This window comes from Algoriphagus aquimarinus (assembly GCF_900112005.1).
GTDB classification, from domain to species: domain Bacteria; phylum Bacteroidota; class Bacteroidia; order Cytophagales; family Cyclobacteriaceae; genus Algoriphagus; species Algoriphagus aquimarinus.
In genome coordinates this window covers 115,343-173,013 of the sequence record NZ_FOKK01000004.1, presented here as the reverse complement: position 1 = coordinate 173,013, position 57,671 = coordinate 115,343, and the positions used below count along the sequence as shown (strand labels likewise).

General features: G+C 40.8%; 46 protein-coding genes and 1 tRNA gene (2 of these 47 running past the window's edge). 28 read left to right on the top strand and 19 right to left on the bottom strand.

What is annotated here, in order from left to right:
• On the bottom strand, window positions 1-1,375 hold the 5' portion of the coding sequence (locus BM291_RS06680) for a heavy metal translocating P-type ATPase (RefSeq protein WP_092895585.1). It extends 854 nt beyond the left edge of the window; only the first 1,375 of its 2,229 coding nucleotides appear in the window; it begins with the start codon at window positions 1,373-1,375; its stop codon lies off the left edge, out of view.
• A 300-nt stretch (window positions 1,376-1,675) separates the two neighbouring features.
• Here BM291_RS06680 and BM291_RS06675 point away from each other — a divergent pair, with 300 nt between their 5' ends.
• On the top strand, window positions 1,676-2,134 hold the full coding sequence (locus BM291_RS06675) for a (2Fe-2S)-binding protein (RefSeq protein ID WP_092895583.1): 459 nt from the start codon (window positions 1,676-1,678) through the stop codon (window positions 2,132-2,134).
• A gap of 2 nt (window positions 2,135-2,136) precedes the next feature.
• Window positions 2,137-4,302 (top strand): xanthine dehydrogenase family protein molybdopterin-binding subunit, encoded by a 2,166-nt coding sequence (locus BM291_RS06670; RefSeq protein WP_092895581.1) that lies wholly within the window; start codon window positions 2,137-2,139, stop codon window positions 4,300-4,302.
• Between the two features lie 87 nt (window positions 4,303-4,389).
• Here BM291_RS06670 and BM291_RS06665 read toward each other — a convergent pair whose 3' ends face one another.
• On the bottom strand, window positions 4,390-4,734 hold the full coding sequence (locus BM291_RS06665; protein ID WP_092895579.1) for a hypothetical protein: 345 nt from the start codon (window positions 4,732-4,734) through the stop codon (window positions 4,390-4,392).
• Window positions 4,735-4,923: 189 nt separating this feature from the next.
• On the opposite strand from BM291_RS06665, the gene BM291_RS06660 reads away from it, so the two are divergent.
• On the top strand, window positions 4,924-6,066 hold the full coding sequence (locus tag BM291_RS06660) for a cysteine desulfurase family protein (protein ID WP_092895577.1): 1,143 nt from the start codon (window positions 4,924-4,926) through the stop codon (window positions 6,064-6,066).
• A 124-nt stretch (window positions 6,067-6,190) separates the two neighbouring features.
• Here BM291_RS06660 and BM291_RS06655 read toward each other — a convergent pair whose 3' ends face one another.
• From BM291_RS06655 to BM291_RS06645, 3 genes are all read right to left on the bottom strand, one after another.
• On the bottom strand, window positions 6,191-6,727 hold the full coding sequence (locus tag BM291_RS06655) for a hypothetical protein (protein ID WP_092895575.1): 537 nt from the start codon (window positions 6,725-6,727) through the stop codon (window positions 6,191-6,193).
• A gap of 113 nt (window positions 6,728-6,840) precedes the next feature.
• Window positions 6,841-7,422 carry a nucleotidyltransferase family protein gene (locus tag BM291_RS06650; protein WP_175499659.1) on the bottom strand — a complete coding sequence of 194 codons (582 nt, stop codon included), beginning with the start codon at window positions 7,420-7,422 and terminating at the stop codon, window positions 6,841-6,843.
• Window positions 7,423-7,516: 94 nt separating this feature from the next.
• Window positions 7,517-8,623, bottom strand: coding sequence for an XdhC family protein (locus BM291_RS06645; protein ID WP_092895571.1), 1,107 nt, complete (start codon window positions 8,621-8,623; stop codon window positions 7,517-7,519).
• Window positions 8,624-8,730: 107 nt separating this feature from the next.
• Between BM291_RS06645 and BM291_RS06640 the strand changes: the two genes are divergently transcribed.
• The 4 genes from BM291_RS06640 (at window position 8,731) to BM291_RS06625 (ending at window position 13,521) form a co-directional block, all read left to right on the top strand.
• Complete coding sequence (locus tag BM291_RS06640; RefSeq protein WP_092895569.1) at window positions 8,731-9,207, top strand: hypothetical protein; 477 nt, start codon at window positions 8,731-8,733, stop codon at window positions 9,205-9,207.
• A gap of 172 nt (window positions 9,208-9,379) precedes the next feature.
• Window positions 9,380-10,912, top strand: a complete 1,533-nt coding sequence (locus BM291_RS06635) for an alpha/beta hydrolase family protein (RefSeq protein WP_092895567.1) — start codon at window positions 9,380-9,382, stop codon at window positions 10,910-10,912.
• Between the two features lie 207 nt (window positions 10,913-11,119).
• Entirely contained in the window at window positions 11,120-12,274 is a 1,155-nt protein-coding gene (locus tag BM291_RS06630) for a hypothetical protein (RefSeq protein WP_092895565.1), read from the top strand.
• Window positions 12,274-13,521 carry a ChbG/HpnK family deacetylase gene (locus BM291_RS06625; protein ID WP_092895563.1) on the top strand — a complete coding sequence of 416 codons (1,248 nt, stop codon included), beginning with the start codon at window positions 12,274-12,276 and terminating at the stop codon, window positions 13,519-13,521. Before BM291_RS06630 ends, BM291_RS06625 begins: the two co-directional genes overlap by 1 nt.
• Before the next feature lie 365 nt (window positions 13,522-13,886).
• On the opposite strand, the gene BM291_RS06620 is transcribed toward BM291_RS06625, so the two are convergent.
• Window positions 13,887-14,798, bottom strand: coding sequence for an oxidoreductase (locus tag BM291_RS06620; protein ID WP_175499658.1), 912 nt, complete (start codon window positions 14,796-14,798; stop codon window positions 13,887-13,889).
• Between the two features lie 161 nt (window positions 14,799-14,959).
• Here BM291_RS06620 and BM291_RS06615 point away from each other — a divergent pair, with 161 nt between their 5' ends.
• The 3 genes from BM291_RS06615 to BM291_RS06605 all read left to right on the top strand — a co-directional run bounded on the left by BM291_RS06615 (window position 14,960) and on the right by BM291_RS06605 (window position 20,318).
• Window positions 14,960-16,984 (top strand): M13 family metallopeptidase, encoded by a 2,025-nt coding sequence (locus tag BM291_RS06615; protein ID WP_092895561.1) that lies wholly within the window; start codon window positions 14,960-14,962, stop codon window positions 16,982-16,984.
• Between the two features lie 121 nt (window positions 16,985-17,105).
• Window positions 17,106-17,366, top strand: a complete 261-nt coding sequence (locus BM291_RS06610; RefSeq protein ID WP_092895559.1) for a hypothetical protein — start codon at window positions 17,106-17,108, stop codon at window positions 17,364-17,366.
• 108 nt (window positions 17,367-17,474) lie between these two features.
• Entirely contained in the window at window positions 17,475-20,318 is a 2,844-nt protein-coding gene (locus BM291_RS06605; RefSeq protein WP_092895557.1) for a M16 family metallopeptidase, read from the top strand.
• A gap of 977 nt (window positions 20,319-21,295) precedes the next feature.
• Here BM291_RS06605 and BM291_RS06600 read toward each other — a convergent pair.
• Window positions 21,296-23,341, bottom strand: a complete 2,046-nt coding sequence (locus tag BM291_RS06600) for a glutamine--tRNA ligase/YqeY domain fusion protein (RefSeq protein WP_092895555.1) — start codon at window positions 23,339-23,341, stop codon at window positions 21,296-21,298.
• Between the two features lie 288 nt (window positions 23,342-23,629).
• Between BM291_RS06600 and BM291_RS06595 the strand changes: the two genes are divergently transcribed.
• From BM291_RS06595 to BM291_RS06565, 7 genes are all read left to right on the top strand, one after another.
• Complete coding sequence (locus BM291_RS06595; protein ID WP_092895948.1) at window positions 23,630-24,370, top strand: glucosamine-6-phosphate deaminase; 741 nt, start codon at window positions 23,630-23,632, stop codon at window positions 24,368-24,370.
• A gap of 100 nt (window positions 24,371-24,470) precedes the next feature.
• Entirely contained in the window at window positions 24,471-25,799 is a 1,329-nt protein-coding gene (locus BM291_RS06590) for a sugar MFS transporter (protein ID WP_092895553.1), read from the top strand.
• A gap of 100 nt (window positions 25,800-25,899) precedes the next feature.
• Complete coding sequence (locus BM291_RS06585; RefSeq protein WP_092895551.1) at window positions 25,900-27,045, top strand: N-acetylglucosamine-6-phosphate deacetylase; 1,146 nt, start codon at window positions 25,900-25,902, stop codon at window positions 27,043-27,045.
• A gap of 36 nt (window positions 27,046-27,081) precedes the next feature.
• Complete coding sequence (locus BM291_RS06580; protein ID WP_092895549.1) at window positions 27,082-28,419, top strand: Gfo/Idh/MocA family protein; 1,338 nt, start codon at window positions 27,082-27,084, stop codon at window positions 28,417-28,419.
• Between the two features lie 5 nt (window positions 28,420-28,424).
• Window positions 28,425-29,543 carry an acyltransferase family protein gene (locus tag BM291_RS06575; RefSeq protein ID WP_092895547.1) on the top strand — a complete coding sequence of 373 codons (1,119 nt, stop codon included), beginning with the start codon at window positions 28,425-28,427 and terminating at the stop codon, window positions 29,541-29,543.
• 75 nt (window positions 29,544-29,618) lie between these two features.
• Complete coding sequence (locus tag BM291_RS06570; RefSeq protein WP_092895545.1) at window positions 29,619-30,620, top strand: Gfo/Idh/MocA family protein; 1,002 nt, start codon at window positions 29,619-29,621, stop codon at window positions 30,618-30,620.
• A 218-nt stretch (window positions 30,621-30,838) separates the two neighbouring features.
• Window positions 30,839-32,359, top strand: coding sequence for a GH3 family acyl-acid amido synthetase (locus tag BM291_RS06565; RefSeq protein ID WP_092895543.1), 1,521 nt, complete (start codon window positions 30,839-30,841; stop codon window positions 32,357-32,359).
• Here the strand turns inward: BM291_RS06565 and BM291_RS06560 are convergent.
• Window positions 32,343-33,008: a hypothetical protein gene (locus BM291_RS06560; protein ID WP_245786790.1), complete on the bottom strand. Its 666-nt coding sequence runs from the start codon at window positions 33,006-33,008 to the stop codon at window positions 32,343-32,345. The genes BM291_RS06565 and BM291_RS06560 overlap by 17 nt on opposite strands.
• Window positions 33,009-33,346: 338 nt before the next feature.
• Here BM291_RS06560 and BM291_RS06555 point away from each other — a divergent pair, with 338 nt between their 5' ends.
• Window positions 33,347-34,192: a prohibitin family protein gene (locus BM291_RS06555; RefSeq protein WP_092895541.1), complete on the top strand. Its 846-nt coding sequence runs from the start codon at window positions 33,347-33,349 to the stop codon at window positions 34,190-34,192.
• 100 nt (window positions 34,193-34,292) lie between these two features.
• Here BM291_RS06555 and BM291_RS06550 read toward each other — a convergent pair whose 3' ends face one another.
• A complete protein-coding gene (locus tag BM291_RS06550) occupies window positions 34,293-35,048 on the bottom strand; it encodes a sulfite exporter TauE/SafE family protein (RefSeq protein WP_092895539.1) in 756 nt (251 codons plus the stop codon).
• A 291-nt stretch (window positions 35,049-35,339) separates the two neighbouring features.
• Between BM291_RS06550 and BM291_RS06545 the strand changes: the two genes are divergently transcribed.
• The 4 genes from BM291_RS06545 to BM291_RS06535 all read left to right on the top strand — a co-directional run bounded on the left by BM291_RS06545 (window position 35,340) and on the right by BM291_RS06535 (window position 39,507).
• Entirely contained in the window at window positions 35,340-36,806 is a 1,467-nt protein-coding gene (locus tag BM291_RS06545; RefSeq protein WP_092895537.1) for an SLC13 family permease, read from the top strand.
• A gap of 418 nt (window positions 36,807-37,224) precedes the next feature.
• Window positions 37,225-37,395 (top strand): hypothetical protein, encoded by a 171-nt coding sequence (locus BM291_RS22025; RefSeq protein WP_175499657.1) that lies wholly within the window; start codon window positions 37,225-37,227, stop codon window positions 37,393-37,395.
• 26 nt (window positions 37,396-37,421) lie between these two features.
• Window positions 37,422-38,825: a sensor histidine kinase gene (locus tag BM291_RS06540; RefSeq protein WP_092895535.1), complete on the top strand. Its 1,404-nt coding sequence runs from the start codon at window positions 37,422-37,424 to the stop codon at window positions 38,823-38,825.
• 1 nt (window position 38,826) lies between these two features.
• The gene (locus BM291_RS06535) at window positions 38,827-39,507 is read left to right on the top strand and encodes a LytR/AlgR family response regulator transcription factor (RefSeq protein ID WP_092895533.1); all 681 of its coding nucleotides are present in this window, start codon (window positions 38,827-38,829) and stop codon (window positions 39,505-39,507) included.
• Between the two features lie 136 nt (window positions 39,508-39,643).
• On the opposite strand, the gene BM291_RS06530 is transcribed toward BM291_RS06535, so the two are convergent.
• A complete protein-coding gene (locus tag BM291_RS06530) occupies window positions 39,644-40,516 on the bottom strand; it encodes an AraC family transcriptional regulator (RefSeq protein WP_092895531.1) in 873 nt (290 codons plus the stop codon).
• Between the two features lie 142 nt (window positions 40,517-40,658).
• Between BM291_RS06530 and BM291_RS06525 the strand changes: the two genes are divergently transcribed.
• The 3 genes from BM291_RS06525 to BM291_RS06515 all read left to right on the top strand — a co-directional run bounded on the left by BM291_RS06525 (window position 40,659) and on the right by BM291_RS06515 (window position 46,324).
• Window positions 40,659-44,183: a PVC-type heme-binding CxxCH protein gene (locus BM291_RS06525; RefSeq protein WP_245786789.1), complete on the top strand. Its 3,525-nt coding sequence runs from the start codon at window positions 40,659-40,661 to the stop codon at window positions 44,181-44,183.
• 2 nt (window positions 44,184-44,185) lie between these two features.
• The gene (locus BM291_RS06520; RefSeq protein WP_092895529.1) at window positions 44,186-45,046 is read left to right on the top strand and encodes a sugar phosphate isomerase/epimerase family protein; all 861 of its coding nucleotides are present in this window, start codon (window positions 44,186-44,188) and stop codon (window positions 45,044-45,046) included.
• Between the two features lie 165 nt (window positions 45,047-45,211).
• Complete coding sequence (locus BM291_RS06515; RefSeq protein WP_092895527.1) at window positions 45,212-46,324, top strand: Gfo/Idh/MocA family protein; 1,113 nt, start codon at window positions 45,212-45,214, stop codon at window positions 46,322-46,324.
• A 192-nt stretch (window positions 46,325-46,516) separates the two neighbouring features.
• On the opposite strand, the gene BM291_RS06510 is transcribed toward BM291_RS06515, so the two are convergent.
• Window positions 46,517-46,891 carry a hypothetical protein gene (locus tag BM291_RS06510; protein WP_092895525.1) on the bottom strand — a complete coding sequence of 125 codons (375 nt, stop codon included), beginning with the start codon at window positions 46,889-46,891 and terminating at the stop codon, window positions 46,517-46,519.
• A gap of 242 nt (window positions 46,892-47,133) precedes the next feature.
• On the opposite strand from BM291_RS06510, the gene BM291_RS06505 reads away from it, so the two are divergent.
• On the top strand, window positions 47,134-47,850 hold the full coding sequence (locus tag BM291_RS06505) for an SGNH/GDSL hydrolase family protein (RefSeq protein ID WP_092895523.1): 717 nt from the start codon (window positions 47,134-47,136) through the stop codon (window positions 47,848-47,850).
• 260 nt (window positions 47,851-48,110) lie between these two features.
• Window positions 48,111-48,368: a hypothetical protein gene (locus tag BM291_RS21880; protein WP_139229054.1), complete on the top strand. Its 258-nt coding sequence runs from the start codon at window positions 48,111-48,113 to the stop codon at window positions 48,366-48,368.
• A gap of 59 nt (window positions 48,369-48,427) precedes the next feature.
• Here BM291_RS21880 and BM291_RS06500 read toward each other — a convergent pair.
• The 3 genes from BM291_RS06500 to BM291_RS06490 all read right to left on the bottom strand — a co-directional run bounded on the left by BM291_RS06500 (window position 48,428) and on the right by BM291_RS06490 (window position 51,369).
• Window positions 48,428-48,500: transfer RNA gene (locus BM291_RS06500), tRNA-Thr, on the bottom strand.
• 100 nt (window positions 48,501-48,600) lie between these two features.
• On the bottom strand, window positions 48,601-50,751 hold the full coding sequence (locus BM291_RS06495; protein WP_092895521.1) for a DUF349 domain-containing protein: 2,151 nt from the start codon (window positions 50,749-50,751) through the stop codon (window positions 48,601-48,603).
• Between the two features lie 48 nt (window positions 50,752-50,799).
• On the bottom strand, window positions 50,800-51,369 hold the full coding sequence (locus BM291_RS06490) for a YqgE/AlgH family protein (RefSeq protein ID WP_092895519.1): 570 nt from the start codon (window positions 51,367-51,369) through the stop codon (window positions 50,800-50,802).
• Window positions 51,370-51,471: 102 nt separating this feature from the next.
• On the opposite strand from BM291_RS06490, the gene pdxH reads away from it, so the two are divergent.
• The gene (pdxH, locus tag BM291_RS06485; RefSeq protein WP_092895517.1) at window positions 51,472-52,104 is read left to right on the top strand and encodes a pyridoxamine 5'-phosphate oxidase; all 633 of its coding nucleotides are present in this window, start codon (window positions 51,472-51,474) and stop codon (window positions 52,102-52,104) included.
• Here pdxH and bshB1 read toward each other — a convergent pair whose 3' ends face one another.
• From bshB1 to pnp, 5 genes are all read right to left on the bottom strand, one after another.
• On the bottom strand, window positions 52,105-52,824 hold the full coding sequence (gene bshB1, locus BM291_RS06480; RefSeq protein WP_092895515.1) for a bacillithiol biosynthesis deacetylase BshB1: 720 nt from the start codon (window positions 52,822-52,824) through the stop codon (window positions 52,105-52,107).
• A 12-nt stretch (window positions 52,825-52,836) separates the two neighbouring features.
• Complete coding sequence (locus BM291_RS06475) at window positions 52,837-53,880, bottom strand: peptidoglycan DD-metalloendopeptidase family protein (RefSeq protein WP_092895513.1); 1,044 nt, start codon at window positions 53,878-53,880, stop codon at window positions 52,837-52,839.
• Between the two features lie 9 nt (window positions 53,881-53,889).
• Window positions 53,890-54,834 carry a thioredoxin-disulfide reductase gene (gene trxB / locus BM291_RS06470; protein ID WP_092895511.1) on the bottom strand — a complete coding sequence of 315 codons (945 nt, stop codon included), beginning with the start codon at window positions 54,832-54,834 and terminating at the stop codon, window positions 53,890-53,892.
• Between the two features lie 183 nt (window positions 54,835-55,017).
• Window positions 55,018-55,881, bottom strand: coding sequence for a sigma-70 family RNA polymerase sigma factor (locus BM291_RS06465; protein ID WP_057936313.1), 864 nt, complete (start codon window positions 55,879-55,881; stop codon window positions 55,018-55,020).
• Between the two features lie 88 nt (window positions 55,882-55,969).
• Window positions 55,970-57,671, bottom strand: the 3' portion of a protein-coding gene (gene pnp, locus BM291_RS06460; protein ID WP_092895509.1) for a polyribonucleotide nucleotidyltransferase. It continues 419 nt past the right edge of the window; the window shows 1,702 of its 2,121 coding nt (coding positions 420-2,121); its start codon lies beyond the right edge, outside the window — the gene reads right to left on this strand; its stop codon occupies window positions 55,970-55,972.

The window sequence follows — 57,671 nt, the reverse complement described above, 5'->3', positions numbered from 1 at the left end:
GTATAGAAGCAAACTCAACTTTCAGCTCTTCGCTTTCCCAGTTGATGTTTGATACGGTAGGTTTACCAGCGGTGATAGTTCCTGTTTTATCCAATATAATCGCGTTTACTTTATGTGCGATTTCCAAGCTTTCTGCGTCTTTAATCAAAATATGGTTTTCAGCTCCTTTACCAATTCCGACCATGATTGCGGTAGGAGTAGCCAGTCCCAAAGCACAAGGACAGGCGATTACCAGCACTGCAACAGCGTTTAATATCGCATGTGACAATGCGTCTTCTCCGCCTATAAGCATCCAAATTGCGAAAGTCAGAATCGAAATTCCGATAACCGTAGGGACAAAGATTGAAGCGATCTTATCCACCAGTTTCTGAACCGGAGCTTTACTTCCCTGAGCCTCTTGCACTCGTTTGATAATCTGCGAAAGAACTGTTTCACTACCGACCTTTTCGGCTGTAAAGTGAAAACTTCCTTTTTGATTTATGGTACCGGCGAAAACATCATCACTTTCAGTTTTCTCCACAGCGATAGGTTCACCACTGATCATACTTTCATCCACAAAAGAATTTCCCGAGATCACTTTCCCATCCACAGGGATTTTCTCCCCTGGGCGAACGATGATTTCATATCCTTTTTGAACTTCAGAAATAGGTATTTCTTGCTCCACCCCATCAACAATTGCTTTCAATGTTTTGGGCTGAAGTCCCATAAGATTCTTAAGAGCAGAGGAAGTTTTAGCTTTCGCACTTTCCTCCAGCATTTTTCCGAAAAGAATGAAAGTAATAATCACCGTAGCCGCTTCATAGTAAACATGTGGTTCAAATCCACGGCTAATCCAAAACTCAGGGAATAGGGTATTGAATAGACTGAAAATGAATGCGATACCAGTACTCAAAGCTACCAGCGTATCCATATTGACCGTTTTATTTTTTGCTTGCTTCCATGCGCTTACAAAGAACCTCTTTCCAAAAACAGTCAGAACTGGGATTGCTAAGATTAGGGAAACCCATGCACCTGGATGCCAATGCATAAAAAACATCCCAATGATAAATATTGGAAGAGTAAGAATCCCTGCTCCAATAGTATCCTTTTTCAGCTCTTGATAATGCTCTTTTTGCTTACTGGAGACCTTTTCTTCTACATCTTCAGTATCAGTGATAAGTCCATAACCAATAGCAGTAAGTGCCGCATTTAAGCCTTCTGGATTGATTTCATCTGTATATTCTACTAAAACTGTACTACTTGCGAAGTTCACTTGAGCGGATTTGACCCCGTCAGTATATGAAAGAATAGTTTCCACACTAGAGGCACATGCCGCGCAGGTCATGCCTGTTATAGGGAAAGTTTCCTTATGTATTATTTGAGTTGAATTTGCCATGAGCTGATTAGTCGTTGGTTGACATTACAAACTTAGAAAGACTCCACAAGGGAAGTGTTATGGAATTTTGAGTAAAAGTTATAAGATTTTGTAAGAGGGAGAGAGTCAAAAGATATCAGCTCAAAGTGGAAGAAATACATATGCAATAAAGAATTGGAGCTGAATTCCTTCGCCTAGTATAGTTTCCATTAGGATAGTTCTAAGAATCAAACTAAGCAGAATCACTCAGAATTTTTATAATCGGTTTCTATACTTATCTGATTTTCTTTACATTAAACGGATAAAATTAATCAATAAACCATGGCACTAATAAACCTTAAAATCAACGGAAAGGCTACTTCGGTTGATGTAGAAGAAGATACTCCACTACTGTGGGTGCTTCGAGATCATCTCGGATTAGTTGGCACAAAATACTCCTGTGGCATTGCCCAATGCGGAGCTTGCACAGTACACAGAAATGGCGAGGCTATATTTTCATGCATCACTCCAGCCGCTAGTCTTACAGAAGATGAGATCACTACTATAGAAGGACTTTCCAAAGACGGTGATCATCCGGTGCAAAAAGCATGGGAAGAAGTAGACGTGGCCCAGTGCGGCTATTGCCAAGCTGGTCAGATTATGAATGCTTCAGCGTTCCTCAAAAAGAATCCTGCGCCATCAATGGAAGAGATAGATGAAGCGATGAATAGAAATATCTGTAGATGTGGCACTTATCATAAGATCAGAGAGGCCGTTGCAATGGCTGCTAATTCCAAATAATCATGGCTACACTGACAAAAACTAACCGAAGAGACTTCCTGAAAATAGCAGGAACTACAGCAGGAGGCTTATTCATTGGCTTCAATTGGATGAGTTGCGACTCACCAAAAATGCAAGTGATCAGCACAGAAGAGGTGCTGGCAAATGCCAAGAATTTCAATGCCTTTTTGAGCATCGCACCTTCTGGGGATATTGTGATTTATTCACCTAATCCTGAATTGGGACAAAATATCAAAACGTCCTTTCCAATGGTCGTAGCCGAAGAACTGGATGCGGATTGGAGTAAAGTGCGCGTGCTTCAAGCAAACTTGGACTCAGATAAATTTGAGCGTCAATTAACCGGTGGCTCAGGTGCCATGCCTCACTCTTGGGAAAGGCTTCGCAAAGCTGGAGCTACTGCAAAGTATCTTTTGGTTGCAGCTGCCGCAAAGAAGTGGGAAGTGTCTGCCGATGAGTTAAGCACTTCGGAAAGTATTATTTACCACAAAGCCAGTGGGAAGAAAATAGGTTACGGAGAAGTAGCCAATGATGCAGCACTTCTGACCGCTCCTGAGGAAATTACTTTAAAGGATAAAAAGGATTTTAAGATCATCGGTACGCCTGTTAAGAATGTAGAAAACGGATCAATTTTTACCGGAAAGCCACTATTTGGGTTGGACTTTTACCGGGAAGGAATGCTTCATGCGATGATACAGCGAGCGCCTTTTGGAATGAAAATCAAGTCTATAGACGACACCGCTGCTAGAAATGTAGCTGGGGTTAAAGATGTGGTAACTTTTGAAAATAGCGTGGCAGTGGTTGGAACATCTACCTGGCCATTGATGAAAGCCAAGAAGCTTCTGAAAGTAGAATACGAAGCTGACGGAAAAGTAGAGAGCTCTGCTGATCACGATCAGCTTTTTAAGGATTTACTCGCAAACGGAAAAGCAGAAGTAAAAAGGGAAGATGGCAATGTAAATACAGCTTTTAAAAACGCTGCACAGGTTGTAACTGCCGAATACCAATGCCCATTCCTGTCGCATTCTCCTATGGAGCCAATGAATTTCTTTGCTCATGTCAAGGCAGATTCAGTTGAATTAGTTGGCCCGACTCAGACTCCGGAAAGCGCGAGAAGAGCAGCTGCTGAGGTATCAGGAATTGCTCCTGAGAATATCACTGTAGAAATCACCCGCTTGGGAGGAGGTTTTGGTAGAAGACTTCGAGCAGATTATGTGTCTGAAGCAGTTCATGTTTCCAAAATGATGAATGCTCCTGTGAAATTAACCTGGAGTAGAGAAGATGATCTGACAGGTGGAGCTTACAGACCAGCTGTGCGGTATAGATTTGAAGCGGCTTTGGATGCGGAAGGTAATATGACTGGCTACAAACTTCGAGGTGTAGGCATGAATGCCGGAAACAGCACTAGAGAAAACAATTTTCCTGCTGGAGCTGTGGACAATGTATTGATCGAAAATGTTAATTACGATTCTTCGATTACTACCAATGCCTGGCGTGCACCAATTACCAATTTCTTGGCTTATGCCGAACAGTCCTTTCTAGATGAAGTTGCTTTTGCTGCCAAAAAAGATCCTGTTGATTTTAGATTAGAGCTATTTGAAAAAGCGAAAGCAAATCCGATCGGAGGGGAACTTGGCTATGATGCTGATCGTATGATTGGAGTAACTAAAATGGCTGCTGAGAAATCCAATTGGGGTAAAAATCCAAATGTGAAGCAGGGATTTTCTGTGTATTTCTCTCATAGAACATACGTAGCACAAGTAGCTGATATTGAGATGGAAAATGGAACTCCATCTCTAAAGAAGATTCATGTCATTACTGACTGTGGAATGGTTGTAAATCCAACAGGCGCAGATCACCAAGTTCGCGGCGGAGTGGTCGATGGGATGGGACATGCTATGTATGGAAACCTGACTTTCGAAGGTGGACTTCCTACTCAAACTAACTTCGATAAGTATCGCTTGATACGTATGAAAGAGGTGCCAGCTGTAGATACCTACTATGTAGATAGCGGTTTTGATCCGACAGGTTTGGGTGAACCTTGCCTTCCACCAACTGGCGGAGCTATTGCCAATGCAATTTTCAGCGCAACAGAAAGAAGATTAAGAAGCCAGCCTTTTATTGATCAGAAAGAGTTTCAGGATCTGAATTTGGGGATAAAAAGAGCGTAAATAAAATGCTGTAGGGGCGAATCAATATTCGCCCAAAACCAATGATTCAGCAAGGATAGGGGCGAAAGATTTTTCGCCCCTACTTTATTATATCTCATCCATCTCTCTCTCCGGCCAGTAGGGGCCTTTGAGATTCAGTTTGTCATTTTCTATCTCAAAGGTGATTTTCATCTGATCCCGCTTTTGGTCATGAATAGCCAGACAAGCATTGTAGTGAACCAAATCAAATTCTAATTCAAAATCCCCTGAGCTTTCATCTTTGAAATTAATCTCAGAACCCAGATTCACTTTCTCGGCGAGCGCACCTTCCTTCTTGAAGTAGTAGGAGAGGAATATCCCTAAGTCCTTTTCATTTTCGGTCAAAACTTGTTTGAGTTCTTGGGAAGTTGGCTTTTCAGTTGACGGGAGTGTTAATGTCCAGGTTTCTTGCATGGTTGAAGTTGATAATTTTAAGTACTTTTTCAACTGTAAACTTTTCAATTTTTGAATTTAAATTATCTACAGCCATATATCTTCTTACTAACTTAGTAAAAATCCACCTTGCCTCCTTTGTAAAGGGGGAATTGTCAAATTTTCTAATGGCGTTCAATTATAAAATAGGATCGTCTTACAATTTCAATAATGAATTACCCTATTTATCTTGATTACAATGCTACCACGCCCTGCGCTCCAGAAGTGATTGAAGCGATGATTCCATGGTTTGGAGAGCACTTCGGGAATGCAGCGAGCAAATCACATGCGTATGGTTGGGTATCTGAAAATGCAGTAGAGGAAGCAAGAGAGCAAATTGCAAACTTGATAGGTGCTCAAGCCAAGGAAATCATTTTTACATCTGGAGCTACTGAAGCAATTAATCTAGCTATTAAAGGGACTTTTGATCTTTACAAAGGAGAAAAGCAACATTACATCACTTGCCAAACTGAGCATAAAGCCGTTTTGGATAGCATCAAAGCCATAGAAGAAAATGGGGCAGAGGTGACTTATTTGCCAGTTGACAATAAAGGAGATATTGATTTAAACTTATTGAAATCAAGTATCCTTCCACATACCAAAATGATCTGCCTGATGTGGGCAAATAATGAAACGGGCGTAATCTATCCTATAGCTGAGATTGCAGAATTAGCTGAAAAAAATGACATTATCTTTTTCACCGATGCGGTACAGGCAGCAGGTAAGATTCCAATTTCTGTAAAAGGGATTCATTTAATGGCTATTTCTGCACACAAGCTGTATGGACCAAAAGGCATTGGAGTCCTGTACATCCGACATAATCATTCACTGCCCAAGCCACTTGCCCAAATTCACGGAGGTGGACATGAGAAAGGTTTCCGAAGTGGTACGCTGAATGTTCCGGCAATCGTAGGTTTCGGTAAAGTTGCTGAACTGAGAAGGTCTGAAATGGTAACCGAATCAGACCGTGTGGAAAAGCTGCGTGATTTGCTGGAAAACAAACTTTTATCTTTTCCAGATACTTTTCTGAATGGAAGTCAGAATAGGCTTACTCATATCACAAACATTGCTTTTGGCGGAGTAGAAGGAGTGGATTTACTTCGCAATGTATGCCAGAAAGTGGCTGTGAGTTCAGGTTCTGCCTGCACCAGCATTTCTCCAAAACCTTCACATGTGCTTCAAGCGATGGGTTTGGATTCCGATCTAGGAAGAGCTTCGATACGATTTAGTTTGGGTAAGAATACCACTGAGCAGGAAGTGATGGATGCTGTGGACTGGGTGGAGAAAGTGGTGTTGGAGTTGAGAGGGAAATAATCTCTAGCGGCGGTGCAACGGCGATTAATATTAGAATATCTCCCGCAATGGCGCAAAGGCGCGAAGTTTATAATTTGGTCAAAACAAAAAAGAAACAACCAACCTGGTAATATTATACACAGACCTAATTAGCTGTTTTACAAACTGATAAGTAAAGTTTGATCAGTTCTTCTAAATCTTCAATTGGATATAAATAAGAATTGCTTCTATAATTAGAATCGCCATTAATTACTAGCCAGCCTAATCTTTCTTTAATTTCAATATCCCTCCCAGTAAAAATATTGTAAGGTTTAAGCTCTATAAAATCTATCGTTAAGATTCTTTTCGTTTTAACGACTTTGGAACGGCGATAAAGCATAAATTTTTTGGTGACTCTAATGCCTTCACTATCTGCACATATTATTTGTTTTCCCGCATAATACCAAATCAAGTAATAGTTAATCAATCCAGCTAACAGCCATCCTGTAAGCCAAAATACTGTAAGGAAATTGCTTTCTTCTACAATTAAATGTAACCCTAAAAAAATTCCAAAAAGCCAAATAATAGTGAAAACAGGGTATGAAACAAATTGTAAATAGTATAAAATTGGATATTTGAAATCAAAGTATGATCTAGTTTTAGATTCGATTTCCAGCTTATTAGTGAATGAACTACTTTCCAATTGTCTATTATTAGCGAATTACTTTCTAATTCAAATAAAACAGCGCATTAAAGCCTTCACAGGAGATTCTCCATAAAATTCGCTGCGCCCTTGCGCCTTGGCGGGATACTACATTACAAATTCAAATCCCTCAAATCCTCTTCAGTATCAATATCCACTTTACCTTTTGGGAAGGCTATAGTGACTAGATCATCCTCATGAGCAAGTAAAATGCTTTTGGCTCCTTCGTCACCTGTAAGTGCCATCAATTCTTTGAAATAAGCAGATCCGAAAAGTATAGGAACTCCAACAACTTTAGCATACTTACATGCAACGATGCCTTTTGATTCCTTCTCTTGAGTGGCAATAAGCTTATTTAGAATCTTTGCATCCACAAAAGGCTGATCACAAAGCATGATAATCACCTGATCCGGCTTGTCGAATTTCAGCATGTACTCCAATCCAACTTTGATGCTGGAAGACATGCCTGTTTCGAAGTAAGGATTGGGAATATTCGGGATACTAGCTCCCGGAAAAGTCTTCTTGATCTCATCACGATTGGCTCCCAAGACAAGTACTCTTTTGTCTGCATTGGAATCATTTGCGGCATTAATTGCCAGTTGAAGCAGGGTATTTTCTTTGTATTTCGCTATTTGTTTTGGATAGCCAAGTCTGGTTGATTCTCCTGCTGCAAGTATGATGATTCCGGTTTTCATATGATTATAATAATTTTTAATGGCCATATGGAATCTCGCATGATTGACCAATTTCTCTGGGTGAGATTCTAGTCATGCTCGATTTCATTCATTCTTAGTGTATGGGGCCTGTCTTATTTCGCAGAAAGGTACCTTGTTTTTTTGCTAAAACCGCTTTCACCTCTGCCAAAATGGACAAAGCAATCTCTTCCGAACCCTCGGCGCCTATATCCAAACCCATTGGGGAGTAGATAGCAGCTTGATTGACAGCCAGTCCTTTCTTCTCCAGTCGATCAATTAGTTTTTCAGACTTTTTCTTTGGTCCCAAAATCCCAACGTACGGCAGTTCCAGCGGAAGCAAATCTTCCAACACCAAAGCCTCATAGTCAAAGTTGTGCGTCATCAACAAAGCGACTGTATGAGTGTCAGTATTCAATTCCTTCACCACTTCATCACCTGCCCCAGTCACTAGTTGATTAGCAGTTGGGAAACGCTGGGCGGTAGCTAGATTCTTTCTGCCGTCTATGACTATGACTTCCAATCCCAAAATCTCAGCAATTTTAGCTAAAGGTATGGTGTCATTTCCAGCTCCAAAAAGAAGTATTCTTATTGTTGGCTTGATAGACTCTATAAAAACCTGAATATTATCATGCTCCTCAAATCTAAGGAAGATGTGTTGGTTAGGATCACTTGCTTTTACAACATCATTAATCTGAGTCCACAGTGAATTATTCAGACTTGCCGTATCTCCAAAGTCTTGAGCTTCTTTCAAAAGAACTTTGGTTCCTATTTGCTCTTGCTTGGAATATTTAACAGAAAACACAGTGATCAAACTACAGGAAATACGGTCTTGAATTGCTAATTTCAGCAACTCTATTGGATTGATAGTGTTTTGATAATCAATAGGTTCTATGAGAACATGTATAATTCCATTACATCCTAATCCAACACCGAATTTCTGATCATCCTCGTCTGTAGTATCGTAGGTGACAAGCATGGATTTCTGCTGGAAGATCACCGTTTGAGCTTTGCGCAGCGCATCACCTTCCAAGCATCCGCCAGAAATCGCTCCAGTCAATTGACCGTCTTCAGAAACTAACATTCTGGCGCCAGGTCTTCGATAAGCGGATCCATCTACCTGCACTACTGTGGCTAAAGCCACTTTTTTACCTTCTGTTTGGAAGGTTTCATACGCTTGGATGATGGTTTGGATTTCTTTCATAGAAATAGAGAAGACCTAATTAGTAGAACTTCTCCAACATTTTCAAGAAGATTCATTTCGATGGTAAGGATTCTAGCAAAAATATGAGGCATGCTTTAACTTGCAGTATGAAAATCCCAAGTCTCGCTCAACTCAAGAAAGAACTCAGCTATCTCAATGAGAAGGAATTGATCGATCTGGTCACAGATCTGAGCAAATTCAGCAGAGACAACAAGTCTTATTTATTTTTTAAGCTAAACGAGAAAGACAATCCTACACTGTATTTAGAAATGGTGCAGGAAGAGCTGGAGCTGGATTTTCAAACTGCTAGAGGTGATCATTCCTACTATGCTAAAAAGTCTGCACAGAAGCTACGTCGCAAAATGAACAAGCTGCTCAAACTGAGTAAGGTAAAAACAGATCAGATCGAAGTGCTTTTATTTTTCTGCGAAAAGCTGAAGGAATATGGCTTTCTCAGGCACAGAAATCAGGTATTGGATAATATCTACCAAATGCAATTGGGAAAGGCGGTTAAACTTATTTCTGGCTTGCACGAAGATTTGCAGTTTGACTATGAGGGGAGAATCGATGATTTGACGGGTTAATTTCCACCTTTATACTTCTGGAAAAGTGTTGGTCGGTTTGCTTGCAACCAAAGCAAAAGATACTTTGTATCTGGATTGATTTTAAGCTTGATATATATCCATCTAATTGTTATTCAATTAGGTATAGACTTGACTAAAGTTTAAAATCAATAAACCCAACCTAAAACCTAGTATGAAAAAGACAATCCTATTTTCCCTATTTCTGGGAATTGGAAGCTTAGCCAGTGCGCAAACTTCCAAAGTTGATCTCAGTAAATATCCCGCTCCAGTCACATTTACCAATGAGCAGGATCATGCAAATATGCAGCAGCAGCTCGGCATAAAAGTGCTTAGACCTGGCCCAAGTGGCAACGAATCTGCTCCAAATGCAGCGAATTACGATGAGTCCAAGGCCAATCCATGCCCTGAACTTCCTGATATTCTTACTACCAATAATGGACAAAAAGTCTCTACTGAAGATATGTGGTGGAAAACCCGCAGACCAGAATTGCTGAATGCATTGGAAACAGAAGTCTATGGGAAGCTTCCTGAAAACATCCCGAATGTCACTTGGGAAGTAAAAATCACTGATCGGGAATTTGTCGCCAGAACCCCAGTGATTGCGAAGCAACTCATCGGACATGTGGACAATAGTGCCTATCCGCTAATCAATGTGGATATCAATATGATGCTCGTAGTGCCTGCAAATGCAAAGGGACCCGTTCCGGTTTTGATGATGTTTGGTCGTCCGTCTTTTCCTGCTCCAGCACAGCCAAATAATGAGGATATGGAGATTTTAAATTCCTCCTTCAAAGAAATGATGATCAAAAACGACCCTTCTCTACAAACGCTTTTTGATAAATATCCAGCTTATAACCCTGTAACAAGATTGCCCGGCACTAGTTTTTTTGCTCCAGCTCCAACTGGAGAATCTCCCTCAACTGAGCAGCTACTGGCGGCTGGCTGGGGATATGCGACTATTGAGCCGGCAAGTATTCAGGCTGACAATCATGCTGGAATCACTCGAGGAATCATTGGGTTGGTAAACAAAGGGCAGCCGCGTTCACCGGAAGATTGGGGTGCACTTCGAGCTTGGGCTTGGGGTGCTGCCAGAGGTTTGGATTACCTAGAAACAGACCCCTTGGTTGATGCAAAAAAAGTAGGAATCGAAGGAGTTTCCCGGTATGGAAAAGCCGCTTTGGTTACCATGGCCTTTGAACCTCGCTTTGCAACAGCACTGATTGGTTCTTCAGGAAAGGGCGGAACTACTCTTCATAGAAGAGTTTTTGGCGAAGCCGTAGAAAGCCTTACTGGCGGAGAAAATTACTGGATGGCGGGAAACTACATGAAATACGGTGCAGAAGAATCAGACTTCGGTAGAATGGATGGATGTGATCTGACAGTTGATTCTCATGATATGCTTGCGCTATGTGCGCCAAGACCTGTTTTTGTGAGTTATGGTATCCCTGAAAAAGGCGATTCTAGATGGCTGGATCAAAAGGGGAGTTACATGGCTGTGATCGCTGCTGGAGTAACTTACAAACTTCTAGGTGCAACTGATCTTGGTGTGTCAAATGACTATATAAAAGAGGAAATTCCCCCTTATAATACCGATTTGCTGAATGGAGATTTAGCTTGGAGGCAACATGATGGAGGTCATACTGATGGCCCGAATATGCAGCATTTTATTCCCTGGGCTAATCGCGTTTTGGAAGTTGAGAAGTAAAAATTTCTGAAGTACGAGAAACAGAACAAAAGTCCTGCACTTGGCTAAATCAAGTGTAGGACTTTTTTGATTTAAGACTGTTGATAGAATTGCGGAAGTTAGTTGGTAGCTAGAAAGAATCACAAATCATAATGAATAGTATATCAGACATTTAATGATTTTTAGTAAATTCCTTTTTGTACAATTTTTCAACTCTAATTATTAGCCATGACAGGACTTGTAGTACTGGATGTTTTTATCAGTTTGGTGTTTATTTTTCTCCTCTACAGTCTCTTTGCGATGACTATTATAGAGACAATCACCTCAGCTTTTAGCTCAAGAGCCAAAAATCTAATCACAGGAATTGACCGATTACTTGCGGATGATCAGCAGTCAAATCGAATCAATCATACAGTTTTGAACCTCTTCTGGGTCAAAACTGACAACCCGCTAACCAAGGCATTTTACAAACATCCTTCTATCAAATATCTTGGGCACAAAGGAATTAACTCTAAGCCATCTTATATCGCCAAGGAGCGCTTTGCAGGAACTTTATTTGACCTGCTAAAACAAGGGAGTTACCTGGACGAAGTAGATAACATCTCTGCTACTCTTGGTATGATTCAAGAGTACGACTCTAGTGAATTGGTTTCGCGAATCAAAAGCACAGAAGAGGATTTGAAAGCGCTAGAGCAATCTGCTGAACCAGATAAGCTGACTATGGAATCGTTGAAGGAAGAGCTTGCGTTTCTGAAAAAGGAGCATTTCGAGCGAAATAACAAAGATCATCCATGGGAAATCGAAGGATTTTCTCTTGGGGAGGAAACGAAATACCAATTAAAATTGCTCTGGAAAAATGCCGCAAATGACAAGGCTAAATTCCGGGCCTTGATGGAAAACTGGTATGAAGATCAAATGGATAGGGTCGCTGGATGGTATAAGCGTAAACTGACATTTTTGACCTTTATCATAGGTCTAGCGATTGCTTGCACATTTAATGTCGATACCATTAGACTTACCACAGATCTCAGTAAAAATGAGGATATGAGAACACTGCTTGTGGAAAGTGCCAAGACTCATTTAGCTGAAAATCCAGAAGGTGGAACTACGAGTTCTTTTGATGCGCAGCGAAAGTATTTAGACTCATTGAATATTACACTGAGTAGTTACAATGATGTCTTGGGAGCCAGTAAGGCGGAAGATTACACGTTCTGGACTTTTCTAGGTTGGCTCATAACTGCTTTTGCCATTTCCCTTGGAGCTCCATTTTGGTTTGATCTGTTGAACAAGCTTATGAAAGTCCGTAACTCAGTTCAAATTCCCGTAAATACGGCATCAGCATCCGCATCTACAGAAAGCACCAACACAAACGTAGTAGGCTGATGGAAACTTTCAAGGGAATAGTAAATCTTCATGTGAATCTCCGACAGAATTGGCCCTCCGTCAATGCCAAGGTTTCAAAAGTGCTTAAGCCAAATACGGAAGTAGAGATATCGCATGCTATAGTAGGGGAGCCATACCTAGATTCTGATATTTGGTATGTATTGACAAATCACTGTTTTGTATGGAGTAAGGCCGTTTATGCCAGTTCAGAGATCCCACTTCTCGACAAGAAAATCATTGTCACGGCTGATGATATAGGAATTGTAGACCAGATAGATGTCGGTGCGCAAATAGCCCTGAAAGAAGGATGGATTAATTCTCTCGCTGTACTGGTAAATCGTCCAAATGACCCTAACGATGAGTATTTAAAGCGATTTGGGGAAACACTTAAGAATCATAGCAGAAATGGCTGCTCTAAAAGTCTATTTGAAACGACACACATTGGTCTACACTTTACGATTACTTCTGGGCAACCTGTTTCCAACTATACTGCAGTTCGACTTTTAGTTGACAACGACGGCAAGTTTCTGGATTTTAGGAAATTCAACAAAAATTTTGAAAAGGCAGATTATGTCAACCAGATAAAAGGGGAGTTTTTGGCTCAGTACGAAAAATTCATACGTGTATTTGGCAAGGAACCTGATCATCTCACTTCCCATCATGATGTGCTTACATTTAACAATCCACTTTTCAGCTTCATGCACACCTGGTCTAGGGAAAGGGGAATTCCTTTGAGAAACCATAGGTTTTTACCTTCCTCCAAACGATTTTGGTACGATACCTTAGCACTTACCAATGTGAATTTGCCATCAATAAACACCATGAATTCCTGGGAAACTAGCTATGGCGCTACAGACTTCGAAAGTCCTGAACATACCGTAGTAGAGCATTATGGTCCAATTCCACCCTTTGGAGTTACTTGCTACGAAAGCGCCAAAAGAAAGAAGCAAGGCAAACTCATCAAGTGGATAAGTGATTTTCTAGTAAGTACTGACACCAGCAGGGAAATAGTGATTCATCTGATCAAGTCTGATTTGCGTAATCAGCGTGACTATGTCAAATTCTATGATCCACTTCGATCATCCTATCCAGGGATAGAAATCAAATACTTCGATGGGCGGGCTGCAGAGTATCTTTCTCTCAATGAAAAACGACCATGGACAACTCATCCTGCACTAGATCTTTCTCCAGCTTATTTCAGACCATTTATGAAGTCTGACGAAAGTCAATCATTCTCTGCAGAATAATTTTGTTATGCTGATCCGTTTGTGACATTACCACATGGTGATTGAACACTTTTCGAGCTGATCATTCAGGAAACGAACCCTGCGTGCGTGAGCTTTGATCACATTCTTCCCTGTGGTTAATCCTGCTACTTTGCTAACTATATACGGAGATCGCTTCAAACTCATGAACATGAAAGAGCTGCGAAAAACGCTGGAGTGAAGCATTTCTACAATGAAGATGAAAGCCCTATCTACTACCAGCAGGTTCCTAAGAGTATTGCGTATTTAAAGAGTTTGAAGAAGTAGGAGAGATTAGAAAATTGAGATTTCTTATTTAGGGACTCTCTAAAAATAGATGTTTTGATTGTACTCAACAGCCATATACGTTAAACCTCAAACTTCTTACCCGTCAATTCTTCAGAAACTGACCAAAGTTTAGTAGCTACACCCAAGTCATGAGATTTGCTGCTTGACCTTACTTTTACTGGAGCACCTTTCACTTCTCTGAATCCGGAAGGACCATAATATTCTCCGCCTTTTGCTGCAGGATCCAGCGCAGCTCTCAATGTAGGAAGTGCGCCATGCTTAGAATCCTGTCCTATGAGTGAAGCCAATGGAGAAAACAAGCTGCTAGCAATGGATGGTAAGAAGGCGCCCAGATTTGTGGCTGAAAAGCCAGGATGAGCAGAAAGTGCCATAGCATTGATGCCTGCAGAATCCAGACGTCTTTGAAGCTCGTACGCAAACATCATACAGGCCAATTTACTCTGCGCATACACCGACCACTTATCGTAGCCTTTTTCCGCATTTAAATTATCGAAAGAAATCTTCCCGGTTTTATGAGCCAGACTGCTCAGCGTGACGACCCTAGCATTCGGAGTAATCTTTAGAAGTGGGAAAAGTAGATTTGTAAGATGAAAATGTGCCAAATAATTCACTCCAAATTGACTTTCAAATCCATCTTTGGTGGTGGTAAGGGGTGGCATCATAATGCCGGCATTTTCAATCAACAGATCCAAACGATCATATTTCTTCGAAAACTCAGCTGCAAACTCTTCCACTGATTGTAAACTATTTAGATCTATCAAGATTATTTCCAGATCTGCCTTAGGGACTTCAATAAGGATCTTATTCAATGCATCCTTAGCCTTATTTAGATCTCTGGAAGCAAGAATAACAGTTGCTTCTTTTCTTGCGAGAGCTAGAGCAGTTTCGTATCCTAAACCAGAGTTTGCTCCAGTCACAATCGCAATTTTTCCTTTTTGAGAAGGAGCAGTTTCAATTGAAAAATTTATCATAAAAATCATCAACGTTAGAATTGTAAAAATAGATGAAAGCAATTTACAGAAATCATACTTAAAAATTAGTCAGTAGCCAATTAATGATGAATTGCGCTTATATAAATGGTATTTGAGAACATTAGAATTTCAATTACCTTTTTGCAAAATATCCACTGACTATGAAAAACCTTCTTTACGCTTCACTTGCTCTTTTGATCTCCTGTAGCCAACAAAATGACCCGGATAAGTTAAAAGCTGAACGGAATTTTGTAGAAGTATCACAAATAGACACTTCCATCAAGCCCGGCGACAATTTCTTTATGTACGTAAATGGCATTTGGTATGATACCGCCAGGATCGCAGATGATCAATCAGGCGTGGGTTCTTATTCATTTTTGAACATTCCTCAAAAAATGCTTTTGCAAGACATATTAGAGGAAGTATCCGCTGGTGAGCATGCTTCAGGGAGTATAGACCAAAAAGTGGGTGATTTCTATGCTTCTGGAATGGACACAGAGGCGATCAACGAGCGTGGATTTGAACCTATCAAACCAATTTTGGCTAAGATCGAGGAGATTACTGACGTGCATTCCCTAATGAGTTTTGTCACTGAAGAAATCAAGTCAAATAACCAATCAATTCTAGGGTTGGGAATCTCTCCAGATGCAGAAAACAGTAGTATCAACATTGCACACTTTAGCCAAACTGGGTTGGGTTTGCCTGATCGGGATTATTACTTCAAAACTGATTCCTCCACTATAGGAATTCAGAAAGCCTACTTGGATTACCTCGCTACACTATTCCAACTGACTGGCACTGAGCCTGAGACAGCCAAGAAAGATGCAGCAGCTGTGTATGCTATTGAAAAAAAGCTAGCCGAATCGCACAAGACACGCATAGAACGAAGAATAGTAAAGGAAAATTACCATAAAATGGCTGTTTCCGAACTGGATCAGAAAGAACCAAATATCGCGTGGTCTAAGACCCTTAGCCAATTGGGATTGAAAGCAGATTCAGTAGATGTACGCCAACCAGCCTATTATTCTACGCTAAATAAACTGTTGAAATCCGTTCCCATTTCTGAATGGAAGACTTACGTGAAAGCACATACACTATCCTCATTTGCCGATGTGCTGAGCAAGCCCTTTGAAGATGCATCCTTTGCCTATGAGAAGGTCATTTCTGGTCAGTCTACACAGTTGACTCGGCAGCAGCAGATGGCACAGAAAGTAGATCGGCAGTTGGGCTTTGCTTTAGGACAATTATATGTAAAGCGATACTTCAATGAGGATGCTAAAAAAAGGGTATTAGATCTGGTAAACAACCTTCAGAAGGCTTTCGAAAGCAGAATTAATAAGCTGGATTGGATGAGTGACAGTACCAAAACTCAGGCGAAAGAAAAGCTGTATGCTATCACCAAGAAAATAGGTTATCCTGACGAATGGAGAGAATACAATGTTACTATAAATCGAAATAAGTATTTCGAAAATGTATTGGCACTGCGCCAAGATCAAAGCCGCTATGAATTAGATAAATTCGGCAAGGCACCTAACAAACTAGAGTGGGGGACTACGCCTTCTACTGTGACGGCCTATTACAATCCATCTTTGAATGAAATTGTGTTTCCAGCTGGAATACTTCAGTATCCTTACTTTGATTTGTATGCTGATGACGCAATCAATTACGGTGGAATAGGAATGGTAATCGGTCATGAGTTAACCCATGCATTCGACGACCAAGGTGCACAATACGACAAGGATGGTAATGTAAAAAACTGGTGGACGGATGAAGATTATGAGAAATTTAAAGGGAAAACCCAGCAGTTGATTGACCGTTACGACAGTTTCACTGTGTTGGATTCAGTGCATGTAAAAGGAGCAATGACCATTGGAGAAAACACTGCTGATAACGGAGCTTTATATATTGCCTATGAGGCATTTAAATTAACAGAACAAGGACAGGACACGACCAAAATTGATGGGTTTACGCCTGACCAGCGATTCTGCTTGTCAATCGCACGAATCTGGAGAGTGAAAACCCGTGATGAGTTTCTACGCACCTACGTAAACACCAATTCACATTCTCCTGCAGTATGGAGAGTGAATGGGCCGCTGATGAATTTTGATCCTTTTTATACCGCTTTCAACATTCAGCCTGGAGACATCAATTACAAGTCTGAAGAGGAAAGAATTAAAATTTGGTAAAACTGTTGGGACACAAAAGACCAAAGAAGGAAGATTCCAATTTCCTCCAGTCCTCGGTCTTCTGTCTTCTGTCTTCCATCTATTCTATATCTTTGAATTAACCAACAATCTTAACTTCCACATGTTTGACGGACCTGATTACCCTAATTCTATTACTGAAGATCTTTTTGAATCTTGGTTAGAAGAAGGTAGAGCGAGTAAAATCAGCTATCATTTTTTACTGATAGTCTGGAATGTATATGACGAGAAGTACAATCCTGTCTATGTGGAAACGCGCGAGGAGATAGGGAATTATGAACTTTACCCTAATGCCAAAGGCTCTGAAGCGCTTATTGCTGTGTATGATTTATATTCGGAGTCTAGAGTTAGCATAGGAGTGTAAAGAGCTGTGACGGCTTTATTTCTAGTCAAATTGACCCAACTTTATGCGTTAATTCAACTACTACCCAACCATTATTGCTAATTGAAATTACTGAAAATATAAACCCCAATGTTTAATAAAATCTTCTCATTTGTCATCCTGGCGCTGTTTGCGGTGGGTTGCGCCCAAAACCCCGAAACTTCTAAAAAGGAGTTTAATGTAGAATATGAAAAGTTTGTTCTCGACAATGGACTCGAAGTAATCTTCCATATTGATCCTTCTGATCCAGTCGTTGCAGTTTCCCTAACTGCACATGTAGGATCGGCAAGAGAAAAAGAGGGAAGAACTGGCTTCGCACATCTTTTCGAACACTTATTATTCCTTGAGTCTGAAAACCTCGGTAAGGGTGGTTTGGATAAAATGACAGCCCGAATCGGTGGTTCTGGTGCCAATGGTTCAACTAGTCGTGATAGAACGAATTACCTGCAAACTGTACCAAATGATGCTTTGGAGAAAATGATCTGGGCCGAAGCTGACAAGCTAGGTTGGTTTATCAATACGGTAACTGATCCTGTTTTGGCCAAGGAAAAGCAGGTAGTGAAAAATGAAAAACGTCAAGGTGTCGACAATCAGCCCTATGGACATACTTCTTATGTGATTGATAAAAACCTTTATCCTGCTGACCATCCTTACAATTGGCAAGTAATAGGTTCTCTGGAGGATCTTCAAAATGCCACCCTTGCTGATGTCAAGGAGTTTTTCAGACGTTGGTATGTGCCAAATAATGTTACCCTCACCCTTGTTGGTGACTTCGATCCAAAACAAGCTAAGGAATGGGTGAAAAAGTATTTTGATGAAATACCTAAAGGAGAACCTATAGAATCCGTCACTCCTAGACCTGGTAAAATTGAAACAAGTAAGAAGCTATATTTCGAAGATAATTTCGCGAGGCTTCCCGAACTGACAATGACCTGGCCTACAGTGGAGCAGTATCACCCTGATTCCTATGCACTGGATGTGCTTAGCGAATATCTTTCCAGCGGAAAGCAAGCTCCGTTAAACGTTGTCTTGGTTGATAACAAAAAGCTCACTTCAAATGTGAGAATGTATAACAGAACCTCTGAATTGGCAGGTCAAGCGCAATTATCCATCCGTGCTTTTGCAGATAAAGACCTTGATGAGGTAGCTGTAGCACTCGAAGAGGCATTTGCTAAATTTGAGAAAGAAGGAATTTCCGAAAAAGACCTGGCTCGTATTAAGGCAGGTCAAGAGACCAATTTTTACAATGCACTTTCCAGTGTGTTAGGAAAAGGAGTGCAGCTAACTCAGTATAACATCTTCGCCAACAATCCCGGCTTTATCAACGAGGATATACAAAATGTTTTGGCTGTCAGCACAGAGGATGTAATGCGTGTCTATAACCAATACATCAAGGGCAAGAATTACATAGCAACGAGTTTTGTACCTAAGGAAAACCTGATTGCTGCTTTGGAAGGATCAGAAAAAGCGGAAGTCGTGGAAGAGAAAATCATTCAAGGCGCTGAAGAAAGTTTTGATGCTTCAATACAGGCCAGTTATGAAAAAGCTCCTTCAAGCTTTGACCGTTCGGTGGAACCTCCATATGGAAAAGCTCCTGAAGTAAAAATACCAGCAGTATGGGAGGAGTCACTTGCTAATGGGTTGAAAGTTTATGGGATTGAAAATCATGAAGTGCCTCTCGTTCAATTCAACTTGGTGATTGATGGTGGCCAGCTTCTGGATGATCCCAAAAAAGTAGGTGTTGCCAATCTTTTGGCGCAGCTCATGACCAAAGGCACAAAAAGTAAAACTACTGCTGAACTGGAAGATGCAATTGAGCAACTGGGAGCTTCTGTGAATGTATATGCCACTACGGAGAGCACTACCATTTCTGTAAATACCTTGAGCAGAAATTACGATGAAGTAATGACTCTGGTAAAAGAAATCATCCTAGAACCACGCTGGGACACAGCTGAGTTTGAATTAGCGAAGCAATCTACTATTAGCCGAATTCGTCAATTGGCAGCCAGTCCTAACATGGTCGCACAAAATGAGTTCAACAAGCTGATCTACGGAGAAGGAAATATCCGATCTCAGAACATCTTGGGAAATATTAAGGCTGTGGAAGCTATTTCTATAGATGATCTGAGAACTTATTATGAAAAATTCATTTCCCCATCAGTTACTCGTATGCATGTAGTCGGTGATTTAGGGAAAATAAATATTCTTGCCTCTTTGCAGAATCTGACCACTGCCTGGGAAAGTAAGGAAGTGAATATTCCTGCTTTCGACGCTCCGTCAAGACCAGAAACAGCTCAGGTTTACTTTTACGATATCCCAGATTCTAAGCAGTCTATGCTGCAATTTGGATATCCTGCACTCGCTTCTACCGATCCTGACTTTTATTCAGCAGAAGTGATGAATTACATACTGGGAGGAGGAGGCTTTGCTTCTCGACTTACTCAGGAGCTACGTGAAGGCAAGGGATATACTTATGGAATTAGATCATCTTTTTCTGGTGGAAAAGTAGCAGGCCCATTTAGCATCAGCAGTGGCGTTCGAAGTAATGTCACCTATGAATCTGCTCAGCTGGTTAAGGATATTCTAATTGACTACGCCTCAACCTACACTGCGGAAGATCTGAAAACTACTCAGAGCTTTATGATCAAAAGCAATGCACGGGCTTTCGAAACAGCTAGCGCCAAGCTCAAAATGCTAGAAAACATCAGTGAATATGGCTGGGAGGCTGATTATGTCAAGGGTAGAGAGAAAATTGTGAATGAGATGACCGTAGAGCGTATTCAAGAATTAGCAGGTGCTTATTTGGATCCAAATACGATGATTTGGTTAGTAGTAGGTGACGCTAAAACCCAGATGAAAGGACTCGAAAAACTCGGATTTGGAAAACCAATTCTTGTCAATCAAGAGAAAATCTCAATGGAGGTAGATCGGTAGGCATTGCTTGTTGGTTTCATCTCGTTCAGATAGCCATATGTTTACTTTATTTAGTACTAGAAATCGCTCGTTGATCAACCCGACGAGCGATTTTTTTGTGCTATTTTTTTTGAAGTAAAGTTGAGAATCCCTAGATAGTTATTGGCAGTAGATAAAATACTGATCGTGCCGTTGGCACTCAAAAGTGATCAGTTCCATGTATTAACCCTGAATAAATCGAAGCGAAATTCAGGGTTACCTAGATATAAATGTACCTGAGTGCCAACAGCACGAACAATTTAAAGACGATCAAATTCGTATCCGCTGTTTATACTAACGAGGCCTTAGAAATCAAAAAAAAAAACGCCCATTGAACAACCCAGAATTCTACTATGGGTCATTACAGGCCTTGCTCTTGGCAAGAAACTCTAGAATTCTATAGGATAATTGTGCCAAAGGCACAACCAATACTAACCCTGAATACAGCGAAGCGAAATTCAGGGTTACCTAAATATGAATGTATCTGAGTGCCAACAGCACGAACAGTTTAAAGACGATCAAATTCTTATCCGCTGTTTGTACTAACGAGGCCTTTGAAATCAAAAAAAAATCGCCCATTGAACAACCCAGAATTCTACTATGGGTCATTACAGGCCTTGCTCTTGGCAAGGAACTCTAGAATTTTATAGGATAAATGTGCCAAAGGCACAACCAATACTAACCCTGAATACAGCGAAGCGAAATTCAGGGTTGCTTAAAAATAAACACCCCAGAGTGCCAACGGCACGAGCAGTAAAAATTTGAATAGCGCAAATACTAATTCATCTCAGAAAGGAGAAAAATTCCTTTACCTGTTCTTGACTACCTTCTTTCTGAAAACAAAAAAAATCGCCCGTTGAACAGTCCAACGAGCGATTTATAAAAACCAAATAAGAAATTGTGCCAAAGGCTGAACCAGAAATCGTGGTTCAATAATTTCAAATTTTAAACTTCAAGTTTTAAATTTTCTTAGCTTCTCCAGCCAACTCCTCATTTTCATCCGTCAATCCAGCTTCAATAAAGGAATCAATATCAGAATTTCTCTCCTGACCATTGTTCAGCAATACTCCTAAAGCGATCATCACACCAATTCGAGTCCCTACTTTCTTAGCGGCAGTATTAAATAAAGGCGCTATTTCCTCATAGCTTACCTCTTCAGCTAATTTTGCGATTTCTGCTCTTGCGGCTGCCAATTTATCACCGGATAGGTTGGTGTATTTCTTAGCGATCTTCTGAATTTCATTTAGTGCCGAACGCTGTCCCTGTGGTTGTCCACCGCCTTGATTTGACTGCTTAGCCGGCTGAGAGTTTTGTGCAGCAGGAGCAGGTTGCTGCTTGGCCCAAGAATCACGCAAACCTACCGTCTTATTAAAGACAAGCTTATCAGCGGAGGAATCGGTATCCAAAGTGAAGTAACCCAAACGCTGAAACTGGAATTTATCATCCATCGTAGCCTTTTTAAGGTAAGGCTCCAAAAAGGCTTCCTTGATGACTTTAAGTGAATCAGGATTCACAAATTCCATGAAGTTTTTGTCCTCATGACTGTCTGGCGCTTCGTCCAAGAAAAGTCTGTCATACTCCCGAACTTCCGCTTTGATCGCATGCTGAATGGAAACCCAATGAAGTGTTCCTTTTACTTTTCTCGTGCTGGCTTCTGTTCCACTACCAGACCTTGAGTCCAAGTCAGCAGTACAGTGAATCTCCGTAATATTTCCATGAGCATCCTTCACCACAGATTCTCCTTTGATGATATAGGCACTTTTCAATCGAACCTCATTTCCTAAAGTCAATCTGAAAAACTTGTTTCCAGCCTCCTCTTTGAAGTCTTCTCTTTCAATATATAGTTCTCCAGAAAATGGCAAATCATGAGTCCCCGAATTCGGATCCTCAGGATTATTCTCAGCAGAAAGTATTTCAGATTTACCAGTAGGGTAGTTGGTAATCACCAATTTCACTGGATCCAGCACCGCCATTACACGGGTAGCTGTTTTATTCAAATCCTCACGGATACAATATTCCAATAGGGAAACGTCCGTCACTGAATCACGCTTGGAGATCCCGGAGAGATCCGAGAATTTACGGATAGAATCTGGCGTATAGCCTCTTCTTCTCAAGCCTGAAATCGTAGGCATTCGTGGATCATCCCAACCTGTTACGGTATTATTCTGCACCAGTTCAAGAAGCTTTCGCTTACTCATTACGGTGTACGAGAGATTTCTACGTGCAAACTCCCGCTGCTTAGGTCTAAGTTTAGCTGGATCATAGATTTGATCTAGGAACCAATCGTATAATTCCCGGTGCATTTTGAACTCCAACGTACACAGCGAGTGGGAAATCTGCTCTAGGTAATCAGACTCTCCATGAGTCCAGTCATACATAGGGTAGATACACCAGTCGTTTCCGGTTCGGTGGTGAGCCTTTTTCACTATTCTATATAAAATAGGATCACGCATCAACATATTTGGCGAAGCCATATCGATCTTGGCACGAAGCACATAGCTTCCCTGCTCAAATTCTCCAGCTTTCATCCGCTCAAACAATTCTAGATTTTCTTCTACTGAGCGATCACGGTTCGGGCCAGCAACTCCAGGAGTTGAAGGAGTACCTTTTTGTGTAGCCATAGCCTCCGCAGATTGATTATCTACATAAGCTTTGTCTTCTTTGATCAGTTGAACGGCCCAGTCATATAGCTGCTGGAAATAGTCAGAAGAATAACATTCCGTAGCCCATTGAAAGCCCAGCCATTGTATATCATGCTTGATGGCATCCACGTATTCCTGCTCTTCCTTGCTAGGATTGGTATCATCAAATCGAAGATTGACAGGAGCGTTATGCTGCTCGCCTAAGCCAAAATTCAGGCAAATAGAAGCGGCATGGCCAATATGTAAATAACCATTTGGCTCTGGTGGAAATCTGAACCGAAGTTTATTCGGGTCAAACCCTGCGGCCAAATCGTCTGCAATGATTTGTTCAATAAAATTAAGTGATGCGGATTCTTCAGTCATAGATCAAAATTGAAAATCAAAATTAAGGCAAATGGATGTATTTGCAACTGAAAAGGGAAATTGGTTGGGTAGGGATTGCAAGATTGGAAAATTGGAAGATTAGAAAATCGATTCCCTTTGGTCATAGGCTTTCCCTCGCAGTGACGAACGCCTCAAAGCACAGCAAGTTGAAAACTGAGGTTCCGATTAGAGAAAATAAGAATTGGCGAACATGACTGCGTACCTATTTTTAAACTTATTTACATAATTTGAGTGCTAAACAAAACCTTAGCTAAAAACCCTAATTCTATGAACTTAACGATTTGCCATAATACCGTGGAATTAGGAGAACAAGCCTCCAACGCAGGAGCTACCTTAATCCGGGAGGCGATCCAAAAACAAGGCTTTGCCAATATAATCTTAGCAACTGGCACCAGCCAATTTGAAACCTTACAGCAGCTTCTTGCTGAAAAAGACATCGACTGGTCCAAAGTGACTGTATTCCATTTGGATGAATATCTAGGCTTACCGATTACTCATCCAGCAAGCTTTAGAAAATATTTACTGGAACGTTTCTTTACACATTTACCTCAATTGAAAAGTTACTTTTTAATCAATGGGGAAGTCGATCCAGCTGAAGAATGTGCACGCCTAGGTGAATTGATAAGCAAACATCCCATCGATGTGGCTTTTGTGGGAATTGGTGAAAATGGACACCTAGCATTCAATGATCCTCCTGCAGATTTTGAAATTGAACAACCCTATATAGTGGTGGATCTAGATCATGCTTGTAGGATGCAGCAATTTGGAGAAGGCTGGTTTCCCAATTTAGAGGCTGTTCCGCAACAGGCTATCAGCATGTCTATTCGACAGATTATGAAATCAAAAGCCATTATTTGCTCCGTTCCCGATAGTCGAAAAGCATTGGCAATTAAAAATTGCATAGAGGGTGCAATCAACGCAAATCATCCAGCTTCCATCCTCCAAAGTCATCCAGCATACCATTTGTTTTTAGATGAAGGTTCCTCGTCACTACTTTCCGTTCATTGATCGGAAAAGCCTTGTATTACTGAGGAAATATTTTGTATTTATAGAGATACTCAATTGAACATTTTGAGTTCACCATTCTTTATAAACAGCCCAAAATGCTATGCCTTCAAAAAAAATGGCAGTAAAAGCGGAATCATTAAGTCAAAAAGATACTTGGATCTCCATAGCAATCATCGGAGTCCTTTTTTTTGTCTTTGGCTTCGTATCCTGGATCAATGCCATCCTGATTCCCTACTTCAAAATAGCTTTCACACTCAGCAATTTTGATTCATACCTCGTTGCTTTCGCATTTTACATTTCTTATTTGGTGATGTCCATTCCATCTTCCTACCTACTCAAAGCAGTTGGGTTTAAAAAGGGGATGATGTTTGGCTTTTTCATCATGGCTGTAGGCGCCTACATCTTTATTCCGGCGGCTATGGGAAGAACCTACGAAGTGTTTTTGCTGGGGCTTTTCACATTAGGTACAGGTCTAGCTGTGCTTCAAACTGCCGCAAATCCATACGTAACAATTTTGGGACCCAAAGATAAAGCTGTTCAGAGGATCAGTATCATGGGGATATTCAATAAAGGGGCTGGAATTCTGGCTCCCATCATCTTTGCCGCGGTGGTTCTCAGAGTAGGGGATACCGAGCTTTTCCAACAGTTGGAAACCATGGGCGAACTCGAAAAAAATGCCGTTTTGGATGAGTTGATCCAACGCGTAATTATTCCATATGCTGTTGTGGGAACAGTGTTGGTAGGGTTGGGGATTCTGGTGCGTTTTTCACCACTTCCTGAGATCGATACAGAGCATGAGAGTGCAGAGCTTGCCGAAGCCAATTCCAGCAAAACCTCCATCTTACAATTCCCTCATTTGATTTTAGGCGCTCTGGCTATTTTCCTTCATGTAGGCACTCAGGTGATTGCAATCGACACAGTGATTGGCTATGCCAACTCTTATGGAATCGGATTAATGGAAGCCAAAGTCTTTCCATCTTTTACCCTTGCGTTCACTATTATCGGATACCTGATCGGAATTTCTCTGATTCCAAAAGTGATTACTCAGGTTAATATCCTTAGAATATGCACGCTTTTAGGTACGACTTTCACACTCTTGATCTTATTCACTTCGGGCGATGTTACGCTTTTTGGTATTACTACAGATGTTTCCATCTGGTTTGTAGTGCTGCTTGGCTTGGCGAATTCGCTGGTTTGGGCAGGAATCTGGCCATTGGCGCTGGATGGTCTTGGTCGCTTCACCAAACTCGGAGCGTCCATCATGATCATGGGACTTTGTGGCAATGCAATTATGCCTTTGATCTATGGATATCTAGCTGATTTGTACGATGTACGCTTCGCCTATTGGGTTCTTTTCCCTTGTTACCTCTACTTGGTTTATTATGCGGTATATGGACATAAGGTCAGAAAATGGGCTTTCGCAAAATAAATTCATGCATGAATCAAGCTAATCACCTCCTCCAAATTATTCTCCAAGAGAGATTTCAACTAATTAACATCGAGTTGGCTGCTAAAACAATTATTATCAAATGAACATTCAAGGCAACTCATACCGAGATGGCTCAGCTATCGATATTTCTTTTTCCGAAGGAATCATTGACAGTATCTCAGAAACTCAGACACCTTTAGATGAAAACCTGATACTAGGACCAGGCTTTACTGATATTCAAGTCAATGGGTATGGAGGAATCGATTACAATGAGATTCAATCAGATCCTATGAATCTTGCTGGCATTTCCAGACTTTTATATCAGGAGGGAGTAACCACACATTTTCCCACAATCATTACCAACGATCCTGATCAGATCAGTCGGCTGATACTTCAGATAGTTTCCCTTCGGAAATCCGATGAATTGTCCAGAATGAGTATAGAAGGCTTACATATTGAAGGACCCTTTATTTCTCCGATGGATGGTCCAAGAGGTGCGCATCCCAAGGAATTTATCATTGCACCGGACTGGAGCATGGTTCAAAAATGGCAGCTTGAAGCCAAAGGGTTGATTAAAATGATCACTCTTTCAGCAGAATGGGAAAATGCCGTTTCCTTTATCGAAAGGTGTGTGGATCATGGGATTCTCGTTTCTATCGGTCATACCAATGCGACACACCAGCAAATCTTGGATGCTGTCAACGCAGGTTCTAGGCTATCAACCCATCTTGGAAATGGAATGCACACAAACATAGCCCGCCATCCCAATTACCTCTGGTCACAATTGTCTCAGGATGATCTGAGTGCATCCATTATAGCTGATGGATTTCACCTTCCGGCGGAAGTCATTCAGGTTTTTCATAAAGTGAAAAAAGAAAATCTCTTACTAGTTAGTGACTCCGTTTCACTGTCAGGAATGCCTGCAGGGGATTATAAACTGCATATCGGTGGAGAAGTCACGTTGACTGCAGAAGGCAAACTGCACCTCAAATCCAATCCTTCCATCCTCGCCGGTTCGGCTTCCAATATCCGTAGCGGTGTTTCTTTCCTGATCAAAAATAAGCTTGCATCCCTAGCAGAAGCTTGGGAAATGGCTTCTGTCCGTCCCGAAAAACTAGTCAACCCTGGTCATATCCTATTCAAAGAAGGAGCTATTGCCGATTTGATCTTGTGTAGAAAGCATGAAGAGGGTAAGCTCGAAGTTCTCAAAACAATCAAACATGGGCGAGAAGTATTTTCCTCCTGATTAAGCCCAAATCATTAGCCCAAAAAACCAAAACCTATGCAAAAGACTCTAAAACGAAGAAATTTCCTCAAAACCGTAGCTACTGGAAGTCTAGGTTTGGGAGTGATGAGTTCGGCGCACTCATTCAATATTTTGTCCCAATATCCCGTTCAGGACAAGGTTCGCGTAGCAATTATGGGTGTGAATGGACGAGGTTCCCAGCATCTGCAGGCTTTTGCCAAGGTTCCAAATGCAGAAATCTCCTACCTATGTGATGTAGATTCCAGAGCGGTTACCAATGGTTTGGCATTGGCTGAAAAATCTGGCGTAAAGAACAAGCCTCAGGGAATTTCTGATTTCCGAAGGGCGCTGGATGATAAAAATGTAGATGCAGTATCTATCGCTTTGCCAGATCACTGGCATACTCCTATGGCCTTGATGGCTTTGCAAGCCGGGAAACATGTGTATGTGGAAAAGCCGGGAAGTCATAATCCGGCAGAGGGGGAGTTGCTTTCAAAGGCAACTTCTGAATATGGAAAAATTGTCCAAATGGGCAATCAGCGAAGATCCTGGCCTAGAGTGCAGGAAGCCATCGCTGAGCTTCATGGTGGAGTAATCGGCAATGCATATTATGCCCGTGCCTGGTACACCAATTCCCGTCAAACAATTGGTTATGGTAATGAAGTACCTATTCCTGAATGGTTGGACTTCGAGCTTTGGCAGGGCCCAGCTCCGAGAGCAGCTTACAAAGACAATCTGATACATTACAACTGGCACTGGTTCTGGAACTGGGGCACAGGAGAAATCGTCAATAATGGGGTTCACTTTCTCGATTTGGCTCGCTGGGGATTGAATGTAAACTATGCAAAAAAGGCCTATTCAAGCGGTGGTCGCTATCACTTCAAGGACGATTGGCAGACTCCAGATACGCAGATTGCTTCTTTTGATTTCGAAGACAACAAAAGCATTCTTTGGGAAGGAAGAAGTTGCAACCGCAGAGGAATCAACGATATGGGTTCAGGCGTTTCCTTTCATGGGGAAAATGGTACACTGGAATTACTGGATAATTCCTATAAAATCTACGATAACGCAAACAAACTCATAAAAAGCGCTGAGCCCACAAGCAATACAGTGGTGGATCAGAGGGGTGCTGGATTTGATATGGATATTGCGCATTTCACGAATTTCACCAATGCCATTAGCAAAGGAGAGAAACAAATCTCTCCGTATCAGGAAATTGTAAAAAGTGTCATGCTGTGCCACTTGGGTAATATTTCGTACAGAACAGGAAGAGCATTGGAGATTGACCAAAGTTCAGGAAGGATCTTAAATGATAAAAAAGCGATGAAGCTCTGGGGAAGAGAATATGAAAAAAGTTGGGAACCTAAACTATAATCCTAATGGCTTTGACTCTAACCACTAACTCTAAACGACTAGTATCTATTGATGCATTGAGAGGTTTTGACATGTTAATGATATGTGGAGCAGATGCTTTTTTTAGCAGCCTTGAAGGAAAGACAACATGGGGTTGGTTGAATGGACTGGCTCTGCAATTTGAACATCCGGAGTGGGTTGGCTTTACCTTTTACGACTTTATCTTTCCGCTCTTTCTTTTTATTTCGGGAGTATCTATTCCTTTTTCATTAAGCAAAGCACAGGAGCTTCATATTTCTAAAAAAGAGATTTATAGAAAATCCTTTATCAGAATGCTCATTTTGATAGGTTTTGGTTTGCTAGTAAAAAATGCACCGTTTCCCTTCTTTGACTGGGAACAAATACGGCTGGGATCTGTACTTGGAAGAATAGGAATAGCAGGATTTATCACTACGCTGCTTTGCCTCAATTTTGACTCGAAAAAACGTCTAGTCGTCGTAGGAGGCATTTTGCTGCTCTATTATGCGGCAGTTTTCTTGATTCCTGTTCCAGGTTTCGGAGCTGGAGACCTGAGTTTTGAAGGGAATTTTGTTGGATGGTTTGATAGATCTTTCCTTCCTGGTAGGTTACTTCAAGGACAATACGATGAATTGGGAATCCTGACTACTTTTCCAGCAATCTGTCTCACGATTTTGGGAGCTTTTGGAGGGGAGATTCTGAAAAAGGATAGCCTTTCTCAATACCAAAAACTCAAACAAATCCTGCTTACCAGTTTGATTTGTATGGTCATTGCGTTGGTATGGAGCCTACATTTTCCGATTTTCAAGCGCTTGTGGACCAGTTCATTTATACTCTTGACTTCAGGAATGTCCTTTCTTTTCCTCGGCATATTCTACTGGATCATCGATATCCTCAAATTCCAAAAATGGTCTTTCTTCTTTGTGGTTATAGGGATGAATAGTTTGACGATCTACTTGATTTACCGTTTTGTCAATTTCAGATATACCTCCAGACTACTTTTTGAAGGGCTTTATAAACCCTTAGGCGAAAACTGGCAACCAGTTATGGAAAGCCTCGGTTCATTGCTCTTGGTTTGGCTGTTTCTGTATTTCCTTTATCGCAAGAAAATTTTCTTTAAGGTGTAGCCAGCTTATCGGTTTTCAGTTCCGATGCTAGTTTGAGTCCAAAACCAGTTTAAACATCACAATTCAAAGAGTTTTATGAAAAATAGCAGAAGATCTTTTATCAAAAAATCTAGCAAATTGGCAACAGCCGCAGGTCTCAGTACTTTGCCCTTTTCTCTTTTTGCAAATTCTGCAGCAGATTCAATAAGAATTGGAATTATAGGCCTGGATACTTCGCATTCCCCGGCATTTGCAAAGCTTTTCAATGCAGAAAACCCAAAGCCGGAATTGGCTGGCTTCAAAGTAACGGCGGCTTATCCTTATGGTAGTAGGGACATTAAATCCTCAGCAGATAGGATTCCGGATTACATCAAGCAAGTCCAAGAATTGGGCGTAGAGATCACAGATTCTATCGAAGCTTTACTCGAAAAAGTTGATGTGGTACTTTTGGAAACCAATGATGGAAAGCCAAGACTAGCTCAGGCTAGAAAGGTAATTCAGGCAAAAAAGCCATTTTTCATTGACAAGCCTGTGGCATCGAGTTTTGCAGACATCCAATTGATCTATCAGGAAGCTGAAAGTAATCAAGTACCTATTTTCTCCGCTTCCTCGCTGAGATACATGAGCAATGCTCAAGCCGTACGCCATGAGGGAAAAATAGGAAAGGTTCTCGGTTGTGATGCTTTCAGTCCTGCCAAAATAGAAGCGGGACACCCAGATTTATTTTGGTACGGAATCCATGGAGTAGAAATCCTTTTTACGGTGATGGGACCTGGATGCGAGTCAGTGAGCCGTACACATACAGCGGATACTGATGTAGTAACAGGGAAGTGGAAAGATGGGAGAATAGGCACTTTTAGAGGTACCAGAACGGGTAAACACGAATATGGAGGAACTGCTTTTGGCTCTGAAGGAAACTTGGTTTTGGGAAATTATGAGGGCTATGAACCCTTGGCCGAAAAAATTGCTGAATTCTTTAAATCTGGCGTATCACCCGTGGATCCGGCGGAGACTTTAGAAATCTATGCCTTTATGGAAGCTGCCGATGAAAGCAAAAGAAGGGGAGGAGTGGCTGTTGCAGTAGGATTGGAAAAATAAGTAAGGAGAATAAGAGAATAGAGATTGGGAGATTAAGAGAATGTTGCATGTCGAACATTGAACTACGAAGTATATTGAATCCATGATGATTTGAACAAGGCATCCCATATCAAAAATGCCGTAAATCGTGCTTCGTAAATCTCAAATGAAATACAAATACGACTCTCACGTCTCCGTAAGGCATAGGCTTTGTCTACTAGAAGCCAAAAAGAAAAAATATGGCCCTTATAGGAAAGCTTGTAAAAGCCGGTATAGACATCACAGCGAAATTTCAATCTGTAGAAGATAACCCACAAATCTCTCAGGAAAACCAGCTTAGAGAACTTTTAAACCAAGCCAAAAACACGGCTTTCGGGAAGTACCATGGTTTTGAAGAGATTCTGAAATCTGATGACCTGATCGCATCCTATAGAAATGAGGTTCCTATTTTCAATTACGAGCAAATGCATGAGCAGTGGTGGTCAAGGCAGGAGAGATTTGAGGACATTACGTGGCCTGGGAAACCTCATTTCTTTGCCAGAAGCAGCGGAACCACAGGCAAAAGCAGCAAGAGAATTCCAATTACCAAGGAGTTTATGGCAACCATGCAATCGGTGGGTACATCCATGATTAATTCCCTTCATGAGTTCAATTTTCCTGAAACACTTTTTGAATCAGAGGTATTAATGCTAAGCAGTTCCTCCAGTTTGGATCAAAACGAGCAAGGCTTTCAAGAAGGAGAGATATCAGGAATCAATGTGAGTAATTTCCCCGATTGGTACGACATCTTCTACAGACCGGGAAAGGAAATAGCAGCCATCAGAGACTGGGACGAGCGGGTGGAAGCCATAGCCGAACAGGCACCAGAATGGAATATAGGGGCCATAGCCGGAATCCCTTCTTGGGTACTTCTCATGCTTCAGCGGATTATTAAGCGACATCAATTGAACGATATTCATGAAATCTGGCCAAACTTTCAGGTCTTTGCTTCAGGAGGAGTAACCTTCGAAACCTACCGTGAAGATTTCGAAGCACTTTGCAAAACACCCATCACCATTTTGGATACCTACCTGGCTTCAGAAGGTTTTATAGCATACAGCAGTAAACCTGAAACTATGGCTATGAAACTGGCTTTGAACCACGGTTACTTTTTCGAGTTTATTCCCTTCGATGAGCGTGGGATTAATGAGTCCGGAGACCTGCTCAGCGAGCCACTCATATTGGGTATAAATGAGGTGGAAGTAGGGCAGGAGTATGTGCTTTTACTGAGTTCATGTGCAGGAGCTTGGCGCTACGCTATCGGTGATGTGATCCGGTTTGAATCCCTGGATCCTCCTCAGATAAAGATTACCGGACGAACCAAATTCTTCCTAAATGTGGTTGGTTCTCAACTTTCGGAGGAGAAAATGGATAAAGCTATCCTGGAGTTAGCTGAGCATTTCAAAACCACGATTAATGAATATATGGTGGCTGCGGTGAAAAATGAACATGGCGATTACATTCATCAATGGGTGCTAGTATCTGATGTGAAATCTGATGGATTGGCTGAAAAACTGGATGATTTACTTAAATCAGCGAATAAGAATTATGCGGTGGCAAGGTCCAAAGCACTAAAGGGTATTTCAGTAAAAGTGATCTCTAAGGACTTGTACACAGCTTTTCTGGCTCATACAAATAAAAAAGGAGGACAGACCAAAACGCCCAAAGTGATGAAGGATGAAAAAATGAAAATGCTTCTTGAATTTATATCTCAACCTTAGGAAGTACAGGAGCTATTCCATCTGGGCAGAGTTCAGCGCCACGAATAGACATGTAATACTTACTGATTTGACTTTGATAAGCAGGGGAAATAAAGTCGTTTTCCAATAGATATTTTTTGGCCACTATAATTTCAGCCCTGAAGCCATGTCTTATAGCAATGCTATCCGCTTCATGTTCGCGCTCCCGTTTGTACTGATCAAAGAGAGAGTAGCGAATTCCGTAAAGGATCATTCCTGCATTTGAATGGTTTTCGTAGTCAACCATATGCCCTAATTCATGGGCAAACCATCCTTTCAAAACTTCCTCAGGCAAATCTCCCACTATTAAATCTCCAGAGTCTAATACCTTTTCAGAGAGGCTCAATCTATACCCTCGCTTACGCCCAAATACATGCTGAAGATCAATCACCGGCTGAGCTTGCATAGTTGAGGCACTCAATTGTTTTTGTACTACTTCAAAGCCGTATTTATGCAAAGACTTGTACTGCTGCCATACCTCCAAAAATGCCTTTCTGATATTAGTATTGATTCCCTCAGAAAAGGCTGGTGAGTTGGAAGGTGCAGAAGCTGTATCATCCGACTTGAAGGAAAGAATCACTAGAATGGTAAGAGCCAATACCCCCGAAATAATTTTGTATTTATGTCGCATTGCGCTAGAAAGAGACAAAGAACATACCAGCATTGGGAGATGTGGAGAAAGGGGAATAGAGAGTTATAGATTGGAGATTGAAAATTTCCACATATCTGGGTAAGTTTTTTTAACCGCCCTCGATAGTTATCTTAGCGAAAGGCCGAGGAAAATAGTATTCGGAACTAGAAATTCCTTGGGATGACGCCTTCGAAATCCGAATTGCCGGGCATCACTTGAAATCCAACTCATGTCTTATACCTCTAACCTATTACCTGCAAAATATGTGGGAATGGAGCCAAACGAGGTAAGCCAACGAACTACGAGAAAGCCCACTACTGTGGCAAAAACAACTAACTATGAATGATCAAAATATGAGTGATTTTAAGAAAGTATTAGACAAAGGACCGATGAAATATCTGTTCATTTTCGGTATAGTCGTGATCGTACTTTTCTTCTTCAAACCATGGGTACAAGTGGGAGCAGGACAACGAGGTATTGTGCAGAACTTCGGAGCTGTGCAGGACAAGGTTTTGAGTGAGGGAATTCACTTCAAAATGCCTGTGGTGCAAACTGTAATTCTAATGGACGTGAAAATCCAGAAAGTTTTGACAGATGCTGCTTCTTCCTCTTCAGATCTTCAGGATGTGGATATGTCAGTAGCACTTAACTACCATGTGATACCTGATGCAGCAAATTTGGTGTACCAAACCATTGGATTACAGTTTAAAGAGCGAATCATCGATCCAGCCATCCAAGAAGTGATGAAAGCAGTTTCTGCTAGATATACAGCTGAGGAATTGATTACCAAAAGACCTGCGGTAAGTTCTGAGATGAAGGATGCTCTAAAAGCCAGGTTACTGGAGTCGAACATCGCTGTGGATGCCTTTTCTATTATGGATTTCAGCTTTTCTCAGACCTTTACAGATGCGATTGAAGCCAAGCAAACTGCCGAGCAAAATGCATTGAAAGCAAAGAGAGATTTGGATAGAATCAAAGTAGAAGCTGAACAAACCATCGCTGCGGCTACTGCAGAAGCTGAGGCGTTAAGATTACAGAAGATGAATATTTCGCCAGATTTGATTGAGCTTAGAAAGATCGAAGCCAACCTAAAGGCCATCGAAAAATGGAACGGTATTTTGCCAGAGGTAACTGGTGCCGGCGCTATTCCATTTATTGGAGTAGGTGAAGTAGGGAAGAATTAAGAAGGTGAAAGGTAAATAACCTCCAAGAGGTTTACCTTTTTAAAACTACCGGCTGATCTCAGTCGGTAGTTTTTTTATGCGATTATTGTAATAAGGTGCTTTATTTAATAAGAATAATGATAGCTCCCAAAGCAGTCAATACCAATATCATTTTTCTAAAAAATGCTTCATCGATCATCTTTACTAGTTTTATTCCCAGTACGAATCCTAGGATAATACCCGGAACTAATTTTAGATCGAGTAGGAGAGTTTCTGCTGAAATGGTGTTCCACAGGAAAAAATGAAAAGGTAATTTAAAAACATTGATAATCAGGAAAAGCCATGCAGCGGTACCGATAAATTGATTTTTGGGCAGACGCATAGCTAAAAAATAAATATTGGATATAGGGCCGGCTAAGTTACCAACCATGGTCGTGAAGCCAGCCAACGTCCCAACTCCACTAGCAAATGCCCAGTGAGTTGGCACCTTATTCACCTTTTTTTGATCCCACCAGACAATGATAGCCAAGACTAGGAAGATGATAATAGCCATCCCGATTTTGAAGGTTTTCTCAGGAAGATCCATACCGATCCAACTTCCCAGAACAATTCCCAAGATCATCCAAGGAAGGAATTTGGCCACATATTTCCATTGAGTATGCCTATTGTAATAGATCACTGCAAACACATCTGCAATCACCAAAAGTGGTAATACTATACCAGTGGATTGCTTGGCTTCGAAGGCTATAGCCATAAAAGTCACATTGATTATTGCTATTCCTTTAATTCCGGCTTTGGACAATCCGATCACAAAAGCGGCTAAAAAACTAAGAATCCATGAAGTGGTACTGATCTCTGAGAGAATAGTTAAAAACATAGGTCGAGGTCAAAAGTAAAAGGCGGAAATATTTCTACTTCCCAAACTTAGAAAAATCAAATTTAGGGATTTTAGGATTGAGGGTTAGAATTAAGGCGTAAGGTCCATGTGGTCTGAAAAAGTCCGATAACTGGTTTTATGCTAAATACTCCGCAAGCTGCGTATTACAGGAATCAACACACTTTGTTACATAATTTATATTATGTTAAATACAAATTATGATAACCGCCTTTTCCAATAAATTATTACCTTAAAGCCTTGGAATCAAACCTACCCTGATATCACTGTTTTATGCTCAAACACCTTCCCCGACTGGGACTTTTTCTAGGGCCTGTAGCCTTCCTGCTGATTTATTTTTTTGTGAGTTCTCCAGGATTGAATCCTCAAGCTTTAGCAATGCTTGCACTTGCCGCTTGGATGGCACTTTGGTGGATCACTGAAGCGATCCCCATTGCAGCTACAGCATTTCTTCCCTTGATTTTTATGCCGTTGTTGGGAATTCTGCCTATCGCGGATGTTTCCTCAAATTATATGCATCCCACGGTAATGTTGTATATGGGTGGCTTCTTGCTGGCCACAGGAATAGAAAAATGGAATCTCCACCGGAGAATCGCACTTAACATAATAAATTTAGTCGGCACAGATCTCCGCAAGATCGTTTTGGGATTTATACTAGCCACTGGAGTTCTTTCCATGTGGATATCAAATTCAGCTACTTCTTTGATGATGCTACCAATTGGTTTGGCTGTAGTGAATCAGTTTAAAGATCAATTGGGTTCCTCCAAACTGGCGATATCTGAAAGTCTGGGCAAATCCATCATGCTTGGAATTGCCTATAGCGCTTCCATCGGCGGCGTGGCAACCTTGATCGGAACGCCTACAAATACCATTCTCGCTGCTGTAGTTTCTGACTTGTATGGCTACACCATAGGCTTCAATGAGTGGATGATGTTTGGTTTGCCACTTTCAATTGTGATGCTTTTTATCTGCTGGTACTACTTAGTCAATTATGCTAATCCCCTACCCGCTCGATTTAGTTTGAGTGATGGAAAAAGCATTATAAAGACCCAGTTAACAAACTTGGATAGAATGAGTTATGAGGAAAAAATGGTTATGCTGGTATTTGGATTGGTATGTTTTTCTTGGATCACCAGGTCATTTCTTTTGCAGCAATTTCTACCTGAACTGGACGATACGATCATCGTACTAGTTGGTGTGGTGGCCTTATTCATTATCCCAGCTTCCAAAAAGGGGGAGCGAATTTTGGACTGGAAAACAGCAGAAAAGATTCCCTGGGGCATTTTAATCCTCTTTGGTGGTGGATTAGCTTTGGCTGGAGGTTTTAAGGAAACTGGTTTGGCCGAGTGGATCGGAACTAGATTCACTTTGATTGAAGGTATCTCTTTCTTCCTACTATTGATGATTATTATCGCTTCGGTCAACTTCCTAACCGAGGTCACTTCCAATGTAGCTACGGCTTCCATGCTACTTCCAATACTTGCTTCAGTGGCTGTGAAACTCGATTTACATCCTTTTGGATTGATGGTTGGAGCTACTTTGGCTGCCAGTTGCGCCTTTATGCTACCCGTTGCTACACCTCCAAATGCGATTGTTTTTGGTTCGGGTTACCTAGCAATGAAGGATATGGTAAAAGCCGGCTTTTGGCTTAATGTGATTTCTATATTCCTGGTTACATTGATGGTGTATTTTGTGCTGCCTTGGATGTGGGGGATTGATTTGTTGAGCAATCCTTTCTAGTACCTTCTTTACATCATCATTCGATATTCAGAGTTCATCATTCATTATTATTTACGATTTACGAATGACGATTTACGAGCTTCTCGAAGCTAGGTGGGTCAATTTGTACCTCTGCCCTTGTGGGTTTTCCTGACTTCATTGTTCATCAATCGCAATTCATCATTCTACATTAAATCATTTCCATCCTCCCGCACCAACATTCTTTTCCACTAGATGTATGTGAGCGGGAGATAATCACAAAGTCATTATGCTTTCCACGGGTTGCACCCGCGGTTATTAATGGTTTGACTACTTCGTAGTCATTTTTATAAAACAAGCTCAACTCATCAGAGTCTACGTAAATCCCAATTCCTTATTCATCCCAAAAACTCCTCATTTCGTCCCATACTTTTGTAAAGACTTGCTCGTACCGCTAATCTTGAACTATCAATTAGGTATAGAACTGATGAACACGAAGAAAGTCTTTTATTTGCTGATCCTTTTGGCGGTTATTTACAATCTCATGCTAATGTATACGCATGAAGAAGAGCCCAGAGAAGCGGATAAGACTACCCTAAACATCAAGACCAATTTAATTGAATCAAGGTAGTACAACATATTTATTTATAGCAAGTTATGAAATCAAAAAGTCTTGTATTTAAAGATATAGAATGGTGGGTAGTCACCTTTGTATTTTTAACCATCATCATTGTAAACATACTTCATGGGTTCGGTTCCTCCTACGCCGAAATGATGAGGTTCTTTGGTTATATTTTTATGCCAATAGTACTATATGTAGGGTTTTACCTGATTCATCTGGTCATTCTTCCGAAATACTTAAGGGATAAAAATGTCCTACATCTCATACTTTTTAGCATTCTAACAGCCGTCCTAACCGGAGTCTTTTCAGCTCTTTGGGCCGCAGGTATTGGTGGATCCATGCATACGTTCTTTAGATTCTACTTCAGTGTCTTGGCACTTTATCCGGGATATCTAATCACAGTGATGCTGCTGGGCAAGATGTTAACACCACCGAATTTTCAGGATTTTCAACTCTACAATGGAGTTCGATTATTTATGATATTTCTGTTCATTACGATTTTCCTTGTTATCGCACAACTATTTGTAAGTGAGGTAGTATTGGTCATATTATTAGGAGTCATTCCTGCTATACTTGGATTGGTTTTATACAATTACTACCTGCTTTATAGAAGTAAATTGGCAGGAAATATCAAAGCCTATCGCTGGTACCTTTGGGGATTGATGAGCATTATAATGATTGTATTTTTCGTCATCGCTGCTGAAAACAATGTTCCAGAGATCATGTTCTTAGGATTTGGCATGATTGCCTTGTTGATATTTGTAATTTTCCCGCTATCTAATTTAGTATTTGTAAAGTACGATACCTTCATCGGGAAAATAGATACGCTTTCCGTACAAGTAAATCAAAGCTCAGCCAATCTGAGTTTCCTTCGCTCGCAGATCAATCCACACTTTCTTTTCAATGCCCTAAATACACTCTATGGAGCTGCGCTGATGGAAAATGCGGAGAAGACTTCTGATGGTATTCAGAAACTGGGAGATATGATGCGCTTTATGCTTCATGAAAACCAGATGGATAGAATCCCACTTTCTAGAGAGATTACTTACCTTAGGAACTACCTGGATTTGCAGATGTTGCGATTCAAAAATGAAGCAAATCTTGAGGTGAGTGTGCAGATCTCCGAAGATACTTGTGAGGGTAATATCGCTCCCATGCTGTTGATTCCTTTTGTGGAAAATGCCTTTAAACATGGAATCAGTACTAAGAACAAATCTTGGATCAGAATCAATCTTCGCTGCCTGAAGGGATCGGTTCACCTGGATGTGGTGAATAGTATTCATCCCAAAAAACAAACCGAAGATCCACGAGATGAATCTGGGATTGGATTGGAAAATGTAAAAAACAGACTGGCACATTCCTACCCACAAAAACATAACCTAACCATCGTTGCAAATGACACTGAACATTTTGTTCATTTGTCAGTCCAATTAACCTAATATGATTCAAGCGATAGCTATAGACGATGAAAACATGGCTTTGGAAGTGATCAAAGCACATGCTTCCAAAGTCCCTTTTTTAGAATTAGAAGCAGTGTTTACAGATGGTGTGGATGGTTTGGAGTACATCAAGTCCAACCCGGTTGACCTGGTTTTTCTCGATATCAATATGCCGGATATTTCCGGAGTGGAACTAGCCGCACTTTTGCCTAAGGAAACCATGGTGATCTTCACTACAGCTTATTCAGACTATGCCGTGCAAGGTTTTGAGCTCGATGCTATAGACTATTTATTGAAGCCTTTTAGCCTGGTGAGATTTTTAAAAGGCTGTCAAAAAGCACAGGAATGGCTAGAACTACAGCCAAGTAATGACCCGCAGTTTATCTACGTGAAAACCAATGAGGGACAGTTTAAAGTACGATTTGATGAGCTGATGTGCTGCGAAGCCACTGGGAATTATGTGACTTTTCATCTTAGAAATGAGCGATTGATGAGTCGCTTGACGCTGGCTGAAATAGAGAAGTTACTTCCCTCCTTTTTCCTCCGAACCCATCGATCTTATATCGTTAACATGAAGTTGGTCGATAAGGCTGAGCGGCATCAGCTCCTGATAGGAATTAATTCATTCCCTGTGAGTAGTACTTATTTGGAGCATGTAATGGAGAAGTTTGGGAATAATTGAGAGGTTTCCCCGCAGATTAGCGGGAATAACTATTGCGGATTTCCGCAAATAATAATCCATTGAAATCCAAAATCAGCGGCTATCTGCCTGTCTTATCCGTGATGATCTGCGGGAAAAATCCTGAAAGAATAATTTCTCAAAATGGCTCCATGTACTCCTTCTTATAGTTTAGAGGAGTTTTACCAATGCGGTCTTTAAACTGCTTATTGAAATTAGACAGCGTGGGAAATCCACTTTCGTAACATACCTGACTAATGTTCAGATCTTCATCATGCAGGAGTTTTCGGGCATTACTGATTCGTACATCGCCTAGAAAATCAGAGAAGGATTTATTCACGCGAGTTTTAAAATACCTGCTAAAAGCACTTTCAGACATGTTCGCTAGGGATGCTACATCCTTTAGGGTAATTTTTTCCTTGAAGTTCTTCAGCACATATTCCAGTATTTCGGAGATTTTATCTTTCTCATGTGCGGTGTAATTACTCTTGTAATCTATATGGGTAATCGGTGCAAGTTCTGTGGAATGAGCCAGCACTTCCAAAATCTCCAAGAGGCCAATAATACTCGCTCCTCCTTTACGATGAACAAGCTCCTTCATCATTTTGGTCACGGTACGATTAGTGTGACCGGTTATTTCCAATCCTCTATCAGCTTTTGCCAGCAGTTTCCCAATTTCCTCAAACTCTTCTTTTTCCAAAGCATCTTTACCCAGAAAACTTTCAGGAAAATAGATAACAATGTCATGCGTGTCCAACCCATTTTCAGGAACAAAGTAAGCATTGTCACTTCGCCAGACATGGGGAAGATTTGGACCGGTGAGTACCAAGTCACCTTCCTTGAAAGGTTTCATGTGATCTCCGATATAACGGGTTCCCCTACCCTTTAGAATTACGTTCAATTGATATTCTTCATGAGAATGCCAGTATTTATCTAAGTAAGACTCCCGTAATTCCTTGATAACAAAAACCTTATTACTGGGGATTTTTGATTTTTGCAATGGTTTCTTCATGGATTATATCTGATTTATTCTACTATTCCAGTCGATTAAAGCTGTAATTAATCATAATTCAGTCATTTTTCAAGCTTAAACAGGGAGAAATCATGGGATTAATACAGGAATTTAGTCATCTAAAAAATACCCTAATCTTAATATGAATTTGAAAACCCCAAAATTACCTAAGTCACCCTTCGTAGGAATGGTGATCTTAATGCTTGCATTTCTCGCTGGATGCGGTGGCAATAGCAACAAAAACTTTCTCTCTTCCACTGACCCTAGGCGTGTAGAAATTCTAGTTCTAGGGCATGAAAGTGAGCATCACAATTCAGAGAAATTGATGATGTACTTAGAAACTCCTCTTTTCCAAAAAGGAATTAACCTCACGTACACTACCGATGTAAATGATCTGAATGAAACGACGCTAAATAATTATGATGGCTTGATGATCTATGCCAATCATGAGCAAATTACGCCAGAGCAGGAAGCTGCCCTGAAGTCTTATATTGAAGGCGGTAAAGCGTTGATTCCTATTCACAGCGCTTCTTTTTGTTTCCAAAATTCTCCTTGGTTTATAGATGCAGTTGGTGGACAGTTCAGCACACATGGTACCGGTGATTTCACCGCAGCCATCGTAGATGCAGCTCATCCAGTGATGCAAGGCATTTCTGAGTTTGAAACTTGGGATGAAACATATGTACACAGCCAGGTGAATCCTGATATGCATGTGCTCATGGAGCGTGTAGAAGGCGATAAGAAAGAACCTTATACTTGGGTTCGTGAGCAGGGAAAAGGCCGTGTATTCTATACAGCGTATGGTCACAATGAGAAGACTTGGGAGAAAAAAGAATTCCAAAATCTAATAGCAAACGGTATCCTTTGGGCTGTAGGTGATAAAGTGAATAAGCTTTTAACTGAATACAATATTCCTACTCCACAGTTTGAGGATGCGGATATTCCTAATTATGAGAAAAGAGATCCGGCACCTCGTTACCAGTTGCCACTTTCTCCTGAGGAATCAATGAAACTGATTCAGGTGCCAGTAGGCTTTGAATTGGAGCTTTTTGCCTCTGAACCTATGATCATCAATCCTATGGCAATGGCTTGGGATGAGCGTGGTAGATTGTTTGTTTTCGAAACGACTGATTACCCTAACGAAATCCGCAAAGAAGGCGGTGATGATAAAATCAAGATTCTGGAAGATACAGATGGAGATGGTAAAGCTGATAAGGTGACTGTTTTTGCCGAAGGCCTAAATATCCCAACCAGTATGACCATGATTAATGGTGGAGTTTTAATCTCCATGGCACCAGATTTTATTTTCCTAAAAGATACTGACGGCGATGATGTCGCTGATGTAAGAGAAGTTTTGATCACAGGCTGGGGCAAAAGCGATACTCACGCTGGCCCATCAAACCTGAAATACGGTTTTGATAATAAGGTATGGGGAGTATTGGGTTACTCAGGCTTCAAAGGTGAAGTAAGTGGGGTATCTCACTCCTTCTCTCAGGGAGTTTACCGATTCAGTCCAGACGGTACTAACCTGGAATATTTGGGACATACTAGTAATAATACTTGGGGACTGGGTTTCACAGAGGATTTTGAAACTTTCATCTCTACTGCCAACGGACAGCACTCGGTGTATTTCTCTATGGCGAACAACTTCCTGAAGAGACCAATCTATCAGGGATCTGCGAATACTGTACACGGTATTGACACGCACTATGACATGCCTCACATTACACCTTTCTTAAGACAAGTGGATTGGCATGGAAGCTATACAGCTGCTGCTGGGCATAACTTCTATACTGCAAGAAGCTTTCCTGAGAAATACTGGAACTCTATTGCGTTCGTAGCAGAACCTACGGGACGTGTGCTTCACAATGCTAAAATCCTTCCTAAAGGCTCTGGCTATACTGAGAAAAATAATTTCAACATTTTGGCGAGTTCTGACGAATGGTTCTCCCCTGTGCATGCAGAAGTTGGTCCTGACGGATCGCTTTGGGTGGCTGATTGGTACAACTTTATCATCCAACATAATCCTACGCCTAGAGGCCGTGAAAATGGAGAAGGGAATGCTTATATCAATCCTTTGCGTGACAGAGAGCATGGTAGAATCTACCGCGTTACGTATAAAGGTGGTGAGCCATCCAAAATCTTCAATTTGAAAGATGCTGAATCAGATGAGCTTTTGGCTGCGATTCAAAGTGAGAACATGTTCTGGAGATTAACTGCTCAGCGATTGATCGTAGAATCCAAGGACTTGGACGTAGTAGAAGGCTTGTATGATCTCATCAACAATCAAAAAGTAGATGCCATCGGTATCAATGGACCTGCTGTCAATGCACTTTGGGCGCTTCATGGTCTAGGTGTTTTGGACGGAAATAATGCTGCTGCACAGCAGGTAGTGGAGAAAGCGTTAAGCCATCCATCTGCTGCAGTTCGTAAGAATGCACTTCGTGTACTTCCTAAAAATCCTTCAGCCATGTCAGCTATTTTAGCTGGTAATCTGCTTCAAGATCAGGATCTCCACACTAGAAAGTATGCATTCCTTGCAGCTTCTGAGATGCCATTCTCTGTAGATGTAGCCAAAAAGCTTTTGGAAGCTACCAATGACGAGGACAATCAGAAAGACGCTTATTTACCCCAGGCTATTTTCGCGGCTGTGCTTTCACATCCAACTGCTTTTGCAGAGAGAGAAAGTGCTAGCGCTATGCAGGATGTCAAAGGTCAGGAATTGAGCCTTGCAGATAGAATCTCCAGAAGCTTAGTTGCAGAGCAATACAATTTGGATCAGAGAAACACGATTCTTTTCCCTCCAGATCCAGTGGGAAAAGAGATTGATATCAAGATTATTGTTTCCAAAGGTGATGATGAGATGAGAGGAATTCTTGCTGCTCAAGGTAATGCTACAAATGGTTACGAGCTGTACATCTTTAAGAATGCTGTTCATTTTGCTGTAGCTCAGGATGGAAAAGTAGAGATCATCAGTTCCCGCAAAAATATGCCGGAAGAGCAATTTACCATCGATGCTTCACTGAAAGAAGATGGACGTATGAGTTTGAAAATTGACGGTGAAGAAGTAGCAAAAGGCAAAACCAAAGGATTGTTTACAGAGTCCCTTACTCCTACTCGGGTACGAGTGGGTCAAGATGACAGTAGAAATAGAATTGGTAAATACGAAGGAGATTGGTGGTTCAACGGTCGCTTGAGCAACAAATCCAGTTTGGCTTTACGTAAGCCAGGTGTTGGAGTCGCACAGCAAACTGCTACTGCTGAGGCTAAACCAACTACCACTCCTGCTGGTGGCACGGTGATCAAAATCGCTGTAGTTCCACACGAGATGAAGTTCAATAAGACATCCATCAAAGTGAAGGCTGGAACTCAGGTGACGATTGATTTCGAAAACCCTGACTTCATGCAACATAATATGGTGATCGGTAAAAAAGGCTCTTTGGAAGCTATAGGTAAAGCCGCAGATGAACTTGCACGTGATCCAAAAGGCGCCGAGCAGAATTTCGTTCCTAAAATCCCAGAAGTGATTGTTGCTTCTAGATTAGTGGATCCAAACGGAAAAGAATCCCTAGTATTCACAGTGCCAAATGAGCCTGGAGAATACCCATTTGTTTGTACAGTTCCAGGTCACTGGAGACTGATGAACGGAATCATAATAGTAGAATAAGGATGGCTTTAGACGTGAAATTCGGGGTAAGTACCTGGTTATGGACTTCCCCTTTCAATACAAGTACACTTTCTCTTTTGCCTAAAATAAAGGAGTATGGCTATGATGTGGTGGAGATTCCTGTCGAAGATCCAGCCTTGATAGATATTCCTGTAGTAAGGCAAGCGCTTCACGATAATGGCCTTGAGGCCGTTATCTGCGGGGCTTTTGGTACAAGCAGAGACTTCACCAATGAAGATGCTTCCTTTCATAAAACCAGCTTTGAGTATTTGGATCAGTGTTTTGAGATAGCTGCGGGCTTGGATGCCAAATTCGTAGCTGGACCTATGTACTCAGCTGTGGGCAAAGCCAGATTGGTTTCTCCTGAACAGAAAAAAGTAGAGTGGAATAGAGCAGTGACCAACCTTCGAATCGTTTGTCAAACTGCCCGTAAGTTCGGTTTGGACATTGCTTTGGAAACATTGAATCGCTTCGAAACTGATCTAATCAATACCTGTGAGGAGTTGATGCGATTGATTGAGGATATCAACGAGCCGGAAGCTAAGGTGATTTTGGATGGCTTTCACATGAATATCGAGGAGCCAAATCCTGAAGCTGCCATCAAACTTGCTGGAGATAAATTGATTCATTTTCAGGTGTCTGAGAATTACCGTGGAACTCCAGGGACTGGTACAGCTCCTTGGGCAGCTTATAAGCGAGGTTTAGAGGCGATCAATTACCAAGGTGTAGTTTCTATAGAAAGCTTCACTCCAGACGTCAAAGAGCTCGCAGGAGCAGTGTGTATCTGGAAACCTTTGGTACCATCTCAGGATGGCTTCGCCAAAGAAGGACTAGAGTTTTTGAGAAAATGGGCCTCCGAATGAATTACGATTTAAGAATTACGAGCTCATTCCGTATTTGGAAGATTACCTAGGTGAGATTTGTAATTCTGACATTTGCATCAGTATTCCAGAAACAAAAAACCCACAACTCACAACCAATAACAAACAACGAACAAGACCTTTTTTAACCAATAGAATAAGAACATCATGAGTAAGAAACAATTCAATATCGCAATTATAGGCCTTGGATTTGGAGCCGAGTTTATTCCGATCTATCAAAAGCATACCCTGGCAAACATGTATGCCATCTGCCAAAGAAATAAGGAAAAGGCCGAGGAAATTGCCAAAGCATTCGGAATCGAGAAAGTATATACGGATTACGATGAGTTGCTGAAAGATCCGGATATCGATGCAGTTCATATCAATACTCCCATTCAAAATCATGCGGAGCAATCCCTAAAAGCGCTTAGAGCTGGCAAGCACGTGGCTTGTACTGTTCCTATGGCTACTTCTGTAGAAGACTGTAAGAAAATCGTGGAAGAAGTTCAAAGAACGGGCTTGACTTATATGATGATGGAAACGGTGATTTATAGCCGTGAATTCCTTTTTGTGAAGGAAATGTATGAGAAGGGTGAATTGGGAAAAATTCAGTTTCTAAGAGCGTCTCATCAGCAGGAAATGGCAGGCTGGCCAGGTTACTGGGAAGGCCTCCCTCCTATGCATTACGCTACGCATTGCGTGGGACCCGTTTTGGCTTTGCCAAAGGCACAGGCTGAATATGTGTCCTGTTTCGGTTCAGGGCGTATAGATGAGGATTTGATTCCTAAGTATGGTTCTCCTTTCGCCATAGAAACTTGCCATATCAAATTTAAAGATTCAGACTTGTCTGCTGAGGTGACGAGGTCGCTTTTCAATACTGCTAGACAGTACAGAGAGAGTTTTGATGTGTATGGCTCTAAAAAGTCCTTTGAGTGGACTTTGATTGAGCACGAGGACTCCGTGATTCATACGGGTGAAAGCCCTGAGAAAGTTAAAATTCCTGATTATGGACATTTGCTGCCGGCAGAAATTGCTCCATTCACTACCGCTGGTGTATATGACGGCGATGATAATCAGCATTTATCTTTTATTCAAGGATCTGGCCACGGTGGATCACATCCACACTTGGTCAATGAGTTCTTAAATGCACTATCAGATGACAGAGCACCTTACCCAGATGCTCAGGAATCAGCAAATATTACCTGTGTCGGGATTTTGGCTCATGAGTCAGCAATGGATGGCGGAAAAATCATTCAGTTACCGGCCTTTACCTTAAAATAAAAATGATGTCCTAGGACAAAAAACAATAATCAGTGGGATGTGATCGAAGAGCAGTTAGCTGCTTCTAGTAAACTGAATACTGGATTAGATTGGGTTACAAGACTAAAAAAGGTGGCAGAACGTTCTGCCACCTTTTTTCATATATATAGATAGATTGGGTTATTCACACTTTTTTAGATGTGCAAAGGTAAATTATTTAACTCTTTTACCTTCTGCGTCAAACATGCCCATAAGGTCACCTTTGGCATTATCAGCATCCACTTTCTTTAATGACAAAGTCACATCATAACCAGAGATGTTAAATGAAGTATTGATTACATCGTCTTTAATAGTAGCAGTGCTCATTTTTTTCTCTTCAGCAGCACCTTCTTCAGTGAAGTAGCCAGTAGTTTTGCCATCTACGGTTTCAAATCTCATTGGGATGGTAGCATCTCCATTAGGAGTTCCTTTGATAAGTACAGACCATTTACCTTCGAAATATTTTTCATCAGGGCTAGTAAGGGCAAATGCAAAGCTCATTGTCACTAGTAACACTAAGCTGCCTAAGATTGTAATTTTTCTTTTCATGGGTATTTGGGTTAATGTATTATATTGATACAATAAGGAGAAAATACCTGAATACTCAAATTATGTGATTAGATATTTTCGATAAACTAAGTTGTCTTCTACGACTAGTAATCAGCCTTAATAGCTTTCAAGAGCTCCTAGCCTTAAATTTGATTGGAATCTATAATTTATCACTAAACCATACTGGTGTATTATTATCAAATTAATTCATTTTACTTCAACCTATTAAACAGCAACAAACGATGAGTGGAATCAAGAACTATCTAATTATTCTATTTGCCTTTCTGTGTACTCAGGCTTTTGCTCAAAACCTAGAGGGAATAGCATTGAAAGCTTCGTCTAATTACGGTAAGTCAGTGGCTGTTTTTGGAGGATCGGTGTCTGTAATTCCCGCTAGTGACATTGCCAAGGTAATGTGGAAGGAACAACTAGGAATGCGTATTACCAATTACGGTGTGGGCGGGGCAGGTTTTTCTTCACTTCAAGGAAAATCTCTTCAGCAGCAGGTAGATGAAGCTGGAGTCTTTGATATCTACATTCTTTGGGCTTCAACCAATGACTACACCAATAAGCGGGATGTGGGTAGCTATACCGACTATACTGAATTCGATGGTTTTGACGAAAGCAAGCTTATCACGCAGGCAGGTGGCATCAACTATTGTATCAAAAAGATCTACGAGCTCAATCCAAAAGCACAGATCTACTTTTTCACTTCCAGTAAAGCATTTAATGACAGAGGAGCCTATGATCCTTTCGCAGAAAACGGAATGCAAGCCTATGTGGCGATGCAAAAACGAATCTGTGAACTTCATGGTCTTCCTTACTTGGATCAGTTCACATTAGGCGGTTATAGCGTTTATAACAAAGATCTTTATTACACCGACCCAATCCATATGAATGCGACTGGTTACGAAAGACTGGGAGAGCTTCAAGTAGCTTTTCTAGCCTGGCCAAAATAAGTGGCAAGCATAGCTTCACTTAAAACAAGTTAATAAAAAGGCAGATTAGCACATCTTTCATTCGATCACATTAAAAAGCTCCTTACTTTTTCTATGTAAGGAGCTTTTTAGTTTTTGCACCCGTAGCATATCGAAATAATATTTCACGAGACAGATTATTTAAGGAATAAACATTATCTTATTAAGCAAAGGAATTCATCATTCTACATGGTTTTCTGTCAGTAGCTCGGATTTCTTAATATGTTAAACCCAAAGTAATCATGAAAAGCAAAAGAAATTACCTTCCTTCCAATTTGCGGATCAATCCAAAATATCATCCTGCAATATCCATAGGCGCTAAAGTTTTAAAACTAGTTGCCTTAATTGTTTTCCTAACGCCCTTCATTATGAGGATATATAAGGACGCGACTATCAACTCATTCTTTATTACTTTTTTCAGTTGCCTAGGCATCTCCATATTCCTTATGATGGTTGCTGAAATATCCGAAGCCACAATCGATAAGGAAATTCAGATTTAGAACTGGAATAAAAAATGCCCTAAAACCAAAAAAGAGAAACATTTCTGTTTCTCTTTTTGAGCCTCCTATCGGGATCGAACCAATGACCTACTGATTACAAGTCAGTTGCTCTACCAGCTGAGCTAAGGAGGCTTTTTTCCGTATTGGTGATGCAAATATAGAGGTTCACTTTATTCGCTCCAAACCCTCAGAAAAGAAAAATCCTATCTTCCTTATTCTGAGTGAGAAAAATTTAAAACTCCCTTATAATTGACAGCTTACTTTTCAGTTTTTCGACCTCTTCTTCTGCTTTTTGGATCTTTAGATCAAACTGATCTTTCAATTTATCTGCAGTTCTAGAAGCAGCAAAGAATTCCAAATTGTTTTTCCACAAGGTGATGTTATTCTCCAATTCAGAAATTTGCTTGCGAATACCATGCTCTTTCTTATTAAGAGTTTTCACTGCGTTCGGATCCGACTGTAGTCTATTCAGATTTAATCTGAAAAGGAAGTCTTCTCTTCCGGCTCCATCTGGACTCAATTTTTCTAAGTAAAGATCAACGGCTGTTTTAAATTGAGCCTGAATCTCTTTCATAGATTTTCTTGGTACGAAACCAAGGTCATTGAATTCACTAACAAATTTTGATAGTTCTTCTTCAGAAACATTTTCATTGGCAGCAGCTTCTGTCAGTTTCTTACAAATCTCTTGCTTGCTTACAAGGTTCTCTTCGAACTCAGCATTCTCTTGTTTATTAGAGTCTCTCCTGTTGTCAAAGAAAGTATCACAAGCTAATTTAAAGCGCTTATAAAGACTATCTCTGCTTTTCTCAGGTGTAGGTCCTAGCTTCTTCCATTCCTGCTGCAGCTTCACCAAAGCATTAGAAGTGTTCTGCCAATCCTTATTGTCTTTTAGCTCTTCCGCTTTAGTGATCAAGTCCTCCGCTTTTGCCTGGTTAGTAGCGCGGATTTCATCGAGTTCTTTGAAGAATAAATTCTTACCATGGAAAAATTGTTTGAAAGCTGCCCAGAATGCCTTGTTAACATCTTTGCCTGACTCTCTAGGCACTGGTCCTATTTTCTCCCAGTTCTTCTGAATTTCTAAGATCTCTTTAGTCTTGATATTCCAATCACGGATTCTATCTGCTTTGAAATCAGCAAATGGTTTCAAAGCTTCTATTAAAGCTTCTTTCTGATCTTGATTTACTTTGAATACCTCTTTTTGGCCTTCATAGAAGTCCTTTCTTCTGTCATAAACTGCATCAGATGCTCCTTTGAATTTTTGCCACAAAGCTTCCTGCTCATCTCTAGGAACGGGGCCAATATGTTTGAACTCTTCATGAAGGTCATTCAAGGCTTTGATAGCATCTTTAAGGTCTTTTACATCCTTCAATGCTACTGCCTTGCCAACAAGCTCTAATTTGCTTTCAAGATTCTTTTTACGATCAAGTTCTTTAAGCTCAAAATAGATGCTTCTATTATCGTAGAAGCGATCCATCAAGGCATTGTAGCTCGCCCATAAACTTCTGTTTTGTGCTGGAGGAACTGGTCCTATGCTTTTCCACTCTTCTTGTAGGCCCTTGATAGTAGCCATACTAAGCGTCGTTTCTTCTCCATCAACTAAATCGCGGAGTTTATTAAGCAATTCATTTTTAGCTGTAAAATTGGATTCCTTCTGCTTCTCTGCTTCTTTGCGAAGCGCTCCAAGCTGATGACGGTATTCGTAATAATAGGTGTTGAATTCTTTCTCCTCATCACTTGGACGGAAGTCAAAATCATCCTCTACTCCACCTTCGGCCTTGAAATTCTCCAAAGCTTCGGCCTTTTCCTTATGGGTGTATTCATCGAAAGCTGCCTTGATTTCATGGACTAGCTTATCGATTCTATAAATATTATCTTGTTTTACTTTACTTTTGAGTAAAGCTACTAGCTCTATTTTAGATAGCACAGTGACATCAATCTCTTCATCATGATGTTCATCTTCCTCCTCATTCTCCTCTGTAGCTTCATCCTCATCAGTATTTGAAGCTTCAACAGTCTCGGAAGAGGCTGCCTCTTCTTCTGTTTTATCTTCGGAAACTACCTCTTCGGTAGCATTTTCAGATGGGGTTGGAGTTTCTTCAGCATTGGCAGGCGATTCGCTCTCTGCAGCTTCAAGTTCTTCGGAAGGCGTTTCATCGGTTACCTCTTCACTAGTTTCTTTAGCTTCTGTAGGCTCAGATTCCACAGGTACTTTTTCAATTGAAGTAGTGGATTCTATTTCAGGTTCAGTCTTGCTGTCCTGATCGGCTACAGTTTCTTTGTTAGCTTCAGAATTAGTTTCATTTTCGATACCCTTTACCTCTTCAGAATTGGAGGCTTGAGTCACCTTGTCCTTGTCGGACAAATCATTACTTTTCTCAGTCATAAAAACAGTACTATTAGGCGGCAATATGAGCAAAAGTAGGGATTTTGCCTAATTTAATCTTGGATCTAGTGGATAATTTGCTATTACCTTAAACTCCCCTCCCATATTTTTAAGCAAGTTTCTCCAGAGTTCTTCAGGTGTAAAATCAAATGTTTTCTCTCCAAGGTTTTCCCTACATATAATCCAAGTATCCTCTGATAGCTCGTCATCCAATTGCGTTGCGCCCCAACCACTGTATCCTAAGAAAAAGCGAACTGACTCTGGGTCAAAGAGCCCGAGCTTAAGTTTTTCTACCAAAGATTCATAATCACCGCCCCACCAAATATTCTCGCCTAAGGAGATACTTCCATCTAAAGCCTTTTCTCCTAAGTATATGAAATGCAGAGTATTCTGCTCTACAGGTCCACCTACGAATATATCTTTATCCAAAAAGTCTAGCGCTTCAACGAGCTCTCCCAGTTTAAGGATCGATGGTTTATTAATAATTAGCCCAAAACTCCCCTCTTCTGAATGCTCACAAAGCAGAACCACAGAGCGAACGAAATTCTCGTCCTGCAAAAATGGTTCGGAAATTAGAAGATCACCGGCTTTAGGATTACGCTGTTCATCTTTATTCATTCTGCTCAAAATCTAAATTCTTGAAAAATATAGATCATAATTTTTTAAATGCAATGCCTATGGTACTTTTATCCATAAGATTTTCTTGATCAACAACCTACTATGGATATCTCAGCAATACGTAAAGATTATACAATTAAATCGCTGGACATCAGTGATGTAAACCTAGATCCAATAGCTCAATTTAAGTCTTGGTTTGATGAGGCAATAAATGCTGAAGTTCTGGAAGTCAATGCAATGACTGTTTCAACAATTGGATTGGATGGCATTCCCAATGCTAGAATTTTATTATTGAAAGGAATTGATTCTGGATTCGTGTTTTTCACAAATTATCAAAGTGAAAAAGGTAAGGAATTGGAAAAGCACAATTCAGCCTCATTGACTTTTTTCTGGCCTGAGCTTGAGCGTCAGGTAAGAGTTCGTGGATTTGTAGAAAAAGTTAGCGAAAAGGAATCTGACACCTATTTTTTCTCAAGACCAATTGGTTCACAGATTGGGGCATGGGTGTCTCCACAAAGCCAAATAATCACTTCTAGAGATGATTTGAGCAGCAAACAGGTAGATGTAGAGAAAGAATTCGAAGCAAAGCAAATGGCTAGACCACCACATTGGGGTGGTTATAGACTCATGGCTTCTACAATTGAATTTTGGCAAGGAAGACCTAGCAGACTCCATGATAGAATCAAATACAAGCTACATGAAGGTGAATGGGTTATCGATAGACTAGCGCCCTGATTATTTCAGGTCAAAAAGATCATCAGTTCCTATCATTCGTTCTACGGTGAAGCCTTCACCATATTTAACTAGAATTTTGTGTCCAAATTCCCTAGCTCTAGCTTCGATAAAAGGAAGAAATTCCGGATCTGAAATAAAGCTCTTAGGCTCATCACTAGATGGATCGTAGAATTGAGACTGAAAAGCCAAAATACTGTCAATTTTAGTCTGCCAATAAGGAGTGATATCCATTACAAAATCAGGCTCAATGTAATTATTTTGGATATAGTGATAAACAAATTTTGGTCTCCAAGCTTCTTGATTTTCTCCATCCATTTGAGTTTCAATCTTACGAAGACCACTCATAAAGCAAGCTGAACTTGCCAGACTTGATCCTTTCCCATGATCAGGATGCCTATCCGAAACTGCATTGGCCAACACGATTTCAGGCCTGTATTTTCTGATCATTTCGATCAGTTTCAATTGATGATCCTCATCATTTTGAAAATAGACGTCTTTAAAACCTAAGTTTTCTCTAGCGGACAGATTCAATATTTTACTAGCAGTTTCAGCTTCTTCAAGTCGTAAGGCTGGAGTACCACGGGTTCCCATTTCACCTTGAGTAAAATCCACCACTCCTACCTTGTGACCTTTTGCTATATGAGAAGCGATAGTCCCAGAGCAACCTAATTCTGCATCATCAGGATGAGCAGCAAAAACTAAAATATCCAGCTTTGTCATTTTCTAATTTGGCTATTTAACCCGAAGGTTTTGTCCTATTTTTAAAATCGTTCGAGTTGAGATACCGTTTAATTTGGTCAGCGAACTTACAGAAACACCGTATTTACGTGCTATAGAACCTAGATTTTCACCCTTCTTCACTTTATGATAAGCGTTTGTTCTAGCCTGAACAATGTTGCCAAAAAGAGCAGGAGTTATTAAATAATTTTGACTCAGTATTTTATTGTCAGAAAAGTCATAAACTTTTTGAGGATCAAAAGCTAATCCCCTGTATCTCAGTTCGTAGTGCAAATGTGAACCAGTACTCTTTCCTGTACTTCCACCATATGCTATTAAATCTCCCGCTTTGACCTCTTGTCCTATATCAACGAGTTGCTTAGACAAATGACCATAGAGAGTTTCTAGGCCATTTTTATGGCGTACTACGATGTAATAACCGTAACCATATCTATCATATGATTTCACACGAACAATTCCATCAAAACCACTGAAAACGGGATCTCCTGTATTAAGATCTAAATCTGTCCCATAATGCCATCTTCTCCATCTATACCCATAAGGAGATGTCACTGGCGTAGTTTCTAAAGGCATTTTCCAATTGTAACCGAAAAATTCATCGTACAGCTGAATATTAACGCTGTCTTTGAAGGTCTTTGGGTCGAAATTGTAAATATCTATTTTGTTGGAATCCCACGCAGAGTAATATTCGTAGGCAGTTACCCAAATACTGTCTATTTGTATTTGCTCGGAAACTTTGATCAGCTGGTTTGTGGGTGCCCAGATCATGATATTCTGATCTTCACTGATAATGGACCTAACTCTTCCTAGGTGTACATTATTTTCAAAAATAATGGAATCTGTAACCGAGGATAATGTTTTGAGATACGACTCCTGATCGAATGAACGGAGTTCAATATTCTTCCTCTCCTGACCTACAGTAGAGGATTGAGTGTTGTTATTTTTCTTAATAATCTTTGGAAAAATTTGAGCATTGGCATTTAACACACCAATGCTCAGATTTAAACAAAAGACTACAAATAGGATCGAATACCTCATTTATTGGGTTTAATCATTCTCAAACTCTGCCAAATATCGTTCAGCGTCCAAAGCGGCCATACAGCCTGTACCTGCCGCCGTTACTGCTTGACGGTAGATATTGTCTTGTGCATCACCACAAGCAAAAACGCCTTCAACGTTTGTTCTGGTACTTCCTGGGATAGTTTTGATATAACCGGCATCATCCATATGAATATAATCTTTAAATATGCCGGTGTTTGGTTCGTGACCAATAGCAACAAAGAAGCCAGAAATAGCGATTTCTGATTTTTCTCCAGTTTTATTATTGAAGATTCTTATGCCGTTTACTTCTTCCTCTCCAAGGATCTCATCCGTTTCTGTATTCCAGAGAATTTCAATCTTTGGATTATTCATCACACGCTTTTGCATGATCTGTGAAGCTCGCATTTCATCCTTTCTAATCAACATGTAGACCTTGCTACAGATATTAGACAAGTAAGATGCTTCTTCACACGCTGTATCTCCAGCTCCAACAATCGCCACTTCCTGTCCTCTGAAAAAGAAACCATCACATACAGCACAGGCAGAAACACCTTTGCCGTTCAATCTAGTTTCGCTTTCAATGCCTAGCCATTTGGCTGAAGCTCCTGTAGAGATCAACACTGTATCAGCATGAATCGTGATTTGCTCATCGATGATCACAGTATGAGGCTTAGTGCTGAAATCCACACTAGTTGCCAAGCCATATCGTACCTGAGTTCCAAATCGTTCAGCTTGCTTTCTAAAGTCTTCCATCATCTCAGGCCCTGCTACTCCGTTAGGATAACCTGGATAATTTTCTACGTCATTGGTTATGGTCAACTGACCACCTGGCTGTCCACCAGTATATAAAACAGGAGAAAGTCCTGCTCTAGAAGCATATATCGCTGCAGTGTAACCTGCTGGTCCTGATCCTACGATCAAAACTTTTACTTTTTCAATTTCTGGATTCATTAATAGAATATATTAAATCGGGCAAATTTTATGAATCCTAACTTAGTAACAAAGTTGCATATTGTTAAAATTCCCTAAGCTTTAGGCTTAAGGAAATAGTATTTGAGCTAGACTCTGATACTAAGGTAGAATATAATGAAATAAAAAAGGGGGCTAAAACCCCCTTTCTACTTGTGTGCTTGCTTATCCGAGGTAAGGTTTCAATGTCTTACTACGGGAAGTATGTCTCAGTCGGCGAATAGCCTTCTCTTTGATTTGTCTTACTCGCTCTCTGGTAAGGTTGAATTTTTCTCCGATTTCTTCCAGAGTCATCGCATGCTCACCATTCAATCCAAAGTAAAGCGTGATTACATCAGCTTCTCTTTGTGTCAAGGTGGAAAGTGCTCGTTGAACTTCCTTACGAAGGGAATCATTCATCAAACCATCATCTGGCTTTTCGTCTCCATCATTTTCCAATACATCCAAAAGGCTATTTTCTTCACCTTGAACAAAAGGAGCATCCATAGATACGTGACGACCAGAGATTTTCATAGTATCAACTACCTCATTTGCAGTTACTTCTAGCACTTCAGCCAATTCTTCTGGAGATGGCTCACGCTCGAATTTCTGCTCTAGCTCGCTGAACGTCTTGCTGATCTTATTCAATGAACCTACTCTGTTCAATGGAAGACGAACAATTCTAGACTGCTCCGCTAGTGCCTGAAGGATAGATTGTCTAATCCACCAAACGGCATAGGAGATAAATTTAAATCCACGAGTTTCATCAAAACGCTGTGCAGCTTTGATCAATCCAAGGTTACCCTCATTGATCAAATCCCCCAAAGAAAGTCCTTGGTTTTGGTACTGCTTGGCAACTGAAACAACAAATCGGAGATTGGCTTTCGTCAATTTTTCAAGTGCCAATTGGTCACCTTCTCTAATTCTCTTGGCCAGAACTACCTCTTCGTCTGCTGTCAACAGGTCAACTTTTCCAATCTCTTGAAGATATTTATCCAGGGATTGACTTTCTCTGTTGGTAATCTGTTTGCTAATCTTTAGCTGCCTCATTCAGGAATATGATTTGTGAAATTTAATAGTTTAAGAAAATCAAATTAATCAAATGTTTCGATTAACCTTATGCACTCAGTGCTGGTTTTTATGGTTTTGGCAATAAAGCCTTTCTAGAAAGCTTGAATTTGCCAGTTTTCTTATCGACATCGATCAATTTAACCTGTATTTCTTCTCCTGGCTCAAGTACACCGTCCATAGTTTCTATACGCTCATGCTTGATCTCGGAGATATGTAGTAAACCATCCTTACCCGGCATAAATTCCACAAAGGCGCCAAAAGGTTGAATATTTTTTACTTTACCTGTATAAGTCTCTCCTATTTCAGGCTGAGCCACGATTGCTTTGATACGCGAAAGCGCAGCATTAAGTTTATCTTGGTTAGCAGAGAAAATGTTGATTTTACCCTGATTGTCGATCTCTTCGATCACGATAGTAGCTCCAGTATCCTTCTGGATTTCCTGAATTACTTTACCTCCAGGCCCGATCACAGCACCGATCAATTCCTTAGGAATCATCATGATGAATGATCTTGGAGTATGAGGCTTCAATTCTGCTTTAGGAGCAGCAAGAGTTTTGGTGATTTCGTCCAAAATATGAAGTCTACCAGCTTTTGCTTGATGCAAAGCTTCTTTCAATACAGAATAATCTAATCCTTCTACTTTAAGGTCCATCTGACAAGCAGTGATTCCTTTTGCAGTACCAGTTACTTTGAAATCCATATCTCCTAGGTGATCTTCATCGCCCAAAATATCAGAAAGGATAGAATATTTACCAGTTTTCGCGTCAGAGATCATTCCCATAGCGATACCAGTTACGGCAGATTTGATAGGAATACCTGCATCCATCAATGCCAAAGAACCAGCACAAACCGTAGCCATAGACGAAGAACCGTTTGATTCCAGGATGTCTGATACGATACGGATAGTGTAAGGATTCTGCTCAACAGGAGGAAGAACTTTTCTCAAAGCTCTCATCGCCAAGTTACCATGACCTACTTCTCTTCTTCCAGGACCTCTATTTATTTTCACTTCTCCCGTAGAGAATCCAGGGAAATTGTAGTGAAGATAGAATTTGTTGTAACCTGAGATAGTTGCACCGTCCACCATCATCTCGTCCATCTTAGTACCTAAAGTACAAGTGGTAAGCGATTGAGTTTCTCCTCTAGTGAACACAGCAGAACCGTGAGCAGATGGTAAGTAATCAACAACAGACCAGATAGGTCTTACTTCGTCAAGTTTTCTACCATCCAATCTTTTCTTCTCATTCAATGTCAAGTTTCTAGCAGCTTCCTTGTGGACTTTGCTGAAATATGGGCCGATTAGGCTCGCTTCGAATCCGTGATCTTCGCCTAAGCTAGCTACGAATTCTTCTTTGATTTCTTTTACTAAAGCAGAACGCTCAGTTTTGTTGGCAATTTGCTTTCCTACTGAAGCGTAAAGTTTGTCGTAAACATCAGCTCTCATCTTATCGAAAAGTGCCGGATCAGACTTCTCGTGACAGTATTCTCTTTTTACTTCTTTACCTACAAGTTTGGTAAGCTCAATCTGAGCCTGGCAATGTCTCTTGATCTCCTCATGAGCATATTGCATTGCTTCTAGCATCTCTTCCTCTTCGATCTCGTTCGCTTCGCCCTCTACCATAAGGATAAAGTCAAGCGATCCTGCTACGATGAATTCTAGAGATGCTGTTGCCAACTGTGTTGGAGTTGGGTTGATGATCAACTTACCATCGATTTTCGCTACGCGAACTTCAGAGATAGGACCGTTGAAAGGTATATCGGAAACAGCC

Bases quoted from the DNA above. Each gene is read 5' to 3' on its own strand.
- BM291_RS06600 (WP_092895555.1), bottom strand. From the start codon at position 23,341: ATGACTGAAGAATCCGCATCACTTAATTTTATTGAACAAATCATTGCA.
- BM291_RS06565 (WP_092895543.1), top strand. From the start codon at position 30,839: ATGGCCCTTATAGGAAAGCTTGTAAAAGCCGGTATAGACATCACAGCG.
- BM291_RS06675 (WP_092895583.1), top strand. From the start codon at position 1,676: ATGGCACTAATAAACCTTAAAATCAACGGAAAGGCTACTTCGGTTGAT.
- BM291_RS06625 (WP_092895563.1), top strand. From the start codon at position 12,274: ATGGAAACTTTCAAGGGAATAGTAAATCTTCATGTGAATCTCCGACAG.
- BM291_RS06525 (WP_245786789.1), top strand. From the start codon at position 40,659: ATGAATTTGAAAACCCCAAAATTACCTAAGTCACCCTTCGTAGGAATG.
- BM291_RS06490 (WP_092895519.1), bottom strand. From the start codon at position 51,369: ATGAATAAAGATGAACAGCGTAATCCTAAAGCCGGTGATCTTCTAATT.
- BM291_RS06555 (WP_092895541.1), top strand. From the start codon at position 33,347: ATGAATGATCAAAATATGAGTGATTTTAAGAAAGTATTAGACAAAGGA.
- BM291_RS06650 (WP_175499659.1), bottom strand. From the start codon at position 7,422: ATGAAAACCGGAATCATCATACTTGCAGCAGGAGAATCAACCAGACTT.
- BM291_RS21880 (WP_139229054.1), top strand. From the start codon at position 48,111: ATGAAAAGCAAAAGAAATTACCTTCCTTCCAATTTGCGGATCAATCCA.
- BM291_RS06620 (WP_175499658.1), bottom strand. From the start codon at position 14,798: ATGATAAATTTTTCAATTGAAACTGCTCCTTCTCAAAAAGGAAAAATT.
- BM291_RS06660 (WP_092895577.1), top strand. From the start codon at position 4,924: ATGAATTACCCTATTTATCTTGATTACAATGCTACCACGCCCTGCGCT.
- BM291_RS06590 (WP_092895553.1), top strand. From the start codon at position 24,471: ATGCCTTCAAAAAAAATGGCAGTAAAAGCGGAATCATTAAGTCAAAAA.
- BM291_RS06515 (WP_092895527.1), top strand. From the start codon at position 45,212: ATGAGTAAGAAACAATTCAATATCGCAATTATAGGCCTTGGATTTGGA.
- BM291_RS06645 (WP_092895571.1), bottom strand. From the start codon at position 8,623: ATGAAAGAAATCCAAACCATCATCCAAGCGTATGAAACCTTCCAAACA.
- BM291_RS06570 (WP_092895545.1), top strand. From the start codon at position 29,619: ATGAAAAATAGCAGAAGATCTTTTATCAAAAAATCTAGCAAATTGGCA.
- BM291_RS06640 (WP_092895569.1), top strand. From the start codon at position 8,731: ATGAAAATCCCAAGTCTCGCTCAACTCAAGAAAGAACTCAGCTATCTC.
- BM291_RS06595 (WP_092895948.1), top strand. From the start codon at position 23,630: ATGAACTTAACGATTTGCCATAATACCGTGGAATTAGGAGAACAAGCC.
- BM291_RS06520 (WP_092895529.1), top strand. From the start codon at position 44,186: ATGGCTTTAGACGTGAAATTCGGGGTAAGTACCTGGTTATGGACTTCC.
- BM291_RS06610 (WP_092895559.1), top strand. From the start codon at position 17,106: ATGTTTGACGGACCTGATTACCCTAATTCTATTACTGAAGATCTTTTT.
- trxB (WP_092895511.1), bottom strand. From the start codon at position 54,834: ATGAATCCAGAAATTGAAAAAGTAAAAGTTTTGATCGTAGGATCAGGA.
- BM291_RS06670 (WP_092895581.1), top strand. From the start codon at position 2,137: ATGGCTACACTGACAAAAACTAACCGAAGAGACTTCCTGAAAATAGCA.
- BM291_RS06615 (WP_092895561.1), top strand. From the start codon at position 14,960: ATGAAAAACCTTCTTTACGCTTCACTTGCTCTTTTGATCTCCTGTAGC.
- pdxH (WP_092895517.1), top strand. From the start codon at position 51,472: ATGGATATCTCAGCAATACGTAAAGATTATACAATTAAATCGCTGGAC.
- BM291_RS06475 (WP_092895513.1), bottom strand. From the start codon at position 53,880: ATGAGGTATTCGATCCTATTTGTAGTCTTTTGTTTAAATCTGAGCATT.
- BM291_RS06585 (WP_092895551.1), top strand. From the start codon at position 25,900: ATGAACATTCAAGGCAACTCATACCGAGATGGCTCAGCTATCGATATT.
- BM291_RS06510 (WP_092895525.1), bottom strand. From the start codon at position 46,891: ATGAAAAGAAAAATTACAATCTTAGGCAGCTTAGTGTTACTAGTGACA.
- BM291_RS06630 (WP_092895565.1), top strand. From the start codon at position 11,120: ATGACAGGACTTGTAGTACTGGATGTTTTTATCAGTTTGGTGTTTATT.
- BM291_RS06580 (WP_092895549.1), top strand. From the start codon at position 27,082: ATGCAAAAGACTCTAAAACGAAGAAATTTCCTCAAAACCGTAGCTACT.
- BM291_RS06545 (WP_092895537.1), top strand. From the start codon at position 35,340: ATGCTCAAACACCTTCCCCGACTGGGACTTTTTCTAGGGCCTGTAGCC.
- bshB1 (WP_092895515.1), bottom strand. From the start codon at position 52,824: ATGACAAAGCTGGATATTTTAGTTTTTGCTGCTCATCCTGATGATGCA.
- BM291_RS06535 (WP_092895533.1), top strand. From the start codon at position 38,827: ATGATTCAAGCGATAGCTATAGACGATGAAAACATGGCTTTGGAAGTG.
- BM291_RS06465 (WP_057936313.1), bottom strand. From the start codon at position 55,881: ATGAGGCAGCTAAAGATTAGCAAACAGATTACCAACAGAGAAAGTCAA.
- BM291_RS06605 (WP_092895557.1), top strand. From the start codon at position 17,475: ATGTTTAATAAAATCTTCTCATTTGTCATCCTGGCGCTGTTTGCGGTG.
- BM291_RS06550 (WP_092895539.1), bottom strand. From the start codon at position 35,048: ATGTTTTTAACTATTCTCTCAGAGATCAGTACCACTTCATGGATTCTT.
- BM291_RS06575 (WP_092895547.1), top strand. From the start codon at position 28,425: ATGGCTTTGACTCTAACCACTAACTCTAAACGACTAGTATCTATTGAT.
- BM291_RS06665 (WP_092895579.1), bottom strand. From the start codon at position 4,734: ATGCAAGAAACCTGGACATTAACACTCCCGTCAACTGAAAAGCCAACT.
- BM291_RS06505 (WP_092895523.1), top strand. From the start codon at position 47,134: ATGAGTGGAATCAAGAACTATCTAATTATTCTATTTGCCTTTCTGTGT.
- BM291_RS06495 (WP_092895521.1), bottom strand. From the start codon at position 50,751: ATGACTGAGAAAAGTAATGATTTGTCCGACAAGGACAAGGTGACTCAA.
- BM291_RS06540 (WP_092895535.1), top strand. From the start codon at position 37,422: ATGAAATCAAAAAGTCTTGTATTTAAAGATATAGAATGGTGGGTAGTC.
- BM291_RS06560 (WP_245786790.1), bottom strand. From the start codon at position 33,008: ATGCGACATAAATACAAAATTATTTCGGGGGTATTGGCTCTTACCATT.
- BM291_RS06635 (WP_092895567.1), top strand. From the start codon at position 9,380: ATGAAAAAGACAATCCTATTTTCCCTATTTCTGGGAATTGGAAGCTTA.
- BM291_RS06530 (WP_092895531.1), bottom strand. From the start codon at position 40,516: ATGAAGAAACCATTGCAAAAATCAAAAATCCCCAGTAATAAGGTTTTT.